The 47387-nt window shown below is 61.8% G+C and carries 25 protein-coding genes (1 of these 25 only partly in view); 4 read left to right on the top strand and 21 right to left on the bottom strand.

The annotated features are described in order from the left end of the window. The 9 genes from M2336_RS17980 to M2336_RS17940 all read right to left on the bottom strand — a co-directional run. A partial coding sequence (locus M2336_RS17980) for a YDG domain-containing protein (protein WP_264593385.1) occupies positions 1-16763 on the bottom strand: 16763 nt, incomplete at its 3' end. Between the two features lie 178 nt (positions 16764-16941). Beyond that, a complete protein-coding gene (locus tag M2336_RS17975) occupies positions 16942-17730 on the bottom strand; it encodes a SapC family protein (RefSeq protein ID WP_264593384.1) in 789 nt (262 codons plus the stop codon). A 23-nt stretch (positions 17731-17753) separates the two neighbouring features. Next, complete coding sequence (locus M2336_RS17970; protein WP_264593383.1) at positions 17754-19490, bottom strand: ShlB/FhaC/HecB family hemolysin secretion/activation protein; 1737 nt, start codon at positions 19488-19490, stop codon at positions 17754-17756. 124 nt (positions 19491-19614) lie between these two features. After that, on the bottom strand, positions 19615-20199 hold the full coding sequence (locus M2336_RS17965) for an invasion associated locus B family protein (RefSeq protein ID WP_264593382.1): 585 nt from the start codon (positions 20197-20199) through the stop codon (positions 19615-19617). 164 nt (positions 20200-20363) lie between these two features. Continuing rightward, positions 20364-26426 carry a YDG domain-containing protein gene (locus M2336_RS17960; RefSeq protein ID WP_264593381.1) on the bottom strand — a complete coding sequence of 2021 codons (6063 nt, stop codon included), beginning with the start codon at positions 26424-26426 and terminating at the stop codon, positions 20364-20366. Positions 26427-26490: 64 nt separating this feature from the next. After that, complete coding sequence (locus tag M2336_RS17955; RefSeq protein WP_264593380.1) at positions 26491-28140, bottom strand: ShlB/FhaC/HecB family hemolysin secretion/activation protein; 1650 nt, start codon at positions 28138-28140, stop codon at positions 26491-26493. A gap of 557 nt (positions 28141-28697) precedes the next feature. Beyond that, complete coding sequence (locus M2336_RS17950) at positions 28698-28892, bottom strand: hypothetical protein (RefSeq protein WP_264593379.1); 195 nt, start codon at positions 28890-28892, stop codon at positions 28698-28700. A 166-nt stretch (positions 28893-29058) separates the two neighbouring features. Beyond that, complete coding sequence (locus M2336_RS17945) at positions 29059-30435, bottom strand: EAL domain-containing protein (RefSeq protein ID WP_264593378.1); 1377 nt, start codon at positions 30433-30435, stop codon at positions 29059-29061. Between the two features lie 229 nt (positions 30436-30664). Beyond that, the gene (locus tag M2336_RS17940) at positions 30665-31312 is read right to left on the bottom strand and encodes a tyrosine-type recombinase/integrase (protein ID WP_264593377.1); all 648 of its coding nucleotides are present in this window, start codon (positions 31310-31312) and stop codon (positions 30665-30667) included. Between the two features lie 1195 nt (positions 31313-32507). On the opposite strand from M2336_RS17940, the gene M2336_RS17935 reads away from it, so the two are divergent. Further along, a complete protein-coding gene (locus M2336_RS17935) occupies positions 32508-33479 on the top strand; it encodes a tyrosine-type recombinase/integrase (RefSeq protein ID WP_264593376.1) in 972 nt (323 codons plus the stop codon). Positions 33480-33888: 409 nt separating this feature from the next. Here M2336_RS17935 and M2336_RS17930 read toward each other — a convergent pair whose 3' ends face one another. From M2336_RS17930 to M2336_RS17910, 5 genes are read right to left on the bottom strand one after another with little or no spacing between them, the layout of a single operon-like run. Beyond that, complete coding sequence (locus tag M2336_RS17930; RefSeq protein WP_264593375.1) at positions 33889-34575, bottom strand: hypothetical protein; 687 nt, start codon at positions 34573-34575, stop codon at positions 33889-33891. Next, positions 34572-35045 (bottom strand): thermonuclease family protein, encoded by a 474-nt coding sequence (locus M2336_RS17925; RefSeq protein WP_264593374.1) that lies wholly within the window; start codon positions 35043-35045, stop codon positions 34572-34574. The genes M2336_RS17930 and M2336_RS17925 overlap by 4 nt, the downstream gene beginning before the upstream one ends. Positions 35046-35069: 24 nt before the next feature. Continuing rightward, positions 35070-38207 (bottom strand): MobF family relaxase, encoded by a 3138-nt coding sequence (gene mobF / locus M2336_RS17920; protein ID WP_264593373.1) that lies wholly within the window; start codon positions 38205-38207, stop codon positions 35070-35072. Between the two features lie 40 nt (positions 38208-38247). Next, a complete protein-coding gene (locus M2336_RS17915; RefSeq protein ID WP_264593372.1) occupies positions 38248-40518 on the bottom strand; it encodes a type IV secretion system DNA-binding domain-containing protein in 2271 nt (756 codons plus the stop codon). Then, positions 40508-40786, bottom strand: a complete 279-nt coding sequence (locus M2336_RS17910) for a hypothetical protein (RefSeq protein WP_264593371.1) — start codon at positions 40784-40786, stop codon at positions 40508-40510. The genes M2336_RS17915 and M2336_RS17910 overlap by 11 nt, the downstream gene beginning before the upstream one ends. Before the next feature lie 760 nt (positions 40787-41546). Between M2336_RS17910 and M2336_RS17905 the strand changes: the two genes are divergently transcribed. Further along, positions 41547-41822, top strand: a complete 276-nt coding sequence (locus tag M2336_RS17905) for a hypothetical protein (RefSeq protein ID WP_264593370.1) — start codon at positions 41547-41549, stop codon at positions 41820-41822. A gap of 129 nt (positions 41823-41951) precedes the next feature. Here the strand turns inward: M2336_RS17905 and M2336_RS17900 are convergent, their stop codons facing one another. Next, positions 41952-42194, bottom strand: coding sequence for a hypothetical protein (locus tag M2336_RS17900; RefSeq protein WP_264593369.1), 243 nt, complete (start codon positions 42192-42194; stop codon positions 41952-41954). A 371-nt stretch (positions 42195-42565) separates the two neighbouring features. On the opposite strand from M2336_RS17900, the gene M2336_RS17895 reads away from it, so the two are divergent. After that, positions 42566-43789: a DUF1173 domain-containing protein gene (locus M2336_RS17895; protein ID WP_264593368.1), complete on the top strand. Its 1224-nt coding sequence runs from the start codon at positions 42566-42568 to the stop codon at positions 43787-43789. A gap of 69 nt (positions 43790-43858) precedes the next feature. Here M2336_RS17895 and M2336_RS17890 read toward each other — a convergent pair whose 3' ends face one another. The 6 genes from M2336_RS17890 to M2336_RS17865 all read right to left on the bottom strand — a co-directional run bounded on the left by M2336_RS17890 (position 43859) and on the right by M2336_RS17865 (position 46746). Next, positions 43859-44200 carry a hypothetical protein gene (locus M2336_RS17890; RefSeq protein ID WP_264593367.1) on the bottom strand — a complete coding sequence of 114 codons (342 nt, stop codon included), beginning with the start codon at positions 44198-44200 and terminating at the stop codon, positions 43859-43861. Continuing rightward, on the bottom strand, positions 44200-44889 hold the full coding sequence (locus M2336_RS17885) for a ParA family protein (RefSeq protein WP_264593366.1): 690 nt from the start codon (positions 44887-44889) through the stop codon (positions 44200-44202). The genes M2336_RS17890 and M2336_RS17885 overlap by 1 nt, the downstream gene beginning before the upstream one ends. A gap of 320 nt (positions 44890-45209) precedes the next feature. Then, positions 45210-45824: a recombinase family protein gene (locus M2336_RS17880; RefSeq protein WP_264593365.1), complete on the bottom strand. Its 615-nt coding sequence runs from the start codon at positions 45822-45824 to the stop codon at positions 45210-45212. 3 nt (positions 45825-45827) lie between these two features. After that, a complete protein-coding gene (locus M2336_RS17875; protein ID WP_264593364.1) occupies positions 45828-46070 on the bottom strand; it encodes a hypothetical protein in 243 nt (80 codons plus the stop codon). Further along, positions 46070-46492 carry a type II toxin-antitoxin system VapC family toxin gene (locus M2336_RS17870; RefSeq protein ID WP_264593363.1) on the bottom strand — a complete coding sequence of 141 codons (423 nt, stop codon included), beginning with the start codon at positions 46490-46492 and terminating at the stop codon, positions 46070-46072. Before M2336_RS17870 ends, M2336_RS17875 begins: the two co-directional genes overlap by 1 nt. Next, on the bottom strand, positions 46489-46746 hold the full coding sequence (locus M2336_RS17865) for a FitA-like ribbon-helix-helix domain-containing protein (RefSeq protein WP_264593362.1): 258 nt from the start codon (positions 46744-46746) through the stop codon (positions 46489-46491). The genes M2336_RS17870 and M2336_RS17865 overlap by 4 nt, the downstream gene beginning before the upstream one ends. Positions 46747-47342: 596 nt before the next feature. Between M2336_RS17865 and M2336_RS17860 the strand changes: the two genes are divergently transcribed. Beyond that, positions 47343-47387 carry the beginning of an HU family DNA-binding protein gene (locus tag M2336_RS17860; RefSeq protein ID WP_264593361.1) on the top strand. It continues 249 nt past the right edge of the window, so the window shows 45 of its 294 coding nt (coding positions 1-45); its start codon is at positions 47343-47345; its stop codon lies off the right edge, out of view.

Here is a 47387-nt window from a genome sequence, read left to right as displayed (position 1 = left end):
GCCCCGCCCAGGGTGGCGCCGGAGACATTGACCGCCTTGCCGACACCCGCATTGCGATCGACAAAGGCCATCGTGCCGCCGGACAGCGTCACCGTCTCACCCGCCACCACATTCTGCAGGCCACCGAACGTGCCGGTCGCCGCCGTGGTACCGTCATACTCCTTCGTATTCACCGTCACGGAGGTGGTCAGCACGCGCTGCGTAATCGCGCCCGATGCATCGACCAGCGTCACCACATAGTTGTTGCCGCCATTGCCGTCATTGACTGCATAGCCGGCATCGACGCGAAGCGCGCGGCTCCCCGCATTCTTGTTGTCGAACGATTGGGTCGCCGTCACGCTGTCACCGGTCATAAGACCGGTGCCGGACACCGTGCCCGTCGAGGTGCGAGTGCCGTCATATTGGCGGATGTCGGTCACCGCGGTCAGCACCAACGAAGCCTTGGTGATATCCGCTACGGCATCGACGATCGGTGCCAGCGTGTAATTGGCCGCATCCGTCCCGCCCAGGACAGCATTCGACGCCGTGACGATCTTGGCAGTTCCCGCGTTGCGATCCGCGAACGACAAGGTCGCGGTCGCGGTGACATTGTCTCCGCCGATCAGGTTCTGCAACGACCCGAACGTGCCCGTCGCCGCAGTCGTGCCGTCATAGACCTTGTTATCGGCCGTGACGGCAACCGTCAGCTGACGCAGCGCGATAGTGCCTGCGCCATCGACCGTCTGGACGATGTAGTTCGCGCCACCATTGCCGTCGTTGACGGTATAGCTGGTGACGTGCAGCGCACGGCTGCCCGCGTTGCGGCTGTCGAACGCCTGCGCAAGATTTGTGACGGTGTCGCCGGTCGCGAGACCGCCAATGCCCACCGATCCGGTCGAAACGGTCGTGCGATCATAGGTCTTGTTCTCGTTGGCGGCCGTCAGGATCAGCGTCGCGCGGGACACATCCGCAAGGGCGCCGACCGTGCTGGACGCCAGCACGTAATTGCCGAGCGCGTTGCCATCGAGCGCATAGTTCGTCAGCGTCACGCCCTTGCCGGTGCCAGCGTTGCGATCCGCCAGCGTGCCGGTAACGCCGGAGACGTTCAGCATCACGCCGTCGGTCGCCATGAGCGACTGCGTCGCCGAATCCGCATTGGCAACAGTCAGCACCAGCGTGCCCAGCTGCCCGGTCCCCAGAACGGTGGTCCCGTCGTAGGTTTTGGCGCCCCGGCCCGCCACGTCGATCGTGACCGTGCGTGCGAAGATGGTGCCGATGTTGGCCGAGGCGGAACTGGATTGCAGGGCATAATTGCCCGCATCGTTCCCGCTCAGGTTCATCCCGGTGATCGACACCGTCTTATTGGTGCCGGCATTCTTGCTGTCGAAGGTCGCGCCGGTGTTCGACACGATCACATCATCACCGCTGATGATGCCGCTGAGATTGGCGCCGCTCAACGTCGCAGCGTCAGTGCCGTCATAGACCTTGGTGACGGTGCCGGTGAGCTGACCGGTCAGCAGCTTTTGCGCGATCGTGCCGACCGCATCGACCTTCACGACCGTATAGTTGCCGCCACCATTGCCGTCGCTGATCGTCCAGGCATTCGCGCTCAGCGTGCGGTTGCCCGCATTCTTGCTGTCGAACGCCTGTGTCAGGCCGCTGATGCTGTCGCCCGCAACGAGGCCCGTATGCGTGACCTGACCGGTCGAAACCGCCGTGCCGTCATAGGTCCTGCTGTCTGCCGCTGCGGTGAGCGTCAGCGTTGCCTTGGTGATGTCGGCGACACCCTGCAGCGAACCGTTGGTCAGGACGTAGTTGCCGAGGCTATTGTTGGTGAGGCCGTAGTTCGTGAGCGTCACGCTCTTGCCGTTGCCGGCATTGCGATCGGCGAACGTGCCGGTGACACCGCTCACGTCCGTGCTCACCCCATCGCTGGCGAGCAGCGCCTGCGTCGTCGCATCGCCATCGGCGAGGACGAAGGTCAGTGCGCCCAGCTGCGCCGCTGTCAGCGCCGTCGTACCATCATAGACCTTGGACGCATTGCCTGTGGTGCTGATCGCGATCTGGCGCGCCAGGATCGTGCCGACCGCCGCCTGGGTCGAGGTCGATTGCAGCGCATAGTTGGCCGCATCGGTCCCGTTCAGGGCCAGACCCGAGATCGTCACGATCTTGTTCACGCCGACATTCTTGTCGTCATAGGTGGCGCCGGCGCTCGACACGCTCACCACATCACCCGCGACGATACCGGCGAGGTTGGCTGCGCTCAGCAGCGCCGTATCGGTTCCGTCATAGGTCTTGCTGATCGTGCCGACGATCTGGCCAGTGAGCAGCTTCTGCGCGATGGTGCCGGCCGCATCGACCTTCACCACCGTATAGTTGCCACCGCCATTGCCGTCGTCGATCGTCCAGGCATTCGCGCTCAGCACGCGGTTGCCAGCATTCTTGCTGTCAAACGCCTGCGTCACACCGGTGATCGTGTCGCCCGCGACCAGACCGCTATCAGTCACGATCCCGGTCGAAACCGCCGTGCCGTCATAGGTCCTGCTGTCTGTCGCTGCAGTGAGCGTCAGCGTCGCCTTGGCGACATCCGCCACACCCTGAAGCGAACCGTTGGTCAGGACATAGTTGCCGAGGCTGTTGTTGGCGAGGCCATAGCCCGTCAGCGTGACGCTCTTGCCGTTTCCGGCATTGCGATCGGCCAGCGTGCCGGTGACACCGCTCAGGTCCGCGCTCACCCCATCGCTGGCAAGCAGCGCCTGCGTCGTCGTATCGCCATCGGCGAGGACGAAGGTCAGTGCGCCCAGCTGCGCCGCTGTCAGCGCCGTCGTGCCATCATAGACCTTGGACGCACTGCCTGTGGTGCTGATCGCGATCTGGCGCGCCAGGATCGTGCCGACCGCCGCCTGGGTCGAGGTCGATTGCAGCGCATAGTTGGCCGCATCGGTCCCGTTCAGCGCCAGACCCGAGATCGTCACGGTCTTGTTCACGCCGACATTCTTGTCGTCATAGGTGGCGCCGGAACTCGACACGCTCACCACATCGCCCGCGACGATACCGGCGAGGTTGGCGGCGCTCAGCAGCGCCGTATCGGTCCCGTCATAGGTCTTGCTGATCGTGCCGACGATCTGGCCCGTGAGCAGCTTTTGCGCGATCGTGCCGGTCGCATCGACCTTCACCACCGTATAGTTGCCGCCGCCATTGCCGTCGTCGATCGTCCAGGCATTCGCGCTCAGCATGCGGTTGCCAGCATTCTTGCTGTCGAACGCCTGCGTCACGCCGCTGATCGTGTCGCCCGCGACCAGACCGCTATCGGTCACGATCCCGGTCGAAACCAGTGTCCCGTCATAGGTCTTGCTGTCGGTCGCCGCCGTCAGAGTCAGCGTCGCCTTGGTGATGTCAGCCGTGCCGTTCGCCGTCGCCGCAAGCTGATAGTTCAGCGCGTCAGCGCCCGTCAGCGTGAGACCGCCGACAGTCACCGCCTTGCCGATACCCGCATCGCGATTGAGGAAGGCAAGGACGCCGTTCGACAGGTTCACCGCAACCGTGTCACCCGCGATGATACCGTTCAGCCCATTGATCGTGCCGGTCGCGGCGGTCGTGCCGTCATAGACCTTGTTGTTGATCGTGACATCGGCGCTCAGGGTCTTAGGCGTGATCGTGCCCACGGCCAGTTGCCCAAGGGTGACGGTATAGTTGGCACCGCCATTGCCATCGATGACCGAGTAGGTGTCGACCTGGAGGAATCGACCCGCGGCATCCTTGGCATCGAAGGTTTGGGTCGCAATGACCGCATCGCCAGAAACCAGACCGTTAGCCTGGACGATCCCCGCCGAATTGACCGTTCCGTCATAAATCTTGGTATCGGTGACCGCGTTCAGGGTCAGTGCCTTCGGCGTGATGGCGCCCGTCCCCGAAGCGACGCTGCTCAGCACATAATTGGCCGCATCCGCGCCGCCCAGCGCAGACCCGGTGACATTGACGGTCTTGCCGTAACCGACATTGCGGTCGGCAAACGTCAGCGTACCACCGGAAATCGTGACATCATCGCCAGCGATGAGGTTCATCAACGCGTCGAACTGCCCGGTCGCTGCTGTCGTGCCGTCGTAGATTTTGGTGTCGACCGTGACCGAGGCGGCCAGCGTACGCCGGGTGATAACGCCAGCAGCGCTGTCAAGGCTGACAGTGTAATTGCGGCCGTTGTTGCCATCGAGAATCTGATAGTTGCCGTCGACGTTGATCGTGCGGCCACCTGCATTCTTCGTATCGTAGGACTGCGTTGCGCTGAAGCTGTCACCGACCATCAGCCCCGTCGCCGTCACGGCAGCGGTCGATTGGGTCAGCCCATTATATTCACGGCTTTGGGTCGTGGCGTGCAGAACCAGCGCAGCGCGTGCGACATCCGCGGTCGCGTCGGCGATCGTAGCGAGGACATAGTTTCGCGCGTCCGTCCCGGTGAGCGCTCCATTCGAGGCCGACACCACTTTACCGGTGCCTGCGTCGCGCGTGTCGAACCGCAAGGTCGCTGCAAAACCCAGCGCGTCTCCCGACACGACATTGATGAGCGGGCTGAACGTGCCGGTCGCGACGGTCGTGCCGTCATAGACCTTGTTGTCAGCCGTCAGTGTGGTGGAAACGAGCCGCTTGTGGATCGTGCCCGCACCATCGACCATCGTGACCGCGTAGTTGGCGCCGCCATTGCCATCGACAATGCTATAGGTGTCGACGACAAGCCGACGCGCGCCGGCGTCCTTGTTGTCGAAGCGCTGCGTCGCCGTGACGCTATCGCCCGCGATCAGACCCGACGATGCGACCGTGCCGACCGATCCGGTGGTGCCGTCATAGATCCGCGTCTCACCGCTCGCCGTAAGCGTCAGCGCCTTTTGCGCGACATCGGCGAGACCGATCACCGCTCCGGGCGCCAGCACATAATTGCCGTCGCCATTGTTCGCGAGCAGGAAGCCGGCAAGCGTCACGCCCTTGCCGGTTCCGGCGTTGCGATCCGCCAGCGTACCGGTCATTCCCGATGCGTCGAGCGTGACACCGTCCGTCGCCAGCAGGGCCTGCGTTGCCGCATCGCCATCCGCAGCGGTCAGTGCCAGCGAACCGAGCTGGCCGGTGCTGAGCGCCACGCTGCCGTCATAGGTCTTCGCGCCGCGCCCGGAGACGCCCACCGTGACCGTCCGTGCGACGATCGCACCGATATTTGCCGAGGCGGAGGTCGATTGCAGGAGATAGTTGCCCGCGTCAGCACCGCCCAGGACCATGCCCGACACAGTAACGGTCTTGCCGGTGCCGGCATTCTTGCTGTCGAAGGTCGCGCCGGTGTTCGACACGCTGACGAGATCGCCCAGGACGACGCCGCTGAGGTTCGATCCGCTCAGAACCGCCGTGTCGGTACCGTCATAGATCTTGCTGATCGTGCCGGTGAGATTCCCGGTCAGCTGCTTGCGCGCGATCGTGCCGATATTGTCGACCAGCACGACATGGTAGTTTGCACCGTTGTTGCCGTCATTGATCGCATAGGCGTTGACCTTGAGCGCCCGGCTGCCGGCATTCTTGCTGTCGAATACCTGGGTCGCGGAGGTCAGCTGATCGCCGCTAACGAGACCCGACTGCGAGACCACGCCGCTCGAGGCAACCGTGCCGTCATAGATTCGGCTGTCCGCCGACGCCGTCAGCGTCAGCGTCGCCTGGCTGATATTGGCGACCCCGTTGACTACCGTGCCCAGCGTGTAGTTCGCGGCATCAGCGCCACTGAGATTCCAGCCGCTGGCGGTGACGGCCTTGCCATTGCCGGCATTGCGATCGACGAAGGCGAGCTGCCCGCCTGAGGTGACAACCGTGTCGCCGCTGACGACGTTTGCGAGCGTGAGCGTACCGGTCGCAGCGGTCGACCCGTCATAGACCTTGTCGTTGGCGTTGGCCGTTGCGGTCAGCTGGCGCTGCGCGATCGTGCCCACGGCCGCCGAACCGACGGTGACGACATAGTTCGCGCCGCCATTGCCGTCCGAGACGATATAGCCGCTGTCGACCTGAAGCGCGCGGGTGCCCGCATTCTTGCTGTCGAACGACTGGGTCGCCGCGACCGTGTCGCCCGCCACGAGGCCGCTGATCTGGACCGCATCGGCCGAAGCCGTGGTGCCGTCATAGACCTTGTTGCCCGCAACCGCCGTCAGGGTCAGCCCCTTGGCCGTGATCGTTCCGATCGTGCCGGTAATCGCCGACGCAAGCGAGTAGTTACCCGCATCCACACCCGACAGGGACAGCCCCGAGACGGACACCGTCTTGTTGGAACCCGCGTTCCGGTCGTCATAAACGGCGGTCCCGGTGACAAGCGCCACCGTATCGCCGCCGATATTGCCGGTCATGCTGTAGTTGGCATTCGTCAGCGTCGCGCTGGTCGAGCCATCATAGACCTTGGCTGCCGAACCCGTCAGTGACAGCGACAGGGCCTTCTTGAGGATCGTGCCCAGACCGCTGGCCGTGCTGCTCGCCAGCACATAGTTGGCGGAATCCGAGCCGGTTATCGTGAGATTGCTCACGGTAACGGCCTTGCCGGTGCCCGCGTTCTTGTCTGAATAGACGCTCGTGGCGCCCGCGCCCAGCTGCACGGCATCGCTGCCGATCACACCGGTCAGCGACAGGTCGCCCGCGCCGAGCGTAGCCGATGCGCTGCCGTCATAGGTCTTGGTGAGGTTCGTTACCGACGCCGTCAGCGTCTTGGCGGTGATGGTGCCGATATTGCCCGAGACGCTGGCGGCCAGCGTATAGTTACCAGCATCCGACCCCGAGAGCGTCAGGCTGTTGACCGTGACGGTCTTGCCGGTCCCGACATTCTTGTCGTCATACGTGCCGCTGCCTGCGACCAGCGCGGCATTGTCGCCGCCGATGAGGCCGCTGAGGGCGAAATTGCCGGCAGCAAGCGTTGCCGTCCTCGTGCCGTCATAGACCTTGCTGGCCGTGCCGGTCAGGCTGACCGTCAGCGCCTTGGCGAGAATGGTGCCGTTCGTGGTCGAAACCGTATTGGCGACCGTGTAGTTGCTCGCATCCGCGCCGGACAGCGTCAGACCTGCAACCGTGACGCTTTTGCCGGTGCCCGCATTCTTGTCGGCATAGGTCGCGACAGCGCCGGCTCCGTTGGTGACGGTATCGCCAGCCACGACGCCCGAAAGCGTGATGTCGCCTGCGGAGAGATTGCTGAAGATATTGCCATCATAGGTCTTGCTCAGCGCGCTGACGCTTGCGGTGAGCGTCTTTGCAGTAATGACGCCGATCTGGGCCGATGCCGTGGCGTTGACCGAATAGTTCGCCGCATCCGTGCCGGAAAGCGCCAATCCCGTGACGGTGACGGTCTTTCCGAAACCGACATTCTTCGTGTCATAGCTCGCGGTGCCGCCACTCAAGGCGACGGTATCGCCACTGAGGACGCCGGTGAGCTGGTAGTTGCCAGCCACTGTCGTCGCGGCAGTGGCACCATCATAGACCTTGCTGACCGTGCCGCTAAGATTGGCCGTCAGCGCCCTGGCCGTGATCTCGCCGATATTCGCCGTGATCGTATTGGCGGCGATCTGGTATCCATAGATCCGGTTCACGCCATTGCGCGCGACGAGCGCAAGATCGGTTGCGGTGATCGTCTTGCCGGTGCCAACGTTCTTGGTGTCGAAGGTCGCGGTGGAATACACCGTCCCGGTGTCGCCGTTCAGGAGACCCGTGAGGACATAGTTCGACTGGGCGAGGTTTGCCGTGTTCGTGCCGTCATAGACGCGACTGTACTGCCCCGTCAGCGTGACGGTGACCGTCGGCGAAACCGTGTAGAGGAAGCCGTTGCCCGAACCGGCGGGACCGCTCGATCCGTAGGACGCCCCATATTGCACGAAGGCAGCCGTCAGCCCACCGGCCGTGTCGAGGGAGGGATCCTGCGACCACACCAGCCAGCGGCTTCCGCTGTTGACCGTCAGCACGTTCGCACCGGCATTGTTGACGAACTTGCTTCCGCTCACGAGCTGGAGCGGCGAGATCGCGTCCGAACCGGTGGCCGTGAGCGTCGTGCCCGCGTTGAGCGTCAGGTCGCCGATCGTGCGCAACGCAGCCGTGCCGAACCTGTTCGTGCCGGAGATCAAAAGCGGGCCGGTGTTGACCAGCATCATGCCGTTGGCGATGTCGATATTGCCGAGTGCGGCGATCTCGTTGCCGGATCGGCCGAACGACACTTCGTTCGCACGACCGGTCAGCTTCGTTGCGGTAAGATCGACCGACTGGGTGACGTTCGCCTCGCCAGTAAGCACCACTTCCTTCATCGACAGCCCGCCGCCGCCGGCGTTGGACAGCGTGAGGATTCCCTTCGACCCCAGCGTGATCGAGCGGTTGAACGCGTTGTAGCCGCTGACCGACCGGAAGTTGATCGAGGACGCGCTGTTGTCGCCGAACTGCACCACCGCCGGCCCACCGCTGGCGACCGAGGTGATGGGATTCGTGGCGACGAAAATGTTCTGGTCGATCGTCAGCGAACCATCGTCGAGCGCCGTGAACAGCAGGGTGCCCGCAGGCGCGAACACCACCGGCCCGCCCGCGCCGCCGAGCGACATCGAATTGGCCTTCAGCTTCGCCGTACCCGCGGTGCTCGCGGTGCCGATGCGGTAATAGCTGCTCGACGAATGCTGGATGCCCTTGCCCGCGCCGTTGTCCACGCCGGTCAGGGTGATGTTGTTCGTCGCGTCGATAAGCCCGGTGGACGTGCCCGCCTCCAGCGAGATGCCCGCATTGGTGGTGCCCGTGCCGGTCGCGGTGCCGGTGATCGAGACGTCCTTGCCCGTGACCGTGCTGCTCATGAGAACGCCGTACGAACCGGCGCCGCCCCCGCCCACGCCCTTGACGGTGATGGTGCCGCCCGTCAGCGACTGGGTTGCGCCGGTTGTACCCGCGATCACGACGCCGCGCGTGGCGTTGCTAGTAGTGCCGCGCGTCGAGCCCGAGATGTTGATCGCGCCGGTCGTCAGCGCAGTGACGCGCCCGGTGCCGCTGGTGCTGACGCCCGGACCGGTCCCGGTCGATGCGCCGAAGAGCGTGACCGCACCGCTTTCGGCGGACAGGGTGAAGTCCTTGACCTCGACACCCGCGCCCGCGCTGCTGCTCAGGCCGTAGATCGAGAGGTTGCCCGCCCCGATGACGCCGATGTTGGCGATCGATACGAAGCCGTTGACCGAGCGGAGTTCGAGGTCGCCGCCGGTGGTGTTCACGCGGCCGCCGATGCCGGTGATGACGGCACCGGTCGCCTGCATGGTGGCGACGAAGTTCGAGCCCGCGATGGTCGGATCGCTGATCGCGGCCAGCGCGCCGGCGCCGCCGCGCGCGAGGAAGTTGCCGCCGTTGGTATTGACGACGCCCGAGCCGGACACGCCGACTGTCGCGCTGGTGGGACCGCTCGCGGTGGGATCGGCGCCGCCCTGCAGCGTCACCGCCATCTTGCCGGTCGTGGCGTTGATCGACGAGGACACGTCGACATTGCCATAGGACTTCAGCGTCAGCGAAGCGGCGCCGGCGCCGGTCTTCGCGATCTTCGACGCCATCGCCATGTTCTGCTTGGTCGTGATCGTCATCGCGCCCGAGCCGGTCTGCTCGATCCACTGCGCCGGAGCGTTGGAGGACGGAGTAGACTGCACGACTTGGTTCGCGAAGATTGTCAGGTCACCCGGCGTCTTGATGCCGTCGGAGGTGAATGTCCCCCCTGCTGTGACCGTGGTAGCCTTGTTGGCCGACTGAGTGATCATCGCAGTCGTGATGGTCGTGCCAGCAGCGAGGCTGATTACACCATCGACATTTTGTTTGATCGCTTTGGCCGTAAATGAAGTACCGGCAACTACATCAATATTAGAATTGGCGTTCAATATCCCGTATAGGTATGTATCGACACCACTGCGCAACGTTACTTGGCCACCAACATCTATATTGTCAAGTATCGAAATATATCCCGCAGAAGATATATTTAGATCGCTTGCACTTGTGATGAAAGACTTGAAAAGTACGTATCCGTCGGTACTTGCAATTCTACTAGCTGTGCCGCCCGTTTGAGTGGCCGCTGCATGCCAATCAATGTTCTTGTTACCCTGAATGTTAATTGCGCCACCCGACGTGATATTCGTCGAGACGTAAAGCCCGGCTCCGATGCTTACAGACCCGGCGCTCAAGCCAGTACCTGTTACGCTCAGACCGCCTGTTCCGGCCGTGATGGTTACGGGCAAGCTATTGTTGCCGGTACCGAACTGAACTGCGGCCGGGAAGCTGTTCGAACTTACGATCGCGCCAGTCTCACCATAAACCGTCAACAGGCCGGTGATCGTCTTCAGCTTGAACGCGCCCGTTCCATCGACCAGCACGCCCTGCTGGCCGGTCACCGATGCCTTGCCCTCCAGCGTCAGTGCGCCCGTAGCGCTGATGTCGGTGGTGCTGGACACGTTCTGGCGCCAGATGCCGATGTTATTCGTCGATGTGCCCTTCAGGACCATGTCGCCCGTCGAGCTGTACGTACCGCCCGCGAAGGTGATGCCCGCACGCGAAACGGCGGTGCCGGTCATGAAGACGCCGCCGGTGCCGCCGGTTACCGTGGCGTTGTCGTTAATGTTGATGCCGTCATAGCCGCCGCTGCCCGAGGTGCCGGTGATCGTGATCTTGCCGGCGCCGGAGGTCGTGACCTGCGGATTGCTCTGCAGGCTGACGCCGATCTGGGTATTGCTGTCGCCCTTGAGCGTGATGTCGCCGCCCGCGGCGCTCAACGCGCTTGCCAGGATGCCATACGTCCCCGGCGCGCTGCCGGTGACGGTGATGTTGCCGCCGCCGGTCGACACCGCGCCGCCGTTCAGCTTGACGCCGACATTGGACGTCGTGATGCCGACCGCCGCGCCGCCCGCGGCCGATCCGCCGCCGATGGTCAGGTTGCCGCCATTCGTCGTCACCGTCGAATTAAGCTCGACATAGCCCGTCGACGCATCGTTCGAGCGGCTGTTGAGCAGGACGTTCAGCGCGCCCGCGTTCGACGTGATCGCGCCGCTGAAGACGACGTGTGAGTCCGCGCGGACGGTCAGGGTCGACGCATCGGTCGCGGTGTTCTTGGTGACGGAGGCCAGCGTCGCGGTGGCGCCCGACGTGACGGTGATGTTGCCCTTGCCCGCCGTGGTGATAGCGCCGAGCGTCGTGTTGCCGGTCGATGTCGTAACGATGGCGCCGTTGCCGGTCTGGCCGATCGTGCCCGTCGAGATCGTTCCGTTGGAGGCCGTCAGTGTCGTATCGCCGCCTGCGCTCAGGGTCGTCGTACCGATCGAGGAGCCGGCTGTAATGGTCAGCTTGCCCGCCGCGCTGGTAGCCTGACGCAGCGTGACGCTGGTGCCCGAGCCGGACGCGTACAACAGATCGGCGGCGCCGCTCTGTGTGAAACTGTCCCAGGCGACGGAGCCGGTCGTGCTGGTGATGCTGCTGTTGCCGCCCGCGGTCTGGGTGGTTGTGATGCGGCCGTCGATCGACTTGTTGCCGCTGATCGTGATGGCATTACCGGAAGTGATGGTGGTCACCCCGGAGTTTGGCACCATCAGGCTATAGGCTGCATTGCCCAGCGCGTTGCCGACGATGTTCAGTCCGCCGGTGCCGGCGGTGATCGTGACCGGCGTGGCCTGATTAACCGTACCGAGTTGGATTGCCGCGAGATAATGCGAAGAATCCAGCGCGGCGTTGCCGCCGTCACCCTTCAGCGTCAGCAGACCGGTGGTCGTGCGGATGGTGAAGTTCGTCGACCCGGCGACGCTGACGCCGGTCTTGCCGGTCGCGCTGGTCTTGCCATACAGGGTCAGCGCCCCCGTGGCGCCGACGGTGGTCGGATTGGCCGTGGTGGAGCGATAATAGCCCGATCCCGTCGTCGCCGTGCCCAGCACGCTCATGTCGCCAGCCGACGTGAACGTCCCGCTGCCCATGAACACGCCATAGCCGTCGGTGGCGGTGCCGGTCAGCGTGACGCCACCGGTGCCGCCGGTGACCGTCGTACCGTCGCTGAACGACACGCCGGTGTTGCTCCCGGTTCCGGTTACCGTGCCGGTCAGCGTGACCGTACCCGAACCGCCGGTCGTGACGGAGCCGTTGGTGAAGGTGGCGATGCCATGGCCACTACTGGAGTTGCCGGTCACGGTGATATTGCCGCCACCGGCATTCAGGGTCATGAGGCGGACCGCCGAATTCCCCGCCGCGTTGCCGAGAATGGAGATGGCACCACCCGCTGTCGTGATGCTGCCACCGATGTCGACGCCGACATACGATGTACTACCGCCGCTCGCCGCGCCGCCCGCGGCCGATCCGCCGCCGATGGTGACGGATCCACCCCCCGTCGTGATCGCCACGCCGGACGACAGCTGAACCCACCCGGTCGCGGCATCCGTCGAGCGGCTGTTGAGCAGCACGTTCAGCGCACCCGCGGTCGTGCTGATGTTGCCGGGGATGGTGAGGTTGTTCTTCGCCCGCACCGTCAGCGTCGAGGCGTCGGTCGCGTCGCTCTTCGTGATGGTCGGCAGGGTCAGATCGCCTGCGCCATTGGTGAGCGTGATATTGCCCGTGCCCTTGGTGGTGATCTGTCCCGAAAACGTCAGGCCATCGCCCGACGTGACGCTGATGATACCATTGCCGGTCTGCTCGATCGCTCCGACGGTGACGGTGGAGCCGGTCTGGGTGCCGCCGGTGACCGTCAGGTCCGCCCCCGCGCGAAGGGTCGACGTGCTGATGCCGTTGACCGCCGTCAGGCTGAGCGTGCCGGCCGCATAGGTCAGCCCCTGCTGCAAGGAGATCCCACCCGCCGAGTTGACGGTCAGATTGCCGGCGTTCTGTGAGAAGGTTCCCCAGGTTATGCCGCCGGCTGTGGTGGTCAGCGTACTGGCACCGCCACCCGTCTGGGTGGCGTTGCCATAGAAGAAGATATCCTTGTTCGCCGTGACATTGATCGCCCCGGCCGAGGTGACCGTGGCGTAACCGACCCGGGGAAAGGTCAGTCCCAGGGTGGCGCCGCCGACGCCATTGGCAATGATGTTCAGGCCGCCGGTACCCGCCGAGATGGCGACGGTGGGCGAATAGCTGTTGGTCCCGAACAGGATCGCGCTTTTGTAGAGGTTGTTGCCGGGATTGGCGCCGCCCTCACCCTTCAGCGTCAGCAGGCCGGTGGTCGTCGTCAGGTCGAACCGGTTCGTGCCGTCGATGAAGATACCCTGATAGCCGCCCGTTCCGGCCTTGCCGTCGATCGTCAGCGCACCCGTCGCCGTGATGCTCGAATCCGCACCGCCCTTATAGACGCCATAGCCGGTCGACGAAGTTCCGGTGATGCTGACGTCACCTGTCGCGCTGATCGCCCCGCCGGCGAGAACGACACCGCTCCCGCCCGCGGTCCCGCCCGACGTACCGGTCATGACGACGCCGCCGGTGCCGCCGGTGACCGTTGCGGAGGTGTCGAAGGACAGGGCGTCTCCCGAACCGGACGTGCCGGTCATCGTGATCTTGCCGGCGCCGGAGGTTACCAGCCGCCCGTTGCTCTGCATCCTCAGGCCCCGGCCGGTGCTGCTGGTGCCGGTGAGGGTGATGTTGCCGCCGCCCGCATCGACATTGGTGACCAGCGCACCGAGGCTGCTGGTCGAACTCCCGGTGATCGTCACGTTGCCGCCAGCGGTCGTGATCGCGCCGTTGATGTTGGCGCCATAGCCGGCGCTGTCGGTCGCCGCGCCGCCCGCGGTCGATCCGCCACCGATCGTCACGTCGCCACCCCGCGTCGTGATTGCATAATTGACAAGCACGTAGCCGAGTGCCGCATCGTTCGAACGGCTGTTCAACACGACGTTCAGCGCGCCCGCGCCCGATTCGGCACTGATGACGTTGTTGGTCGTGATGTTGGCGTTGGATTTGACCGTCAGGGTCGACGCATCGGTCGCCGCAGCCTTCTTGGTGATCGTCTGCAGGCTCATGTTGCCTACCGACACCAGGTCGATCGCGCCCTTGCCCGCCGTGGTCAGCGTGCTGAGCGACAGCGTCCTGCCCGAATTGATGTTGACGACACCGTTGCCGGTCTGGTCGATCTGGCCGCTGAAGGTGACCGATCCACCGGTGGTTGCACCGGCGATGGTCAGGTCGCCGCCCGCTTGCAGCGTCGTTCCGCTGATCGTATCGGTGGCGCGAAGATCGAGTCCGCCTGCCGAGCTGACCAGGCCCCGCGTCAAATACATCGCGCCGTTGTTCGCCTGAAGCCGCAACAGTGCGGCGGTCGACTGTTGGTCGAACTTCCCCCAGCGGAGTGCCCCCTGCGTGTTGGTTATCGTGCTGTTGCCGCCGCCGGTCTGCACGGCGTCGATTTCCGCATAGAGCGTATTGTTGCCGCTGACGTTGATCGCCCCGGCCGACGTGATCGTGGTAAAGCCGCCGTTGGGCGACATGATGCTGTACCCCGCGCCGCCCAGCGCTGTGCCGACCATGCTGAGGCCGCCGGCGCCGGCAGTGAGGACGACCGACGTGGCGTTGTTGTTCGAACCCAGCTGGATCGCTGCGGCATAGTCGTTCGACGTATTGTAGGCAGCGTTGCCGCCGGTGCCCTTGATGGTCAGCAGCCCGTTGGTCGTCGTCGCCTTGAATGCAGCGGTGCCGTCGACGACCAGGCCCTGCTTGCCCGTCGCCCCGGTGATACCTTCCAGCGTCAGCGCACCCGTCGCGCTGATGTCCATCACACTCGCCACGTTGCCGCGCACGAAGCCCCGGCCCGTCGTGGACGTGCCGGTGATCGTCATGTCACCGGTCGAACTGAACGTACCCGAACGCAGGAAAACACCAGCTTCGCCGGTGTTGGTGCCGGTGATGACGACCCCGCCCGTGCCGCCCACGACCGTGGCGCCATCATTGAAATCGACGCCGAAATTGCCCGTCGACGCCGTCGTGCCGGTGATCGTGATCTTGCCGGCACCGGATGTCCTGGCTTGTGGGGTGCCGTTGGTGACGACACCCCCACCGGTGCTGCTTTCACCGATTAGCGTGATATCGCCGCCGCCGGCGTTGATCGAGTTATAGACGACCCCGTAATTGGGCGCGGACTTGCCCCGGATCGTGACGTTGCCGCCCGCGGTCTCGATCGCTCCATAGAAATAGGCCGCGTTGCTGGTGCTGCTCTGCGCCGCGCCACTTGCCGACGAGCCGCCGCCGACAAGAAGATAGCCGCCATTGGTCGTGATGGCCGTCGAACCCCCGACATACCCCTCCGCGCCACCGCTGGCGCGACTGTTCAGTACGACGTTCAGTGCGCCTGCACTCGACGTGATCGCGCCGTTCACCTGGATGTGACGGTCCGCGATCAGCGACAGGGTGGCGGTACCGCCGCCCGACTTGGTGATCGGCGCGGACACAATGATGTCGCCATTGCCGCCAGCGGCGCTGGCGGTGCTGATGGTGACGCTGGTGCCCGCGCTCAGGCTGGAATTGATCGTGGCGTTGTTGATCGTCGACGATGCCGCCGCCGGGGTGAAGACGTTGGGCGACCCGCCGTTGAAGCTGCCGTTCGAGCTCGCGGCGGTCGAAATGGTGATATCCGACGGATCGAGCAGCCACTGGCCCGACACGCCGCTACCCGCCTTCGCATCGACGGTGCCGAGCGCGTTCAGGACGCGCAGCGACGATGTCTCGACATGCCCGCCATCGGTCGCGCCGCCTGCGGCAATCCTGCCCAGAAAATTGGTGTAGTTGTCCGACCACAGCACGGCCTTGCCGCCTTCGCCTGCGCTGCCCGAAACATCGATCTTCGCCGTGTCGGCCATCACGACCGCGTCTGCGCGAGCGATGTCGTGGTCTGCAACGCGCAGCGACCCGACGGTGCCGCCCTGCCAGTCGCCACCGACCAGTACGCTGCCGCCGCGCGTGCCAGCCGCGTCCAACGTTGCGCCGCTGTCGAGCAGCACATTCTTCGCAGTCGCCTCGATCGCGCCGCCGGCGCCGTCTGCCCGGCGCGCGGTCAACGTGCCCGAAATCCGCGCTTCGCCGCCTTCGGCGGTCAGGAAGATGCGGCCATCTTTTGCGGACACACCTCGGGCGTTGATTACGCCGCCCGTGTTGCCAGCGAGCGCATAGATGTTGCCGCCCTGCGCACGCAGTTCGGCTTCCGCCGCCTGGATCGCGCCGCTGTTGGTGACAGACGTGCCAGCGCCGCCAACGACGACCGAGAACTTGCCCGCCGACTGCGACTGGTCGCGCAGCAGCACCTGATAGCCCGCGAGCAGACCCACAGTGCCCTTCGTGGCGGAGATTTCGCCCTCGTTCGTCACCTTCGACGCCACGAGCGCAACGTCACCGCCCAGGCTGCCGATCTTGCCGTAATTGACGATCGGCGCTTCGCTTGTGCCGGACAGGCCCAGATTGCCGCCAGCCATGAAGCTGGCATTGTCGAGATCCTGGGTCGAGCCGACGAACCGGCCTCCGACATTGATCTCACCGGTCTTGCCGATGACGATGCCGTTGCGGTTGATGAGGTACACTGACCCCTCGCCCTTCATCAAACCGTCGATGACGCTCGCTGACGTACCGTTCACGCGGTTCAGCGTGGCGCCGTCCGTTCCATTCTCGAACGAGACGGTCGCCCCCCTGGCGATCGAAAAGCCGTCCCAGTCGATGATCGCTTTCGTGCCAGCCTGACGAACGGTCATGTCCATGCCGCTCGACTGGACTGTTGCCTGACCGGCGACGACCTGCCCGCCCGTCGGCAAGGACTGGGCGAAGGCAGGAGCGCTGAAAGGCACCAAGCCCGCCAGCGACAGACCGAAAATGGGTGCCGAAGCAAAGAACCTAAAGCGGGTGCGCGAGCGAGCGATCATTTCTCTATCCAGTACAGTCTGCGTGACGGATCGCCGTCCGTCGGCGAGCATCTATTGTTTCAATCAACTACATTTGAGTCGTGTTCAGTCGCGCACGAGAGGCTTACTTCTTGCGCTCGAACGATTTCTTGAACTGGTCGAGATCTTCGACCTGGCCCTTCGCAACACCGTCGCGGCGCGCGATCAGCGCATCCCACTGCTTGAGTGACAACAAGTGGGCATCGACGGCGGTGACGAGACCCTGCCGCACCATTTCGGCAAGCTGCGCGTCGGGCAGCGCGCGGAGGCGCTCCTCGGCCACGCCATAATATTCCGCGATCACCTCACGCTGCTCGCCGTTTCCGTTCAGTGCCAGCGTGTGCTTGACCTCGAGCAGGTCCGCGTCGATCAGCTGCTTGACGAATGCGTTCGAGCGCTTGCGCTCCGCCTCATATTCGTTGAGGAAGTTGATCGCGCCCTTGGTGAACTCGGTCAGCTCCTTGTCCTTGAAGAGCGCCTCGCCCTCATCCCCTTCCGAGAAGCCGGGCGCCTCGCGGTCGATGCACACCACGAAGTCATCGGTGTCGGTTCCGGCCAGCGTGAACGGATAGCGGCGCAGATAGGCCGGAACGTAGACGCCCGCCTCGAAGCGGCCGTCCTTCAGGAACAGGTTCTGCCCCTCCTGCAGGCCAAGGATCGCCATCGGCGTCTTTTCCGGACCGCCGAAGACGATCGGGAAATGGTGCATCGCCTGGACGAACTCGCCCACGAGCAGGGGAACCGCGTTCACGGCACCGACCTTGGCGACAAGCTGGTCGTTCGCGACGAACTTCAGTTCGCTATGGTTCTCGGAATGCAGGGCTTCGGGTTTCGCATAGAGATACTGCGATCCGGACAGTTCGATGGTGCTCATAGTCTTTACCTTTGCTTTGAAATTCAGAGGGTGAATGTGGTGCGGAGCTGGACCCGCCATTCGCCGGCCTGCGTTCGCTCGCCGTCGCGCAGCGCCCAGGCCGAATTCACACCGATCGACAGCATGTCACCGAGCCGGTAGTCGCCGCCGAACCCGGTCGAAGCGAGGGCCCTGCTCTTGTGCGTGGCGTTGTCATGACCACGTCCGGCGTCGACGAAGATGTACGGGGACAGCGTTCCCTTGGTCCCTTCCGGGAGCGAGAAGGCCGGCAGTCGCAGTTCGTTGCGAAACACCACGCCGCGGTCGAACGCGCCCTCGTCCGGCGTGTAGCCCCTGACGAGGCCGTCACCGCCCAGACCGAGCTGCGCGGGAAGCGGCAGCGCGCTCTTCGCATATTGCATGGACAACTGACCCACATAGGTCAGGCCCAGCGGCAGCCGTTGCAGGCCCGAGATATCGAGCGTGCCGTAGCTGTAGCGGTTGTCGCGCGTGCGACCGTTGGTGAACTCGGCCAGGCGCTTGCTCGCGCGCGAGCCGGGGTCACCGGGGCTGACATGGAGATTGGCAGCAACGGTCAGGTTACCGGTCGAGCCTTGCCACGACTTCGACCAGCCGAACAACGCCTGCCAGATGTCGGCCGATGCATCGAGCGCGACCTGCCGACCGAAGAACACCACGCGGTGCTGCTGCTTGGCTTCGAGACCGACCACCAGATCGCCAGACCCGGACGGCAGGCCGAAAGCCGACAGGGCCGAGCGGTATGCAACCGTGGTTTCGGTGGTCCGCTGCCGAACCGAAAAGTCCTTGTTGATGACCTGGTTCGTCAGCGCGTCGCTGACCATCACCTCGATATTCTGGCGCGGCAGCGTCGGGATATAGAGGCGACCGCCCTGTGCGCGATAGCGCGGCTGCTTCGGCAGAAAGTCCGAACCCTGCCACCAGGCATCATCGCTGCCGGTGAGCTGATAGGACGCATAGGCGCCCGGCAGCACCGGCAGCTTGAAGATCGTACCGACGAAGAAGCGATCCAGCCCGGTCGAGCGAGCGCCGGTATTCGACCAACCTGCATAGAAGCGAACCGGCGCCGGCGGCCTGGACACGATCGTCAGCGCGGTCTTCCCGCTCTCCGCACCCGGCGCGAACTGCGCTCCGACCGGCGCGAACGGATCGCGGTTCAACCAATCGATGTCTTCGCTCAGATCCCGGCTATCGACGGGACCGCCGACCTCGGCGCGCACGCGGCGTTTTACCGCTTCCGCTGCCCGGGGCGACAGCCCCTTCACATCGACGCTGCCGATCCGGAACTCCGTCACGCGGAGCTGCAACACGCCGCTCGTGATCTCCTGTTCGGGTGCACTCAGCGACACGAACGGGCGACCCTCGGCGCGTGACTGACGCGCGATCTCAGCCTGGATCTGCGCGATCAGCTGACGCGACAGGGGGCGACCGAGGAATTTCTTCAGCGCCGATGCCGCATGCCCCTTATCGACCGACGGAACATCCGAAATGACGACGCCATCGGTCAGGCCCGCCGCGTCCCGCAGCGCCTCGGTCTGGTTCAGCAACACCAATGCGCGCAGCGCCGGCCCGATCGGCGCACTGTCCGCATCCGCCGGAAGCACATTCTGCATCTCGACGCGCTGCGCCTCGGCTTTCGGCACCGGCGGCAGATTCCGCTCCACCGCAGTCTGAGCCGACGCCGACACGGCGCACGATAAGGCTGTTCCTGCCAGCAGAATATTGAGGGTCATCTTCATCATGACACAGGCCGATCGCCGGAAGAGAAGAGCGAGAGTCCCTGGCAGTCGCGTGGCTCAGAGACGCGGGAAGCGTGGACCGCAGCCGGTGCGGTCACCGGCTCGCATTGTTGCGCGCGCAGCGGTCTCACGGCTTGCGGCCCTTGGGCGCGGCAGGCTGCGCGGGGGCAGTTGCAGCGGGTGCCGGATGCTTGCGCGCCCACTCCTCGTTCCGGCTGACCATCGCCTTCATCGCATCCGCGAAGCCATTCAGCGACAGCGGCAGGACCAGCGCCTGGCCGGTTCGATCGGCGACCGCGATCAGGCCTTTCTGCGCCTTGTAGAAGGGTTCGAGGTCCGCGCGGGTGACGACCCGGTCGATATAGCAGCCGTCCGCCTCGCAGCGCGTGATGCGATAGCCGGGGACGTCCGTCTTGTCGTCCAGCCGCACCAGCGCCTCGGGCTGAACCAGCACGCCCAGCGGCACCTGATACTGGACCCCGTAACGGTCGTCCCGCCCGGCATAAGCGAACGAAAAGCGCAGGAGCTTGTCGTCATCGTCCTTGCGACGCACGGCCTGGACCACCTCACACGGAGGCAAGCCTTCCCGGACGGCGCACACCACCGACCAGTCGCCAAAACGATCGACCGTCGGCGCTGCGCCCGTGGTCGGTGCAGCTGCGGCCTGGGCAGGAGCCGCCGCAAGCACAGCAGTAATCAACAATTTCATCATGAGACTGGTCTTCCCGTATTCAAGTAACAGTGAATGTGTTCAGCAGACACGGAGGCGCAGTAGGCCGTTGCGAAAAGCTCGCCGCGCCATAGTCAGCCATCGACAAACAAAATCAGTGGACGTCTAATGTCCTCAGACCTTGGCGAGATCGGCCCATGTCGGGGTCAATGTCCGACATAGTAAACCGAGGCCCCGAGATTGATCTTCGGACGTAAATGGCGATAGGCAGGCTTGTTATTCTGGCTATCGAACAAAGCGGTCAGGTAGGTCGTGTCGCGCTGCTCGCCGAGCGTCATGTCACCCACGACTTCAGCCAGCGTCACGACCGGATTCCGCAGCCCGGCGGCGTTACCAAGGCTCACCTTGGTCATGGCTTCGCGGACATTGCCGGGGCTACCGCCCGACACCGACTGGTTCGTTGCGAACCGCGTCAGACGATCGTCTTCGCGTCGCCGCTCGACGACAGCACACGAGCCCGAGAGCACGCCCCCTCGCGTCACGCAGTCAAGCGATCCGTCGAACAGGTTGCCGCCACCCGTCAGCGCGATATCCCCGGCGGCCGTGAACGTGGCGGCTCCGCCCGCGCGGATCGGACCCGACTGGCTGACCGCACCGACACCGCTGGCACCGGCTGCGACCGTCAGGTTGCGTCCGGCAACCGTCGGGCCGGTCAGCACGGTGTCGCCGCCGCTGGTGATGGCCAGATCGCGCTCCGCGACGAGATTGCTGGCATGAACGCCCTGCTGCCCGTTGACCGTGATATCACGGCCGGACAGTTGCAGGATCGCCATGTCCCCCGCGCCCTGACGGATTGCGACATCGCCCGTCATCGCGATCACGCCGCCCGTTTGGGTGAAGCCGTCCGACACGGTGATCGAACCTGCTCCGCTCAACCCGCCACCGCGCTGAACCAGCGCGTCGACGCTCAGCTCATTCGCGACGACGAGACGTCCTTCCAGCACTTCGAGTAGCGTGTCCGTGGCGTCGGGCACAAAGTCTGCATCACGGGCGCTCGTCAGGCGATCGATGAACACAGTGCCAGCGCCATTGAACGTGACCTTCGCGTTCGCCGGCAGCCAGACACTCGCGACGTTTGCGAGGTCAGGGATTGAGCCGCCGGCCCAGTTCGCAGCGTCGAACCAGTTCTTGCCATCACCGGCACCGGTCCAGGCGACGCTTTCCCGACGCGTGATCGTACCCGTCAGACCGCCGGGCTGAACAAGGGTATAGTTCCCCGCATCGGTGCCCGACAGCGTGTAGCCGGTCACCGTAACGGTCTTGCCGCTGCCGACATTCTTGTCGGCGAACCGCGCGTCCACACCCGAGGTGACGAGCACCACGGAATCCTGTCCGAGAGCGGCGACGCTACCGCCAAGCATAGGTGCCAGCGTGTTGCCGTCATACGCCTTGGTGCCGACGGTCACGTTGCCGATCCGCAGCGTCGCCGGCGTTATGCTGGCCGTCGCCGTTGGCGCCGGCCCATCGAGACGGTAGTTGCCGGCGAGCGTTCCGGTTAGCGCACCGATCGTGCTCAGGGTCACCGTTTTGTTGGCACCGACATTCTTGTCGGAGAAGAAGCCTTTGGCGCCGACGTAATTCAGCCCGATCAACTCACCCGGCAGGATACCGATCAACGACAATCCGCTGGTGTCGACCACCGCATCGGTCGTCGTGTCATAGACTTTGTCCAACGCTGCCAACTGTCCGGCGAGCGACACCGACCGAGGGGTGATCGTGCCGGTCAAGCCGGTCGGTTGGGTCAGGGTATAATTGTCGGCATCGCCGCCCCACAGCGTGAAACCCGACGCGGTCACAGCCTTGGCCGTGCCGGCATTCTTGTCGGCGAACCGGCCACTGCCGGCACCGATGCGCACATCATCGCCCGACACCACGCCAACCAGTTGACCGCCGCGCAACGCCGCGTCCGTGGTGCCATCATAGCTCCGCGTCGCCACCAGCAGGTCGGTGATCGCAAGCCCCCTGGTTGTGATCGCCGCCGACACGCCGCTCGTCGTCGCGAGCACATAGTTGGAGGCCAGGCCGCCATTGGTGCCATCCGACGATGTGTAGGTGACGTTCGTCGTATAGCTGCCGGCATTGCGGCTCGATAGCGCAGCCGCAGTGCCCGCCACGTTGAGCGTTTCCGATCCGACCAGACCCGAGAGTGTGCCGATGGTCAGCGCGCCCGCAATGGTCGTGCCATCATAAACCTTATCTGCGATCAGTGGAGTGCTGATCGACAGAACGGCCGGTGTGATGGTGCTTGCCGAGTTCGACACAGAAGACGCCGCAAGCGTGTAGCCATAGACCGGCTTGCCGCCGGAGGTCGCGCTCAGGATCGCCAGGCCCGAGGCGGTGATCGTCTTGTTCGACCCGGCATTGGCATCGGAAAAGAATGCCCCGGTCGGGGTCAGAACGACATTGTCATTGGCCAGCACGCCCGTCGCGGTCGCCCCGTTCACGCCTGCGAAGGTCGTTCCGTCATAGCTCTTCGAGATCGCCCCAAGGGCCGCGCCCAGCGTCGCCGTCCGGCTGTAGAGCAGACCGCTGCCGGTCCCGGCGACGGCCGTCTGCCCGTAGGTCGCACCATATTGTTTAAAGTCGAAATCCAGCCCGTCGGTGATATCCATCGACGGATCGCCCGACCAGATCAGCCAGCGCCCGTTCGGGGTCGAGAAAGGCGACTGGCCGTAACCGTTCATGAAACTCCGCCCGACCAGGACAATTGCATCGCCGGTTGTATTTGCGGTCAAGCTCGATGACAGGATGATCATGCTGCCAGAATTCGTGCCGCTGTGGGCGCGGATGCTGCCGCCAGCGACCGTGTTCAAAATGATCCAGCCGCTCTGATTGTACGTTTTTCCAACGCCGTCGCGCAGTTCAAAGGAAACAGAGCCACTGCCCGCATCGATCGACACGCCACTATTCATCGCGATGCTGGCGTTGCCCGTCTCCCGCTGGGCATCGACCACGCCGTTGGCAAGCAAATCATTGGCAATTACGGTGAGGCCGCCGCCACCTGTAATGATATTCGCATCAAAGATGACCGACCTTCCGGCTTGGAGCGTGAGGTCGCCCACGGCGCTAACGCCCGGCGTGACAGTCACCGCCCGATTGACCGTAATGTCGTTCGACGCCTGCAACGTCACCGATGCACCCGCAGCGAGCTGAGCCGCAAGGTCGGTGGCACTGACCGTTACGGTGTCCGACGGACTACTGGCGTAGGTTGGCGTCGACCAGCCGGCGTTAGCGGTCGCGGAACCGATGAACAGATAAGCGGCGCCCTTGCGCCAACCGTTATTCGAAGCTCCCTGGTCGCCAAACGCGCCGACCGCCAGCCTGTCGCCGGCCGAATTGAACGCGGTGCTGTAGCCAAAAAACTCCCCGCCATCCACATTGGAGAGAGCAACATCCCCAGCAGAAGTATAGTTCTTTCCGAATGTTGTGCCGAGCGATCCGCCGGAAAAGCTGCTGTCCGAGAAGTTGAAGATACGGACGGAACCGGCAAAAGGAGACTGGTTGTCACCGCCAGCATCCCCGGGCGATCCCACCGCCAGCTTCGTACCGTCAGCGCTTAGCGCAACGGCATTGCCGAAAAGATCCGTGTTATCCAGACTGACATCGACGTTCTTGCCACCGGTAAAACCTTCGCCAATGATCGCCTCGAGCACGCCGCCGCTGAAATCGGTGTCTGAAAATGAGTACAGAAAGACCGCGCCCGTTCTTTCATTCGGCGTGGTCACGGATTGTATGTCAGTGGCGCCGATAGCCAATCGGTCGCCTGCTGCGTTCAGAGCGACTGAGCGGCCAAAGTTCGACCCTTGGCCGATTTGGGCGACATCAATATTCTTTCCGCCGAAGTAGCCTTTACCGATTGTTGCGACTTGCGACGCACCATTGAAGTCAAGATCGTTGAAGCTGAACAGGTACGCCGCACCGGCACCCATCACATTGCCCGGGCCTTGATCCTGAAATGCACCGACCGCGAGGCGATCACCGCTGGCGTTCAGCGCCACCGACATCCCAAAGAATTCACCTTGGCTGACACCACCTACGCTCAGGTTCGAACCTGTATAGCCGTTGCCGATGATCTTCGGCGACGACGCTCCCGAGAAATTCATGTCTGCAAATCGGAAAAGGTAAACTGCACCAGACGCAGCTGCATTGTTTGCAGCCCCAGCGTCACCGGGCGCGCCGACCGCGAGACTAGTGGCATTGCTGTTCAGGGCCACCGATCGCCCGAACGTATCACCCGTCTCAAGCCTTGCGACGTCTACATTCTTGCCCCCCGTATAACCTTTACCGATAATGGCTTCCAATGCACCTCCGCTGAAATCCGAATCGGCAAAGCTGAACAAATAGACTGCGCCGGCATAGTTCGTGTTGTTGGCCGCGCCGTTTTCCAACGCTGATCCAACGGCCAGTCGGGTTGCCGATCCGTTGAGCGCGACACTGAATCCGAACCCATCGCCATCTTCCAGCCTGGCTACGTCAACCGGACTATAGCCCTTGCCGATGATTCCGGCATACGCCCAGCCTTGTTGCGCCACCGGATCGCCAATGATGAGGTTCTTGGGATCGAGCAGCAGATGCCCGTTCCCCAGGGTCACCTGATCCAGCGCGGCGCGGCGCAGGTCCTGCGCGGAGGAAATCTCCACCGATCCACCGCCCGTCGCGCCCCGTGCATCGACCGCGCCCAGGAAGGTGGTCTGCGCATCGGACCAGATGACCGCAGTGCCGCCTTCGCCGCGGCTCGCCGAGACGTCGATGCGGGTGCCGTCGTTGACGAAGCTGTGTCCGGCCGCGGCAAGGCTGGGAAGCGCGCCCCAGCGCCCGGTGAAGCTCTGCGTATAGGGCTGGCGCGCATCGGCGACCTTGCCGCCCTGGAACGCGCCACCGACGCGCACCAAGCCGCCCTGGTGCCGGCCCGTTGCCGTGATCCTGGTGCTCAACAGGCGCACATCCGACGCGGTCAGGTCGATCCGCCCACCCGCGCCATAAAGGCCGTCCGCGGCGTATTCGCCCGACGTCATGGCAGTGCCGCCGGTCACCGAGCGGATCGTGCCGCCGTCGATCAGGCCGACGACATTGGTGCGCCCATCGCTGTTCTCGAACAGGCGGGCAGCGCTGTAACTGACGCTACCGCCCGACCCCTGTGCGCTCGCGGCCTGCGTCGTTCCGCCCAGTGACAGCAGCCCGTCACTCTCAACGGTGACCGTGCCGCCAGTCTGGAGCGCGCCCGTCGCCGAGGCGTCGATTCCGCCGCCAAGACCCACCGATCCGCCCTTCACGACGACCGCGCCGCCGCTGGTTCCGGTGGCGAGGATCATCGAGCCTGTCTCGGTGGTGATGCCCCCCGGCCCGCTCAGCGTGATGACGCCGCCCTGCGACGTCGCGGAGTCCGCGCGCACGATGCCGCCGACGTTGACCGAGGCATTGACCACTTCGCGCGCCGCGGCGGCAGTCAGCAGGACCCGGCCGCCCTGCGCCGCGATCGTGCCCTCATTCTCCACCAGCGCCTTGAGCGGCGTGCCCGACGCATCGCGCAACGTGGCGCTGATCGCGTCACCGGCGCTGAAGCGCACCAGCCCGTCACCATAGAGGTCGATCCCGAAGCCCTTGCCGGCGCCGAGCGAGACACGACCCATATTGGCCTGGATCAACCCGGCATTGCGCACATGCGGCGCAACGAACGCCGCCATACCCGCGTCACGGATCGAGATACGGCCCTCGACGACGATCTCCGCGCGGTCATTGCCCCCATTGTTGAAACGCAGCAGCCGGTCGCCGGCCATGAAGCCGGCCGCATCGATATCGTGCGTGGTGACGATCAGGCCGGCCATGTCGACGGTCGATCCCTTGCCGAACAGCACACCGTTGCGGTTGATGAGCACGACCTGACCATTGGCCTGGATCGAGCCGAGAATAGTGGACGGATCGCCGCCCGTGACGCGGTTGACGGTGATGGACTGCGCATCCGGCTGACGGAAGATCGCCGCATCGCCTGCCCCCAGGGAGAAACGGTTCCAGTCCAGGATCGCCCGGTCGCTGCTCTGGGTGACGACGGTCTGCGCCGTGCCCTGCCCTGTGATGGTCGCCTGACCGGCGACGACCGAGCCACCGGCGGTCTGCGCGTGGACCGATGCGGTCTGCAACATCATGCCGGCCGCGATCGCCATCGCCATACCGCTCGTGCCGCAATACCAGCGCTTGCCCATATTTGTCATCACTCCACCACCTTGTTTCCAATACGTTGCCGACTGCATGCAGCCGCTGTGCGGCCGCCTGACATCAGAAACGGAAGCCAATATTGCCGACCAACCGGTCACCATCTTCGAGCGGGCGAGCCGCCGACGTCCTGACGATCCGGCTCGCCTCGATCCCACCGGAAATATGGTCAGTAAGGCTGAGCCGCAGACCGACTCCGGCCGATGCAGCCCAAACACTGCGCGGCTCACGAGGCAGAAGCGCACCGGCCTGCCAGACCCGCCCGCCGTCAATGAACCCATAGATCTGGGTGCCGACGGGAATGCCGCCCACATTCCAGCGCAACTCGGCACTGCTCAGCACGCAATGATCGCCCACCAGTACACCGGCATCGAAGCGCCGCCCGTACCGTCGGCCGCCGAAACTGCATTCCGCCGCGCTGTAGAGAGGGCCTTGCGCGGCTAGTTGCCCCTGTGCCGAGAACAGCGCCGATAATTGCCCGCCCGCCACATTCAGGAGAGGCTGGAGACGCTGCGCCTCCATGGTCACGAGCATATAGTCGAGCCGGCCATTAGCGCGGCTGTTAGCCCGGGCATCAAGCCAGCTCAGGCCCTTCTCCATCCCCAGTCGAAGCTGCGTGACGGCCCCATGGCCGTCGGTTTCGACATAGTTGAGGCTTGCCATGGTCGACCGTAGCCGGTCCCGCATCTCGCCCGATCCGAGCAACTGGGAGTCGGCATTCGCCAGCGCCGTGCCCGCTTCTATCGTTAGGTTGCGGCTGCGTGTGCGGATGAGCGGATAGTTCAGCGCCACCCGCGCCGTCGTCGAGTCACCCTGATAGTCGAGCAGGCGCAGCAACGGCGTGGTCGGACGCGTATGGGAATAACCACCCGACACATTCAGCGTCAGCCCGTCCGCGCCGATCATCGAGCTATAATCGCCCGACAGGCTCCAGAAGGCATCGCTGGTGATGCTCTGGAATGCACCAAGGCGCACCCGGTCAGCCCCCGTCAGCACACCGTTGAAATCGACGGTTCCGCCCACGATATGCGTGCCCAGTGATCGCGGCAGAAAGCTGTTGTAGCCTACATCCATGTTGCGGCGCGTGCGCGTGATGTTGATCGTCAGGATCGACCCGCCGACCACATCTTGTGACGGCGACAGGGTCGCGCGCGCCTGCACGCCGGGCACGTCGTTGATCAGCAGCAAATAGCGTTCGAGAGCGGCGGTCCGTAGCGGCTTCGACTCCTTGATTTGCTGGGCAATGCTCTCGATCGGCCCATTGCGCAGCAGCCCCTTCGGCAAGGGATCGCCGGCGAAATTGACGCGCTCGACAAAGCCTTCGATGACGCGAAGAACGACATGGCCGTCTTCGATCCGCTGCTCGGGGACCACCGCAAAGGACAATGCGTAGCCTTTGCGGCTGTAGAGCCGTGTAACTGCATTGGCGAAGGCGAAGACATCCTCGACCGAAACTTCGGCGCCCGGCGCATGCTTCCATTCACGTAATATATCATTGGACGGGATGGCGGTCGCGCCCTCAATCCGGACATCGCGCCAAAGGAACCGCATGGCTGCAGCATTGTCGGGCGCCGCCTGCTGCTCGCCCTCGGGAACAATGAGCCGGGGCGCAGCATTAGGTTCCGTTCTTGGCTCGATATTGCCGCCGACGCGGTTGGGATCGACCGTAGAAGGCACGCTCTGCTGCGCAAGCGCAGGATAAGCAGCCATCATCACACCGACAGCGCCCAAAACCCAGGCCAGACGAAGGAGACGTTCGCCATTGCGCAGCTTAGTGAAAGGTGCCCGCTCAGGCGAAGCGAAGAGAAAATTTGACAAAACTACCTCATGGAGAATGGGCACGCTCCAAACGGCCCCAACATCAAGCGAACATGCCTCCCGCAGGATGACCTGCGTGGCCGTTAACGGGAGCGGCGCAACGTCGGTCCGTCGGACGACGCGGCCGCATAGAGCCTTTGCAGCGCGAGCTAGGGGGGGCCTATCTCGCGCTGCCTTCCCCTCGCCCAGGTGGGAGCTGGGCGAGGGGAATTCGGAAGCAGGTCTGACCTCCGAAAAGATCGAAATAATGCTTGGCGTACCATTTACGTGGACCCCGGTTCCGGCTGACGATGCCGTGCCGGTCCCGAGCTGAAGGGCGCTGTCGCCGGATAGTTTTGCAGCGCGGGCCGGGCATTTGCACCGCGCTGCTCCTCGCTCGATCGAGTTCAACCCGAGGGCGCGAGGGTCGGAAGGTGACAAACCCTCCTGACGATCTTGGGCAGGCGTCATTGTCAGGCCCCCCAGATACCGTAGAGCAACGCCATCCAAATGAGCACCGAAAGACACAGCGCGATAAAAGCGCCGGGCACTGCATTATCTGGCCAGCCTTCATCGTCCTGCCCAATCAGCCGCAGAGCGGCGATGTCGGTTCCGACAAAAATTTGCGGGCCCTCAGGCGATTGGTAGGCAGCGCGTCCGTCGCTCATAGCGAGCTCCAGACCAATCGTATGATGATCACCCAAAGCACTATGGCTAACGGCAAGCCGATTAGCAGGCCACGATAGAAGGAGCCGTCTTCGGGCCAGGGTTCCGGCTCCACATCCGTTGGCGCCTCGGCGATCAACCACCGCCTGACCACTGCTCGCAAGGTGCTCATGCTGCAGCTCCCCGCGCTTGGCCGGCGAAGGTTGGTTGAGGATGAACGAGCGGCATCCCGTCGCACAATTCGCTCGCGCGCGACGGCGCCGGCACATTGCCCAGAAGCCATGGCCGCACGGTACACGGACGCCCAAGATAATAGCCCTGCTGCCACTCGATGCCCGCCCCGGACGAAATCTCAACTTCGAGCGCGGTTTCGACGCCTTCGATTACCACGATCGTACCGAAGGATCTCGCAAGCCCGGCTATATGCATTAACGCTTCCGCCCCTGCGGAGGACGTCGCGGCACGGCGCAAGAAGAGCTTGTCGATCTTAACGATGTTGGGCGACAGCGCGAACAGTTCGCGGATCGATGTGTGACCGACCCCGAAATCGTCGATCGCAATCTGGCAGCCCAGGCTGCGCAGGCGAGACGCGAAACGCACCGCCTCGCCGATGTCGGTAATCGGCGCGGTTTCGGTGATCTCAACCACCAATCGGGAAGCCGCGCCAGGGCAGCTGATGAGGCGATCCATCAGCTCAGACCAGCCACTGTCCCATTTCGCGCTTTGCGCTGAGATATTGACGCCGAGCACCGCATGGTTGGAGCTCAGCAATTCGTCGATGACCCGGCCGACTATATGCTGGTCCAGATAGCGCGCGTAGCCGAGCCGCTCAAAAGCAAGCACCATCGGCGTTGCCGAACCATCACTGCCGTTGTCAGCTACCACATGCAGCAGTGATTCATAGTAAAGAACTGCTGACGGATTCGATGTCGAACGGACCGGTTGCCAGGCGAGCTGAAACTCGTGCCCCTGCCCCCCCCGACCGTCTCCCATAGCCTCGGTCGCAGCAATGGCAGCCAACCCTTGCCCGACCAACGCCATGTCGGTGCGAAACTGCGCTGACCAACTCGCCCCGTTGCTCGCCTGCTCGCCGCGGAAGTCGTGCATGTGCGCCGCGACACGCACATTGTCCCGCAGCCCCTCAGGTACGAAAGCCCAGCTGCCGCTGACCCAGATATGGATCGGCCCCACAGACGTTGACACTGGCACCAGCGACACTTGCTGGCACACAATCTCCAGGAATCGAGGACAATCGAGATCAGGCCTCGGGCCGAAAGCAGCCTCGCCCCAGATCAACGCGCTGTCGGCGCCTTCCCCCGCCTCATGGACCACCCCGTCTTTTCGGATGAGCTTCGCCAGAACGGAGCCCAGCGAGGCACGCACCTCGGCTGCCACCTGACGACCGAACGCCCGCCGGACGTGGCCAAGGTTCTCGATGCAGAAGAAAAAATGCGCCAGCTCGCCCTGCGCCTCCGACGAACCGACCCGCAGAATTGAGATGGAAGACTGCCCACCACCCTCCTGCGATTGTTCCAATTGCGCCATGACCGGGTCCCACATCGCGCAGCGGAAGGCTCGCGATTCTGTGACGGTCTAGCCAAAAGTGTAACTCCATTCAAGAACCAATTTGTTCTATCAGGCTAACATTCTGTTGTGCTCAATCTTTAACGTCTCGAAATTACACGATCTTTTTATGGCCTCGCGGTAACAAAATGTAGGCAAGCGTATTAGCATTCGGTATTATCGTGGCAATTAGGAAGCCGTTCCCTAGGTTCTATTCGACGGATCGTGGAGCGGGGGCATTTTTTGAGAATGCAACGTTCGGTGACGATTGAAGCGGCACCGGCGAGCTGTCTTTTGCCCCCCACATTCTTGCGGCCAGCTGCCGCTCTTCTGGCCCCATTGCGCTGGTGTATATAGCGGTTGTGCGGATATCGGCGTGGCCCAGCCACCTTTGGATCAGTGTCAGAGGCACATTCGCCTGAATCGCGCGCACCCCAAAACCGTGGCGCAGGCCCTTGGGGGTCGCGTAACTTCCACTCACCTCCGCACTAGCCATGACGTCACAGACCTTTCGATACGCCGTCATTCGACACCATGACCACAGCCGGCCTGATCTTGAGCTCCTCTGTGAAAACCATCGCCTTAACAATTTCAGTAAAGATGTGGGAAGGGGAATTTCACGGAAAATATTTTTCCCCCGCTTTTTCAGACAAAAAATAATGACCGTTTCAGATGCAAAATCAAAACTTTCAACCGAAAGTGAAAGAGCTTCTGAAATGCGGCAGCCGCTATAAGCCATTATGAGGCAGAACACTCGAATCTCGGTCGGAAATCTCTCGCTCGCCCTAATAAATCGATCGATCTCTTGAGGCGTCAGATATTTTCTTACACCGTTACGGTTGAAAACTGTGGCGGGCATTCAAATTTCTTCCATTAAAATGTAGAGGAAGAACAATGGCTTATCGCTGAAATCGGGCTGTAATCGGTGGCGTCGGGGCGCTGTTACACTTTTGGCTAAAATGTAACTTAAAAACTCGATATTTTTCAGCATATTATGGGCTATCCCTATATCGAATTCAACATCGTCCCATTTCGCAGAAGAGCGCACTCCGAAGATACGGATTGAGGCCCGGCTCCCTCGCAGTTTTTCCTTTTGAGCATGGCCCTCAACTTGATGCCCTGCCGACCGGTCGTAGCGAGCTGCATCAAATCATTGAGTTGCAACATAGTCCCATGCAGTTGCGACCGCGTGCCCCTATCATGATATCGAAGCTTTTGAGTAAATTTCTTCTAAAATTACACTCGCTTCCCCTAGCCCTTTGAGCGCGGAAAGGTCCTTTCGGACGCTTGAGGCGGCCAATGCAATGCGAGAACTCTGCAAGCATCAAATGCGATAGAAGTCCGACCTTTTCATGGTTGCCGAGACAAATTACAAAATCGCCATATCGTCGAACATGTGGAAGCTGGGTGCCACATCCCGACGACCCGCGATTATGTAACTAACTTATTAAGGCGCTCGTCGCGGATTTGGCCAGAGCCCTCACGTCTCGGTGACGTGCTCAGATTGCTTGGACAAAAAATCAGTGAGCTGAGAGGCAGGCTATTCTCGAAGGCTGCCGGCCGTTGCGATCTAGCAACAACGTAGCACTTCATTAAACTGAGGAACCATTTTTTTGGATCCATGTGCTTGATCTATCGTTTTAACATTTGTTAAGATTTTGAATGTGGTGACGCGAAAGCTTCCGATGCACGGATGGTCAGACAAAATGCAAATTTTGTTAGTTCGCGACAATTTCCTCGCGCGATGCTCGTGGCAAGACCCTCATCCTCTCATTCAGCACCCCTCTTTAAAGTTAAGCATCCAAGCCAGTAGACGGCTCTGTTGGTCCATGCTTTCTCCTCCTATCAGCGATGCATCGAAATGCCATTTTTAGATTCACTGAAATGATCGATCCATTTCCTGAAATCGCAGATCCACTGATATAAAGTGAAGGACTACCCCATAATCTTAAGAACCGAATATACAGCTTTCTACGGTATTATATGCAACCAGACGATTAAATTATAACGACGATTGAGAAATATTAATTAGCGAACCAGGAGATATTTTTCGTATGCATGAGCTTGCTTTCGACAGTTTTGGAAGTCGCAAATATCTCACGGCAGATGAAATTGATCGGTTTGTCCAACAGTCCAATAAGAATTCTCTCGAAGTTCATGCCTTTTGCTCGATTATTGCATATACGGGCTGCCGGATTTCTGAAGCCCTTTCATTTACGCAACAGAATATAGACTTTTCGTCGAGACAGGCGATCATAAAATGTTTGAAAAAGCGCGGTAAAGCGGTCTTCAGGGCCGTTCCCTTGCCAGCACCCATCCTGAAACTGTTCAAGCGCTGGTTCAGCAGACGAACGACCTCGAATGAGCGCCTCTGGCCCTGGTGCCGCATGACTGGTTATCGTCGCATTCGCGAAACGATGATCTCCGCTGGCATCGTCGGCAGTCACGCCTCTCCGAAAGGCCTCCGGCATGGTTTTGGGGTGCGGGCCGTCCAGTCAAACATACCTCTCAATTTGATCCAACGTTGGCTGGGGCATGCAGATATTAAAACGACCTCGATCTACACATTCGTTGTGGGGCCCGAAGAACGCCTGATCGCCCAGCGCATGTGGCGGACAAAAAGACGTCCTGACAGAACGGAATACGAGGATTCCAGATTAAATGCTCCAGCAGCCAAATTTGATCATGCCCTTCCACTTGAGGCTGCGCGGCCGTTCGATAAGCATTGTCTCTCCGTGCACAACGGCACAATATTGTTACGCGGAGACCTGCCTGTAGATATCGGCGACATGAAGCGTCCTTTGGATCCATTCAACCACGAGCATCGCATTGTCACACAGAGCAATCTCGCGATACGTTCTGGCGCCGTCATCCGGCAGTGTCTAATCGCGGCTGACGCTTTCGGCACTGTAAAAAACGACCTTCCCTTGCACCTTTCTGGTCACAGCAACCGCGTGCCACACTTTTTGGAAGCGCCCGCGCTGGTCAATGTCGTCTTGAACCTCCCACTTCGACAAGGGCCGTAACGAAACTCCCATTTGTTCACTCCTGCAAGGCGGCCTTCTCGGCGTCTGAAAGCCTCGCCATTCGAGGCACTTAGGTTTTTGCTGTGATCTTGAGCATCGCAATTCTTCCAAGGTAAGATTATGCTGCGAGCGATATGTCAACAGGCAAAGGGGACCAGCAGTTCGCCGCTCCCCGATCGCATGTTCGAGGTCGTCCAACTGCTTCGTCGACCTAGGCCACCAGTCAAAGCCGATCCCGCCAAGCACAATCCCGACAAAGGCGTCGAAGCTGGCTGCATTTGCCTCCTCAGATTCGTTACCGCGGATCGTTCAGGACTTTGAACTGAGATGGGCGTTGACCCACGCTTTTAGCGCCGGGTCAAAAACGATAATGACTCAGACGTCAGCACAGAGCTGTCCCCTTCCCCGATCAATTCGGATCGACTGTCTTGTCGCCCTCCCCCGGCGTGATGCGCGGACCATCTTCCCAAGGCGTGCCGACGAACTCGGGCTGACCTTCGACATAGGTGACGGTGGCTCCCGTGTCGGTCCGGACGCGGCGCACGACGTCGAGGATCGTCTTGTTGGTCCAGTCGTCGGGCTTGCCGACCACGGCCTGCCCCAAGGCGCGGCCGAGGCGGGCCGATAGCCCCCCGCCCTGCTCCTTGATGTCCACGGCGTAGACGTTGAGCTGATAGCCCTCGACATAGGGGAACAGGCACATGGTCATCATGAGCTGCTGAGATCCGCGCACCTTGCGCACGGCCGAGCTGATCCACACCGCGCCATCGCAGCGCGCCTGCTTCACGCTTGCCATCTGAGCGCTGGAGACCATGCCGGCAAACGGGATGTTCTCGAACGGATTGACCAAACGGAACCGCCCTGGCTTCTCGGGCGGCGGCCCCATGACGAGCGGCGTCGTCGTATCCGAATTTGAGATGTTCGGATTGAGGCCGTCCTGCAGGGCCTTGATCATCGGCGCGCGCTTGGCGTCGGTCTTGAAATCGAAAATATGGTAGAGTTCTGTAACACGCTGGGAGTCCTGCGCATTGGCCGCTGGCATCGCCACGATCGCGACCGCGCCGATCGCAGCCAGCCTCAGTGCATTCATCTTCATTCGATTGTCCCCTTTCTTACGACAGTCATCGGGCACACCGTCATGATGCGGTTGCCGTCATCCCATTGGGATTTGTAGGTCGCGCCAGCCTCCAGCATGGCGCAGCTGAGGTTGCGTCCCTCGGGCGTTTCCACCACGGCAACGAGACGGCCGTAGCGATCCTTCTTGACCGGACGCACGAGCAGATCGCCGACTGCCGCCCGCTTGAGCACACGATGCTGGGCGTTCGGATTGCCGGGGGCACAGTCCCGCCCACGCCGGCAGTGCCCGGGCAGCTCGGCGGCATCGATCCCGAGCAGGCGAATGCGCTGGTCTCCGCATCGCAGGGTGTCGCCATCGATGGCCCGGCAACCGCTCACGCGCATCGCCGGTGTCGGATCGAGAAAAGCCTGCGGAGACTTGATCCCGAAATTGCGGTCCAGAGACAGCACAAGCCCGATCAGCACGAGCAGGATGAGGATGAGGCGCATGAATGATGGTCCCGATTGTCTGGATCAGAGTTCGAGCGTCTTGGACCGACCGCGCTGCGGTTGAGGCTGACGATCAAGCGTCGCCCCGTCCTTCCCCGCACTTCGAGCGCCCATTGGCGCAGCACGGTCGGACAGTCCGCCAAGATCGAGCTTGGCCAGGTCCATGCTGGCGCCGGACAGGCTGGCCACGCTCTGCCCTTTCAGGATGGTCTCGACCTCCAGCTTGCCCGTAACCTCAAGCGCTGAATATTTGTCGCCGGCATTGCGGGAGAGCTGGGCGATGAGCTTGCTCTTGTCATCGGTGAACAGCCGCACATCATATTGCTGGCGGGTCATGTTCACGAGGAAGGCGCGCGCATTGGACAAATTGCGCTCGGCCGCGCCCATCACCGCAAAGACCGTGTGGTTGGTAATGCCCTGCGCCATATGGGTATTGATCGCGTAGGCCAGATCGATGCGCTTGAGCATCAGATCGCCATTCATCAGCACCCGGTCCTCGCCACTGGCAAGGCGCACAGTGACGCAATCGGCATCGACCTTCATGACCTGCGCGATCGTGGCATTGATCATCCCCCGCCCGTCCCGCTTATCGCTGTCGGTCCAGCGGATCGTCTCGCCATCGTGCAGGCGGATCTGCTTCTCCTTCGCAAGCTGCAGACCGTCATGGCGGTCGGTCGAACTGATTGCGCGCGGATCGATGCGGTGCTTGCGCCCCTTCTCGTCGATGAGGCCGACGCGGCCGTTCTCGTAGATGCGCGCAATGCGATACTCGCCCTTGGCCAGGCCAAGAGGATTGCGGGCGGCGCGCACCTCCAGCACACTCGCCTCTTCCTGTTTCCAGAAATGGGCATAGCGCAGCTCCTCATGGGTCAGGCCGATGCGCTCGCGAACGACGAACGCGCGGCCTTCGCCGGTGAGCGTGCCCTCGTCCTTCAAGCCGGACTGGATCATCTCGTTGATCTGCGCGCGGGCATCCTTGCTGGAAGGCAGCAGAGTCGTGCGCGTGCGATCTTCGGGTGACAAAGCGAGCCAGGCCTCGGCGGCATCCGTTACACGGTCCCTGGTCTCGACGACGCGGTTGCCCAGTACAGACACGGCGCCCAGCATATTCCCGCGATCGGCAAGATCGGCGACGAGCTGCATCGTCTGCGTCTTCTGCCGCATGTTGATGTTGACCTCATTGATGCCCTGCTCGTCTTTGATGCGGCGAGCCTGCATGATCGCGAACGGCTTACCGGCCTCGATCGCGCTGAGCTGCTTGCGGTCGCCGATGATCGCGAGGCGCCCGACCTCCATGAGATTGGCGACGGCCACGAGCTTGCTCATCTGCTCGGTCGAGATCATCGACGCTTCGTCGAGAATCAGATATTTGCCGGCAAGCTCCGCCCTGGCCTGCTCCAGCTTCACCGGATCGGCATCGGGTTTCAGGAACCGCTCGGTTTTCGAGAGGAAGCCGTGAACGGTCGAGGCTTCCATGCCCGTATCGGCGCGAAGATCCACAACCATCTTGTTCTGGAACGCCAGCGCCTGCGCTTCGCCCTTGGGATCGCTCTGGAGAAGCAGGGTCTGCATGCCTTGCGCGCTCGCGGCGCGGATCGCGGTATCCATGGCTTCGGCCAGCGCCACGGGCTGGAGCATCGTCGACTTGCCGGCGCCGGCGCGGCCCTGCACGAGAACGAACCGGTCGGGACTGGAGACCAGATCGATCGCGGCGGTGAGCTGCTGATGATTGAGAGATCGTCCGCCGGCGAACTGCTGCAATGTGTCGGCAGCAACACCCGCGTCCATGAGCGGCCGTCCCCTGCCCTGCCCTTCGTCCACGCCGGCGAGGATCGCCTGCTCCTGGGCGAGCGCGGTTCGTGTGGTGAGGAGATCGCCGCCGTCATCGACGCGTCCCGACGAGCCGGCGATCAGCTCGCCCTTGGCTGTCAGTGCGGCGACACGCGCCTCAATCTCTTCGTGGGTTACATTGGCAAAACCGAGATCAAGCGCGGTCTTCAATACGTCCTGGGGCTTGAAGGCCGCTTCCCGCTCGGTCAGCACCCGAACGGCACTCGCTACCGCATGCTGAGCGCTGGCGACTACAGGATCACGCGTCGCGCGCGCCAGATCCCGATCGAGGAGAGGATCGCCGGCCCGCGCGGCTTTCTCCCCAAGCAACGCGATCGCGCCGCGAATGGCGTCCGTGACGGCCTGATAGCCTCGAGCAATGCGCCCCGGCTCTGCCTGGCGCAGCGACTGCGCGTAAACCGCATCGCCATTATAGGCATATTCAGCGCCCTCGGTGCGCCATTTGTCCAGCAGCTCGGCGCGGTCGCCGGCGTCGAGCTTGGGATCGCGGGTTCGCAAGGCCACCGCCAACATGCCCTCGCGCGACTGGATGCCCAGCTCCTGCGCCCGCTCCTTGATGTCGGCCCGGCGCTTGGAAAAGCCTTCCAGGGATTCCTTGTTCACGCCTTCGATCTCGAACGCGCCATGCTTGCCCTCAAGGCGGGTCTTGTAGCCCAGCCCTTCGATCTCCTTGCGGAGCGCAGCATGATAGATGGAGCCGAGCGTCGTGTTGGCGTTCCACATTGCGCCATTGTGCCAGGCCCGCCACCCGTCATCGCGTACCACCTCTCCGGTCGCAGGATCGACCTTATCCGGCGCGCGGTACTTCTCGGGGATCTGCGTCATATTGGCGATGACCGCATGGATATGGGCCTGCGGGTCGAGGCTCCGGCTCGTGTCGTGCGGGAACAGCGCATAGACGAGATTGCCCGTCCGCACGGCCACGTCTTTGCCGTCGATCTTTACCCGCGCTTCGGCGAGGTTCTTCTCGGCCCATTTCATGGTGGCGAGGACCGCCTTGCGATTGGCATCGAGCAAACGCTTGTCGCCCGAGAGATAGGCCAGCAGGCTCGCGCTCTTAGTCATCGAGAAGGTGAAGTCCGAGCCATGCGCGTGCTTGCCCGGCGTCCCGACCTGACGACCGTTCGGCAGCTCGCCGTTCAGCAGCTTCTCGAAGGTTTTGTGCTCGACCTGGCCGTCGAGACCGAGCGCAGCCGAACCCTGCCCCGCCCATTGCGAGGATTCCACCGACTGTTCGGCCGTATAGTAATTGTCGCTGGCGAAATATGTGGCAGCGCCGCCGGCGGAGCGGACCGTTCCCATGGACAGCATAGTCCTTAGTTCCTCTCGGCAGCGAGCCGATCACGCCCGCTCACAGATCCAGATCCAGCGCGGAGCCGCGATCGCGCTCCTCTTTTCGGAACGACATCGCCATTTCCCGTTTGGCGAGCTTGCCGGCGGCCAGCTCATCGTCTTTGCTGACGGGTTTGGCAGGCTCGCGTCCTGTGACCGCCCTGTCTGGGGCAATGTCGGGCTGGACCTGATCGGGGTGCGCAGAACTGGCGCCTTGCCCCGCGAGCTGGTCCTGCGAATGAAGGCCATCGGGCGGAACGGCCGCTGCATCTGGCGATGGCGACCCCTGATCTGCAAGGTCCGCTAATGGTCTGTCAGCATCGCGCTGCGCAACGTCCGGTGCCGCGGCTGTTTGCGCGCCGCGACCGCCCTCCCCGGCTTCGCTCTCCTCGTCACCATCGTCGTGCGGCGCCACCAATGGCGGCGGCGGCGCCGGGAGATAGCCCTGTGCCTGCGCCGGATAGGCGACATAAGGGACTTGCACATAAGCTGCCGGAAAGCCCTCACGGAAACGCAGATAGGCATGGAGATTGGGGAGCGACATGATGTCGTCGGGAAACACCAGCGGCTCTTCACGCCGGCTCGGGCTGATAGTTGACGCGTCGCGCGCTTCATGCGCGCCATAGGAGTAGGCCTCATCCATGGTCCGCACCTGACGGGTGCCGATCAGCTTTGAGCATTCATCGGCCGTCTCGGCGTCTCCGGTCGCGAGGATGACCTTTGTGAAGGCCAGACTGGTGATGTTTCGCGCGCCCTCCTCACCATAGGTCATGCGCAACCGGGCAAGGCTGTGAACACCAAGCACGAACGCCCCACCGAACGAACGGGCTGTCTGCAGACCGTCCTCCAGTGCGGGCAACTGGTGCAGCGCGCCCAGCTCGTCGAACACATACCAGGTCCGCAACCGCGCCGTGTGCGGCATGGTCATCAGCGTATGGATCGCGATGTTCATCCAGGCACTGACGAGTGCGCGATTGAGCGGCATATCGACATGACGCGACGTGATGAACAGATTGGAGCCACCCCGGCCTTCGTCGCGCACCCAGTCGCGGATCGAGAAGGCCGGCCCTTCCGTTGGCAGGAACCGCAAGGCATCGCCGTGGGAGTTGAGAACGCCACGGATCGAGTTCGCCATTCGCGCGGCATCAGGCGAGGTCAGGGGATCTGCGACCGTGCCCTTCAGCTTGGCATAAATGTCTGAGAGCTTCGCGGTCAGCAACTTGTCGGAAAGAGCTTTGTTGGTCCCCTGCCCTTCGGCCTTCAGCTTCACGCACATTTCGACGAACAGCATTCGCGCTGCGCGTTCCCAGAAGCCGCCATCGGCGCCGTCCTCGTCAGGAATGAGCGCACTGGCGGCCGCAACGAACTCAGCTTGCGTATCGCAGTCGTGGAACACCGACCAGTTCCGGCAACGCTTATCGGTCAGGTTCAGGATATGGTCGCGCTTCTCATCATAGAAGGCCTCTACATAGTGGCCGGTCAAGTCGAAGATGACGCAGTTTTGACCGCGCTCGACAGCCTGCGAGATCAGGTCGCGTAACACCGTTGTTTTGCCCGCGCCGGTGGTGCCGAACACCATGACATGGTTCTGTTCGCGACCATGGGGAAACGGAACCGTCGCGATCGAACAGGGACGCAGAAGATTACGGCGCGCCCGCTCCTCTCGCGGCAAATCGAGAACCTTTGCAAAGGCCATTCCGGGATATTCGCGCGCGGCAATTTTGCGAACTTGCTGCTCGTTATGCCGTTCAATAACGCTCACCAGATGAGCGCGCGAGGTTAGCTCACTACCGCGTTCATGATGCTCTTCCATCATCGCCTTCGAGCGACTTCTCGCATGCATCACGAACCACAAAGTGAAGAGCGCAGTGATACCAGTCGCGATGATCGCGCTGCCGACGAAAGCCCCCACGAACTTGGTCCATGACTCCTGAACCTCGGGCATGAACGGTACGTAGCCCATATAGGTTTGCCGGATGCTTCCATCGGCTAATGTCACGTTGACCCGCTTCATCGGATCGAAGCCGATATGATCCCATAACCACGACAATGATCGCATCGAAACCATGCGAAACTCGTGATCGTCGAGGATCAGGAACAGGCGCAGCCAGAGCAGCCCGAGGAATGACCCTATCCAGGCCAGAAATGGCATCCGTCCTGCTCGCCAAAGCATCGACCATTGGTGACCGATCAGCTGCGAACCGCGCGTGAAATGGGTGGAGTTATGGCGTGGTTCACCCTGCCCTGATCGTGCCCTGATACGGGGTGCCGGCGCGTGCTTATCCGCCATGGTGTCTCGCCAGGCGGTCGCGCGCAGCTTCCAGCAGCTCGTCTTTCTTCTCGGGGGCCGTCGTCATCAGCCAGTAGTCGAGGACCAGCTGATTATACTCGCATACCAAAGCTAGACGGGACGGATTGGCGCCCCTTCCTGCATTCAGATCGAAAAACAGCTCCACCGCAGCCCGGATGATTTCGGACTTCGTTGCCCCAGTTTCCACCGAGCGAATGGCAAGACGTTCCGATAATTCATCGGTCAGCTTGACTGTATGTATCGACACCACCCGAAACTCCGTTCGGGCTGGTGGTTCTTACGCAAGGCAAAGCGCATAGACGCTCTACGTGAACGGCCTCTGCATGTCAAAAGGCGCGTCGGCTCCACGACCGGCGTATTGGATACCAATACTGGGAATATTGCAATCCAATACGCCGGCCACACCAAAACGCACCCAAAAACAAGGCAGTAAGAGGGTATTGGATACCAATACCCTGCGCCGGTGGTCCGTTATTGGAAACCAATACCCGTATTGTAATCCAATAACACCATAATACACTGTAATCATGGCATTTAATGCCCTTTATGTTTCTCGCACCGCGCATACGGTGTGCAGACCTGGAAGGTCATTCTGAGGGGTGGGCATGACCCATCCCCGGCAACATGGAAATTCGGCCTCGGCCGCCTACTGAACTCCGGCAGGCACCCCCTGCCCTGCCGGGCCTGAGCAAGAAGCGTGCGCGGATGCGGTCTATTCCGTGAGGCGACATTCATGCCGCCGAGAGCGCAGCGGCAAGGGCCTCCAATGATTGTACATGTGGCAATCATCCTGCCACTGAAAGGAGGCCATAAGACGTGGTGCGCAGCGCCACCCTCCCTGTCACCGTTGCGAAGTCGGCGGGGACAGACAAGCAACGCCGTAGGTTATCCATAGGCAGGAGCGCTGACCCAAGAGCTGGCGGAAGCCTGTGGGTAACGTGTGTCCTTTGACACGGGCCAATGGTCGCCATAGGTCTGTCGTCGATGCCCCAGCGGGGCGAATGGACATGGGGATCTATTACGTCATGGCAAGGCCGAAGAAGATTGCGAATAGTCTCGAAGCGATTGCGGCTCAGCGCAAGGAACTGGAAGAGCGCATGGCAGCGCTCGATGCCGCGGAACGTGCGGCTCGCGAGGCGGCCCAGGACGAAGGCCGGGACGTACTGATGAAGGCACTGGAGCGGGTCAAGATTCCCGCCATGGATCGCCCGAATGCCAAAGCGATTGCCAAAGCGATCTCGACGCTCGACGCTGCCGAAATTGTTCGTCGCCTCGGTGTGTGATCGCATGAATAACGGTCTGCGGAGCTGGCGAAGCGCATGAGGGACTTGGTCCCTCTACGCGGTTTGCCAAAGGGCGCTGAGTAATAAGACGAAGGCCGCCCTTGCGGTGCGGCCTTCGCGGCGATCTGATCAATCGAACCAGTCATAGCTCAGCGACATCTGATCGGCATAGAAATCGATCTCCAGCGCAATTTCAGCCGATTCATCGAGCAGCCTTTCTTCAGCGAGTGCAGCCCGCGCGGCCTGCTCGTTCGAGAATGCAGCCCAGTCGACGGTTGCGGAATAGTGCTCGTGGCGTCGCAGTTGGCGTTCGATGAACGCGGCCTGATTGTCGAGCTTTGCAATGGTGCTGATATGATATTCTGCGTGCATGATAGCCTCCATCAAATGTGAATTGATGGACTGTCATCGGAGGGGGTTTGTAGTCTCGGTCAGGGACGGCGAAGCCGCCGCGAAGCGGGGCGTGGGGGTGCCGATTATTCGCAGAAAAATTGGGGGAACCGCGCCTCCTTGACGGAGGCTGCAAACCCCCTCCAGAATTGGCGGACAACGGAAGAAGTTTTGTCCCCCCGGGTCCCGGCAATGCGTAGCGGCGCACAGGCCGAATGGCATGTGCGGCACGCGAGCGAGGCGGCATCGGTCCCGGTTCTGCACTTGCGCAATGCCCTCGCCCGTGCTTTCCTTCTGGTAATTATTCGATCGATAACTGATCAGAACGCCGGATTTTGTGGGGGCGATTTGTCATGCAGCGCTACAGCATTTTGGGTCAGATTATCGACGCTGACGATCCGGGGTTCGAGCCTCTGTTGGCCCGTGCCTACTCGCTGAAGGATCGCCCGCTATGCCTGTGCCGGCCAGATGACAGTCTCCCGCTCTATATCGCGGTTCGCAACGGATCTTATCTGCTCGCGCGTTGGCCACATTCGGGGCCGCGACACGCGCCTTGGTGCGACCATTATGAAGCTCCGGATTCTCTGACCGGCTTGGGGCAGGTGAAGGGATCGGCCGTCGTGGAGAATGAGGAAACCGGCGAAACATCTCTCCGCCTCGCCTTCCCTCTCTCGCGCGGGGCAGCTCGCGCCGCGCCAAGCTCGTTCACCAACGACAAGCCTACCATCAAGTCGAATGGTCAGCGGCTGAGTATCCGGGGCACGCTTCATTATCTCTGGGACCGAGCGCAGCTCACACACTGGCATCCGAAAATGGCTGACAAGCGCTATTGGGGTCTTATCCGGCGCGAGTTGTTGCAGGCAGCGCATGGTTGCAAAGCACGAGGCGCGAACCTGTCGGAAGTGCTGTTCATCCCGGAGCCTTTTCGGCTCGATGCGAAGGATGAGATTGCCAAGCGGCGGCGTTCGGAACTTGGACACGCCTACGCCTCACGCGACAACCTCATGATCATGATCGGTGAGGTGAAGGCATTCGATCGGGACCGCTTTGGCGAACGTCTGATCGTGAAGCACCTTCCCGATTGGCCGTTTCTGCTCGATGATGACATGGCCCGCCGGGTTCACCGCCGCTTCGCCGCTGAGGAGGAGCTATGGCGGCTGCACGGGGAGGATGGACATCTGGTTGTTGCCGCCACCTTCTCGATCAGCTCTGCCGGTGCCCCTCACCTCCACGAAATCAGCCTGATGCCTGTTACAAAGGAATGGCTACCCTATGAAACCATGATGGAGCAGGAACTGATTTCCTTGGCGGTCAGGGCGCGTAGGCGCTTCGTTAAGGGAATGCGGGTCAACCTGGCAGAGGACAAGCCCGTAACGAGTTTGATGCTCACTGATACCGGCGCACAGGCAACGGCGGTCCATCTCGTCCACGATCTCGCCGGCCCGCGCAGCGACGAGGATCTCGCTCTCCTGATGAATGCGCAAGGTGTGGCACATGTCACTTGGCAATCGGGCATGGCCCTACCGCCGGCAAGCCACCGACACGACAGGCCTGATGGTCCAGGTTCCCTCCACTGACATCAAGCGAAGGTGCGTGGGCCCGTAACTATCGATGGCTCCCGGAGCGCACTGATGAGTTCGATGCCACTATTTTTCTGCCTCCGATCGCTGAGTTACTAGCGCTTTCAGCGCCAGCTCCAGGACCGCGCCTAGCGGTTGATTGAGTTCGTCCGCCACAGAATAGAGAAGATTGATCGTCTCCTCCGTTGCCTTGACGTTAATCTGGCGATTTCTGCCCGTAGTGTAACGGCGGCCCTGACGAGGTTGCGCTTGGGTTGGTTCTTTGTCCCCCGGCTGTTCGCGAGCGGACCTGCTGGGAAACCCGTTTTCTTTGGCGATCTGGTCCAAAGCCTTCGGGTCCATTCGAGCTGATGATTTGCGGGGTGTGAAATCACCCAGATCGCCAAATACTGGTGCTCGCTCCGACATTATGCCGCCTCCCCTGCCCTAGCCTGCTTCGAAGCCCTCAGACGATCTACGACTTCCATCGTGAACGCATTTGCGTTTGCGATTGCCTTATCAAGGTTGGCGACATCTTCGCCCTTTAGTCCTTCGAGCGTCTGCCGGAAGGAAAACATAGCACGGTAGGCTTCGCGCTCATGGAGCTGGGTGTCGAATACAGAAATCGCATTGTTGCCCAGACCCTCCATGATGTGACTCGTTGTGCGAGTCCGGATCGCTGGATTCGTGCGCGTTAGCAGCACGCCATAGTCCACTTTGCTTCGCGACATCTTTTCCTGTTGATGGATCACCTTGAGCGCCCTCCCCGCCTGCTCAGCATCAAGCTGCGAGCCTTGCGTCGGGATGATCACGAGGTCTGCCTGGCTAACGGCTAAGACCACGATTTTGGCGGCTGTTCCCTCAAGGTCGACAATCACGAATGGTGTAGCAACCGCAGCCTCCTCGATCTTATCTATGATGTTCTCTTCGTCGGCGTCTGCGACAATTTTCAGATTCTCTGGCGCATTCCCTCCCCTCTCCCATGATTGGAAAGGGCGATTCGGATCGGCATCGATGACCGTGACCGGCGCACCTTGGCTCAGTTGGTTGGCGAGGATCATTGCGGATGTCGTTTTGCCGACGCCGCCCTTTGGACTGAGAAATACGATCGTGGGCATGGCGACCCTTTGCTCCCCTCAAAATGGTATCCAGTAGCTACTGGGTATCAATGCCTATACGATAGCTTTCATAAAGCCAAGTAGTTTCGAATAGCTATCCACTATCGCGTAGCTTCCTGATACCGGGTAGCTACTAGCTATCTGGTCGCTATCTGCTATCTGGTCGCTATCTGCTATCTGGTCGCTATCTGCTATCTGGTCGCTATCTGCTATCTGGTCGCTATCTGCTATCTGGTCGCTATCTGCTACCCGCTAGCTTTCTGGTATCCTTCCTCTATCCGACGGATAGCTGGTAGCTACTTATTACGATCGCCCATCTCTCACACAGAGATTGATTCGTCGATGCCAGGAACATGCTCATCAAGTGGCACTGCGCGACGGTCTTTGATGAGCCGCTTGTGAACAGCTTGCCGCGACACACCAAGGAGCGTTGCGACTGCAGCCGGCGTCATGGGGGAGGGGCCTTGCATCAGCTTCAGAGCCTGCTCCCATTGTTCGGGTGAAATGACGGGCGGACGGCCAAGCTTTTTGCCCGCACGGCGGGAGGCCTGCAAACCTGCCTGCGTCCGCTCTCGAATGACGTCACGCTCGAACCGAGCGAAAGCGCCAATGATGTGGAAGAAGAGCTTGCCCGCTGGCGTGACGGTCTCGATCTGCTCCGTCAGCGAGCGGAACGCGAGCTGACGATCCGCCAGAAGCTGCAGCTCCGTAATGAGCGTCAACAGAGAACGGGAGAGGCGATCCATCCGCCACACGATCAGTTCGTCACCTGGCCGGGCCATTCGCAAGGCTTCAGCATAATGAGGCTTAATAACCGCGCTGCCAGAAATTCCGCGATCCTCGAAGATCCGCTCACAACCAGCGTCGCGAAGCGCGTCCCGCTGGAGCGCCAGATTCTGCTCATCCGTCGAGACGCGCGCGTAGCCAATCTTCATAGATCACCTCCAATCAAAAAGGCGCTCAACGAGCGCTTCACCCGCATCCTCAAGGAGAATGAGCTGGCCCACATGCTCGGGCTCAAGGATCTGCCAAGCGCCGTCGCCCCAGCGCAGCTCGTGGCGGTCAAAGGCTTTGCTGTATTCATAAATTCCGTAGGGCGGCTTCATTAGCTTCCATGAGCGGGCGAGGGGGCTTCCCGGCTTGACTAGGGCGATGCAGATCAGGTCGTCAGCTCTCTTCATCACGCTGAAAACTCCCAAGGATTGATCACCGTCAACGCCGCGGCCTCAAAGGGCGCAACGTCGCGCGTAGCCACAGAGAAGCCGGCAGAGGCGGCAATGGCGGCGATGTAACCATCGGGGGTAGGAAAACCCCGTCCAGCGCCCTTCGCCAGAGAAGCGAGGTCGGCGAAGGAACGTGCGGCGTTGCTGTCAAAGGAAAGGATGCGACCGGCAAACAGTCGTTCAACGCCCTTAAAGATCGTCGCGAGGCGATCCCTCTTTGCACCGGAAGGCAATTTGCTAATTCCGAACAGGACCTCGGCTTGCGTGATCGTGGTGATATAGAGAGCACCATCGATTTGCTGGTCTAACCAACCCCTGACGATTGGGGAAGGGATCGGGCGCATGGCCTCGGAAATGACGTTCGTATCCAGAACAATCATTCGTCGAAACTCATTGGCTCAGCCGGGGTCCGGTCTCTCGCGCTCTCCATGATAGCGAACTCCTCCTCAGTGAGACCGATCTCGCGCCCGAGATCCCACAGGGCTTGGCCCATCTTCATGCGATCTGGTGGCATGACTGCCGCTGCGATGAGTTCACGAACCTCTGCCTCCGCGCTGCGGCCATGGCGCGCCGCAAGGATCTTCAGACCACGGTGAATTTCATCGGGAATGTTTCTGATGGTCAGTGCTGGCATAGCCATGTCCTTCGTGCTATCAAACTACAGAGATGATATCACACTACGGCAAATTGTCAACTTAATCGAACGTTGTTCAAATTAAGTTGACAATCAAGAATTGAGAATAATTTGTGCGCCGCACAATTCGCCGAAATGCTGCCTTATGAGCAGGAGAGGGCGGGGCTGGTTGACGGTCAACTAAACGACCGATTTTTTGACGCTAGCCCCCGATAGTAGACAGCCGCCAGCATGACCTGTAATTACCGTACAGGATACATAGGAAGATACGATGACACTACGCGATAAAAAGATAATTGGTTGGGCTGAGATAATCACAATCACCCCAGCACTTTGTTTATTTTTGTCTATTCTAGTTAACCGATACTTTCCAAACGCTGGCGCATTTGGATACTTTTTCCTCATTCTAATCTTTGTTTATGCCGCTGTCTCGATAATAACTAAGTTAACAACCGGGTTAACTCCGGCACAACTTTTTGGTATTAAGTCAATCGAGCAGTCCTAATTTGTATTTTGTGCTTAGCGAAACCATTATGCAGCCCGTTGGCAGAAGCTGCGGTCACAGATAAATGCGAAGCCCGCAACGATCGCTACGAATGAAGGACATCCAGACGATGAATAACGCCGACCTCGCTCAAAAG

The organism is Sphingobium sp. B1D7B (genome assembly GCF_025961965.1).
Classification (GTDB): domain Bacteria; phylum Pseudomonadota; class Alphaproteobacteria; order Sphingomonadales; family Sphingomonadaceae; genus Sphingobium.
The sequence above is the reverse complement of the archived record's forward strand: the minus strand, read 5'-3'. Positions and strand labels throughout refer to the sequence as shown.

Excerpts from the sequence above, each read along its gene's own strand:
- M2336_RS17975 (WP_264593384.1), bottom strand. The coding sequence starts at position 17,730 with ATGAGCACCATCGAACTGTCCGGATCGCAGTATCTCTATGCGAAACCC.
- M2336_RS17970 (WP_264593383.1), bottom strand. The coding sequence starts at position 19,490 with ATGATGAAGATGACCCTCAATATTCTGCTGGCAGGAACAGCCTTATCG.
- M2336_RS17965 (WP_264593382.1), bottom strand. The coding sequence starts at position 20,199 with ATGATGAAATTGTTGATTACTGCTGTGCTTGCGGCGGCTCCTGCCCAG.
- M2336_RS17960 (WP_264593381.1), bottom strand. The coding sequence starts at position 26,426 with ATGACAAATATGGGCAAGCGCTGGTATTGCGGCACGAGCGGTATGGCG.
- M2336_RS17955 (WP_264593380.1), bottom strand. The coding sequence starts at position 28,140 with ATGATGGCTGCTTATCCTGCGCTTGCGCAGCAGAGCGTGCCTTCTACG.
- M2336_RS17950 (WP_264593379.1), bottom strand. The coding sequence starts at position 28,892 with ATGAGCGACGGACGCGCTGCCTACCAATCGCCTGAGGGCCCGCAAATT.
- M2336_RS17945 (WP_264593378.1), bottom strand. The coding sequence starts at position 30,435 with ATGGCGCAATTGGAACAATCGCAGGAGGGTGGTGGGCAGTCTTCCATC.
- M2336_RS17940 (WP_264593377.1), bottom strand. The coding sequence starts at position 31,312 with ATGCCCGCCACAGTTTTCAACCGTAACGGTGTAAGAAAATATCTGACG.
- M2336_RS17935 (WP_264593376.1), top strand. The coding sequence starts at position 32,508 with ATGCATGAGCTTGCTTTCGACAGTTTTGGAAGTCGCAAATATCTCACG.
- M2336_RS17930 (WP_264593375.1), bottom strand. The coding sequence starts at position 34,575 with ATGAAGATGAATGCACTGAGGCTGGCTGCGATCGGCGCGGTCGCGATC.
- M2336_RS17925 (WP_264593374.1), bottom strand. The coding sequence starts at position 35,045 with ATGCGCCTCATCCTCATCCTGCTCGTGCTGATCGGGCTTGTGCTGTCT.
- mobF (WP_264593373.1), bottom strand. The coding sequence starts at position 38,207 with ATGCTGTCCATGGGAACGGTCCGCTCCGCCGGCGGCGCTGCCACATAT.
- M2336_RS17915 (WP_264593372.1), bottom strand. The coding sequence starts at position 40,518 with ATGGCGGATAAGCACGCGCCGGCACCCCGTATCAGGGCACGATCAGGG.
- M2336_RS17905 (WP_264593370.1), top strand. The coding sequence starts at position 41,547 with ATGGGGATCTATTACGTCATGGCAAGGCCGAAGAAGATTGCGAATAGT.
- M2336_RS17900 (WP_264593369.1), bottom strand. The coding sequence starts at position 42,194 with ATGCACGCAGAATATCATATCAGCACCATTGCAAAGCTCGACAATCAG.
- M2336_RS17895 (WP_264593368.1), top strand. The coding sequence starts at position 42,566 with ATGCAGCGCTACAGCATTTTGGGTCAGATTATCGACGCTGACGATCCG.
- M2336_RS17890 (WP_264593367.1), bottom strand. The coding sequence starts at position 44,200 with ATGTCGGAGCGAGCACCAGTATTTGGCGATCTGGGTGATTTCACACCC.
- M2336_RS17885 (WP_264593366.1), bottom strand. The coding sequence starts at position 44,889 with ATGCCCACGATCGTATTTCTCAGTCCAAAGGGCGGCGTCGGCAAAACG.
- M2336_RS17880 (WP_264593365.1), bottom strand. The coding sequence starts at position 45,824 with ATGAAGATTGGCTACGCGCGCGTCTCGACGGATGAGCAGAATCTGGCG.
- M2336_RS17875 (WP_264593364.1), bottom strand. The coding sequence starts at position 46,070 with ATGAAGAGAGCTGACGACCTGATCTGCATCGCCCTAGTCAAGCCGGGA.
- M2336_RS17870 (WP_264593363.1), bottom strand. The coding sequence starts at position 46,492 with ATGATTGTTCTGGATACGAACGTCATTTCCGAGGCCATGCGCCCGATC.
- M2336_RS17865 (WP_264593362.1), bottom strand. The coding sequence starts at position 46,746 with ATGCCAGCACTGACCATCAGAAACATTCCCGATGAAATTCACCGTGGT.